Annotated in this window: 54 protein-coding genes and 4 pseudogenes (2 of these 58 running past the window's edge); 21 read left to right on the top strand and 37 right to left on the bottom strand. The window is 58.0% G+C overall.

Annotated elements, in window-relative coordinates; all coding sequences use genetic code 11:
- The 3 genes from AC1RJ3_RS14205 to AC1RJ3_RS14215 form a co-directional block, all read left to right on the top strand.
- Positions 1-687, top strand: partial view of a 5-(carboxyamino)imidazole ribonucleotide synthase gene (locus tag AC1RJ3_RS14205; RefSeq protein WP_054594767.1) — the 3' portion only. The gene continues 396 nt to the left of window position 1, outside the view; the window shows 687 of its 1083 coding nt (coding positions 397-1083); its start codon lies beyond the left edge, outside the window; its stop codon occupies positions 685-687.
- 107 nt (positions 688-794) lie between these two features.
- Positions 795-1043, top strand: coding sequence for a GlsB/YeaQ/YmgE family stress response membrane protein (locus AC1RJ3_RS14210; protein WP_054594766.1), 249 nt, complete (start codon positions 795-797; stop codon positions 1041-1043).
- 88 nt (positions 1044-1131) lie between these two features.
- Positions 1132-1668 (top strand): DUF3299 domain-containing protein, encoded by a 537-nt coding sequence (locus AC1RJ3_RS14215; protein ID WP_216740919.1) that lies wholly within the window; start codon positions 1132-1134, stop codon positions 1666-1668.
- Positions 1669-1841: 173 nt separating this feature from the next.
- On the opposite strand, the gene AC1RJ3_RS14220 is transcribed toward AC1RJ3_RS14215, so the two are convergent.
- Positions 1842-2741, bottom strand: coding sequence for a D-hexose-6-phosphate mutarotase (locus AC1RJ3_RS14220; RefSeq protein ID WP_493079322.1), 900 nt, complete (start codon positions 2739-2741; stop codon positions 1842-1844).
- 73 nt (positions 2742-2814) lie between these two features.
- The gene (locus AC1RJ3_RS14225) at positions 2815-3219 is read right to left on the bottom strand and encodes an acyl-CoA thioesterase (protein WP_019694314.1); all 405 of its coding nucleotides are present in this window, start codon (positions 3217-3219) and stop codon (positions 2815-2817) included.
- 366 nt (positions 3220-3585) lie between these two features.
- On the opposite strand from AC1RJ3_RS14225, the gene AC1RJ3_RS14230 reads away from it, so the two are divergent.
- From AC1RJ3_RS14230 to AC1RJ3_RS14270, 9 genes are all read left to right on the top strand, one after another.
- Entirely contained in the window at positions 3586-4884 is a 1299-nt protein-coding gene (locus AC1RJ3_RS14230) for an MFS transporter (RefSeq protein ID WP_489112038.1), read from the top strand.
- A gap of 179 nt (positions 4885-5063) precedes the next feature.
- Entirely contained in the window at positions 5064-6068 is a 1005-nt protein-coding gene (locus tag AC1RJ3_RS14235) for a phosphate ABC transporter substrate-binding protein PstS (RefSeq protein ID WP_054594764.1), read from the top strand.
- Between the two features lie 280 nt (positions 6069-6348).
- Entirely contained in the window at positions 6349-8631 is a 2283-nt protein-coding gene (locus AC1RJ3_RS14240; protein WP_493079323.1) for an ABC transporter permease subunit, read from the top strand.
- A 15-nt stretch (positions 8632-8646) separates the two neighbouring features.
- Positions 8647-10317: a phosphate ABC transporter permease PstA gene (gene pstA, locus AC1RJ3_RS14245; RefSeq protein WP_054594762.1), complete on the top strand. Its 1671-nt coding sequence runs from the start codon at positions 8647-8649 to the stop codon at positions 10315-10317.
- 171 nt (positions 10318-10488) lie between these two features.
- A complete protein-coding gene (gene pstB, locus AC1RJ3_RS14250) occupies positions 10489-11322 on the top strand; it encodes a phosphate ABC transporter ATP-binding protein PstB (RefSeq protein ID WP_054594761.1) in 834 nt (277 codons plus the stop codon).
- Between the two features lie 74 nt (positions 11323-11396).
- A complete protein-coding gene (phoU, locus tag AC1RJ3_RS14255) occupies positions 11397-12158 on the top strand; it encodes a phosphate signaling complex protein PhoU (RefSeq protein WP_054594760.1) in 762 nt (253 codons plus the stop codon).
- A 180-nt stretch (positions 12159-12338) separates the two neighbouring features.
- Positions 12339-13289, top strand: coding sequence for a response regulator (locus tag AC1RJ3_RS14260; protein WP_054594759.1), 951 nt, complete (start codon positions 12339-12341; stop codon positions 13287-13289).
- A 363-nt stretch (positions 13290-13652) separates the two neighbouring features.
- Entirely contained in the window at positions 13653-14042 is a 390-nt protein-coding gene (locus AC1RJ3_RS14265; RefSeq protein WP_103314791.1) for a DUF6124 family protein, read from the top strand.
- 214 nt (positions 14043-14256) lie between these two features.
- Complete coding sequence (locus AC1RJ3_RS14270) at positions 14257-15153, top strand: M23 family metallopeptidase (RefSeq protein ID WP_054594757.1); 897 nt, start codon at positions 14257-14259, stop codon at positions 15151-15153.
- Between the two features lie 173 nt (positions 15154-15326).
- On the opposite strand, the gene AC1RJ3_RS14275 is transcribed toward AC1RJ3_RS14270, so the two are convergent.
- From AC1RJ3_RS14275 to phoB, 3 genes are all read right to left on the bottom strand, one after another.
- The gene (locus AC1RJ3_RS14275; RefSeq protein WP_054594756.1) at positions 15327-16667 is read right to left on the bottom strand and encodes a hemolysin family protein; all 1341 of its coding nucleotides are present in this window, start codon (positions 16665-16667) and stop codon (positions 15327-15329) included.
- Positions 16668-16791: 124 nt separating this feature from the next.
- A complete protein-coding gene (phoR, locus tag AC1RJ3_RS14280; protein ID WP_219731270.1) occupies positions 16792-18078 on the bottom strand; it encodes a phosphate regulon sensor histidine kinase PhoR in 1287 nt (428 codons plus the stop codon).
- Positions 18079-18159: 81 nt separating this feature from the next.
- Positions 18160-18849: a phosphate regulon transcriptional regulator PhoB gene (gene phoB / locus AC1RJ3_RS14285; protein WP_003177195.1), complete on the bottom strand. Its 690-nt coding sequence runs from the start codon at positions 18847-18849 to the stop codon at positions 18160-18162.
- A 151-nt stretch (positions 18850-19000) separates the two neighbouring features.
- Here phoB and AC1RJ3_RS14290 point away from each other — a divergent pair, with 151 nt between their 5' ends.
- On the top strand, positions 19001-19384 hold the full coding sequence (locus AC1RJ3_RS14290) for a COG4315 family predicted lipoprotein (protein WP_493079324.1): 384 nt from the start codon (positions 19001-19003) through the stop codon (positions 19382-19384).
- A 90-nt stretch (positions 19385-19474) separates the two neighbouring features.
- Here the strand turns inward: AC1RJ3_RS14290 and ubiA are convergent, their stop codons facing one another.
- Together ubiA and AC1RJ3_RS14300 are read right to left on the bottom strand one after the other, a co-directional pair.
- On the bottom strand, positions 19475-20365 hold the full coding sequence (gene ubiA / locus AC1RJ3_RS14295) for a 4-hydroxybenzoate octaprenyltransferase (RefSeq protein WP_054594753.1): 891 nt from the start codon (positions 20363-20365) through the stop codon (positions 19475-19477).
- Positions 20365-20928 (bottom strand): chorismate--pyruvate lyase family protein, encoded by a 564-nt coding sequence (locus tag AC1RJ3_RS14300; RefSeq protein WP_493079325.1) that lies wholly within the window; start codon positions 20926-20928, stop codon positions 20365-20367. The genes ubiA and AC1RJ3_RS14300 overlap by 1 nt, the downstream gene beginning before the upstream one ends.
- 201 nt (positions 20929-21129) lie before the next feature.
- On the opposite strand from AC1RJ3_RS14300, the gene AC1RJ3_RS14305 reads away from it, so the two are divergent.
- From AC1RJ3_RS14305 to AC1RJ3_RS14315, 3 genes are all read left to right on the top strand, one after another.
- Positions 21130-21300, top strand: a complete 171-nt coding sequence (locus AC1RJ3_RS14305; RefSeq protein WP_054594751.1) for a rubredoxin — start codon at positions 21130-21132, stop codon at positions 21298-21300.
- Between the two features lie 34 nt (positions 21301-21334).
- Complete coding sequence (locus AC1RJ3_RS14310; protein ID WP_054594750.1) at positions 21335-22483, top strand: NAD(P)/FAD-dependent oxidoreductase; 1149 nt, start codon at positions 21335-21337, stop codon at positions 22481-22483.
- 188 nt (positions 22484-22671) lie between these two features.
- Positions 22672-22947 (top strand): HU family DNA-binding protein, encoded by a 276-nt coding sequence (locus tag AC1RJ3_RS14315; protein WP_003195589.1) that lies wholly within the window; start codon positions 22672-22674, stop codon positions 22945-22947.
- A 136-nt stretch (positions 22948-23083) separates the two neighbouring features.
- On the opposite strand, the gene AC1RJ3_RS14320 is transcribed toward AC1RJ3_RS14315, so the two are convergent.
- From AC1RJ3_RS14320 to AC1RJ3_RS14415, 20 genes and pseudogenes are all read right to left on the bottom strand, one after another.
- A complete protein-coding gene (locus AC1RJ3_RS14320; RefSeq protein WP_347928403.1) occupies positions 23084-23542 on the bottom strand; it encodes a hypothetical protein in 459 nt (152 codons plus the stop codon).
- Positions 23536-24792, bottom strand: a pseudogene (locus AC1RJ3_RS14325) (RHS repeat-associated core domain-containing protein); the annotation flags it as partial. The pseudogene AC1RJ3_RS14325 and the gene AC1RJ3_RS14320, both read right to left, overlap by 7 nt.
- A 163-nt stretch (positions 24793-24955) precedes the next feature.
- A complete protein-coding gene (locus AC1RJ3_RS14330; RefSeq protein WP_493079326.1) occupies positions 24956-25966 on the bottom strand; it encodes a hypothetical protein in 1011 nt (336 codons plus the stop codon).
- A 32-nt stretch (positions 25967-25998) separates the two neighbouring features.
- Entirely contained in the window at positions 25999-26322 is a 324-nt protein-coding gene (locus tag AC1RJ3_RS14335) for a 3-hydroxydecyl-ACP dehydratase (protein WP_427547425.1), read from the bottom strand.
- A gap of 12 nt (positions 26323-26334) precedes the next feature.
- Positions 26335-27798 (bottom strand): annotated as a pseudogene (locus tag AC1RJ3_RS14340) (RHS repeat domain-containing protein); the annotation flags it as partial.
- A gap of 39 nt (positions 27799-27837) precedes the next feature.
- Positions 27838-28080 carry an SMI1/KNR4 family protein gene (locus tag AC1RJ3_RS14345; protein ID WP_493079327.1) on the bottom strand — a complete coding sequence of 81 codons (243 nt, stop codon included), beginning with the start codon at positions 28078-28080 and terminating at the stop codon, positions 27838-27840.
- The gene (locus tag AC1RJ3_RS14350; RefSeq protein WP_347928396.1) at positions 28077-28565 is read right to left on the bottom strand and encodes a contact-dependent growth inhibition system immunity protein; all 489 of its coding nucleotides are present in this window, start codon (positions 28563-28565) and stop codon (positions 28077-28079) included. The genes AC1RJ3_RS14345 and AC1RJ3_RS14350 overlap by 4 nt, the downstream gene beginning before the upstream one ends.
- 8 nt (positions 28566-28573) lie before the next feature.
- Positions 28574-28801: a hypothetical protein gene (locus AC1RJ3_RS14355; protein WP_347928395.1), complete on the bottom strand. Its 228-nt coding sequence runs from the start codon at positions 28799-28801 to the stop codon at positions 28574-28576.
- A gap of 43 nt (positions 28802-28844) precedes the next feature.
- Positions 28845-29786: pseudogene (locus tag AC1RJ3_RS14360) on the bottom strand (RHS repeat-associated core domain-containing protein); the annotation flags it as partial.
- A gap of 207 nt (positions 29787-29993) precedes the next feature.
- On the bottom strand, positions 29994-30467 hold the full coding sequence (locus AC1RJ3_RS14365) for an SMI1/KNR4 family protein (RefSeq protein WP_347928394.1): 474 nt from the start codon (positions 30465-30467) through the stop codon (positions 29994-29996).
- A 103-nt stretch (positions 30468-30570) separates the two neighbouring features.
- On the bottom strand, positions 30571-31161 hold the full coding sequence (locus tag AC1RJ3_RS14370; RefSeq protein ID WP_493079328.1) for a hypothetical protein: 591 nt from the start codon (positions 31159-31161) through the stop codon (positions 30571-30573).
- Positions 31161-32051 (bottom strand): annotated as a pseudogene (locus tag AC1RJ3_RS14375) (RHS repeat-associated core domain-containing protein); the annotation flags it as partial. The pseudogene AC1RJ3_RS14375 and the gene AC1RJ3_RS14370, both read right to left, overlap by 1 nt.
- Before the next feature lie 44 nt (positions 32052-32095).
- Positions 32096-32965, bottom strand: coding sequence for a tetratricopeptide repeat protein (locus tag AC1RJ3_RS14380; protein WP_493079329.1), 870 nt, complete (start codon positions 32963-32965; stop codon positions 32096-32098).
- A 197-nt stretch (positions 32966-33162) separates the two neighbouring features.
- Positions 33163-33810 (bottom strand): hypothetical protein, encoded by a 648-nt coding sequence (locus AC1RJ3_RS14385; RefSeq protein WP_347928391.1) that lies wholly within the window; start codon positions 33808-33810, stop codon positions 33163-33165.
- 33 nt (positions 33811-33843) lie between these two features.
- Positions 33844-38241, bottom strand: coding sequence for an RHS repeat-associated core domain-containing protein (locus AC1RJ3_RS14390; RefSeq protein WP_493079330.1), 4398 nt, complete (start codon positions 38239-38241; stop codon positions 33844-33846).
- Positions 38242-38337: 96 nt separating this feature from the next.
- The gene (locus AC1RJ3_RS14395) at positions 38338-38619 is read right to left on the bottom strand and encodes a hypothetical protein (RefSeq protein WP_347928389.1); all 282 of its coding nucleotides are present in this window, start codon (positions 38617-38619) and stop codon (positions 38338-38340) included.
- 41 nt (positions 38620-38660) lie between these two features.
- Positions 38661-39260 (bottom strand): hypothetical protein, encoded by a 600-nt coding sequence (locus AC1RJ3_RS14400; protein WP_493079331.1) that lies wholly within the window; start codon positions 39258-39260, stop codon positions 38661-38663.
- Between the two features lie 115 nt (positions 39261-39375).
- Positions 39376-39963, bottom strand: coding sequence for a hypothetical protein (locus tag AC1RJ3_RS14405; RefSeq protein WP_493079332.1), 588 nt, complete (start codon positions 39961-39963; stop codon positions 39376-39378).
- Positions 39964-40199: 236 nt separating this feature from the next.
- Positions 40200-40634, bottom strand: coding sequence for a DcrB-related protein (locus tag AC1RJ3_RS14410; RefSeq protein ID WP_103314782.1), 435 nt, complete (start codon positions 40632-40634; stop codon positions 40200-40202).
- An 18-nt stretch (positions 40635-40652) separates the two neighbouring features.
- Positions 40653-42590 carry a type VI secretion system Vgr family protein gene (locus AC1RJ3_RS14415; RefSeq protein WP_493079333.1) on the bottom strand — a complete coding sequence of 646 codons (1938 nt, stop codon included), beginning with the start codon at positions 42588-42590 and terminating at the stop codon, positions 40653-40655.
- A 250-nt stretch (positions 42591-42840) separates the two neighbouring features.
- Here AC1RJ3_RS14415 and AC1RJ3_RS14420 point away from each other — a divergent pair, with 250 nt between their 5' ends.
- The 5 genes from AC1RJ3_RS14420 (at position 42841) to AC1RJ3_RS14440 (ending at position 46075) form a co-directional block, all read left to right on the top strand.
- Positions 42841-43275: a DcrB-related protein gene (locus tag AC1RJ3_RS14420; protein ID WP_493079334.1), complete on the top strand. Its 435-nt coding sequence runs from the start codon at positions 42841-42843 to the stop codon at positions 43273-43275.
- 54 nt (positions 43276-43329) lie between these two features.
- Positions 43330-44595: a PAAR domain-containing protein gene (locus AC1RJ3_RS14425; protein ID WP_493079335.1), complete on the top strand. Its 1266-nt coding sequence runs from the start codon at positions 43330-43332 to the stop codon at positions 44593-44595.
- A 14-nt stretch (positions 44596-44609) separates the two neighbouring features.
- Positions 44610-44873, top strand: coding sequence for a hypothetical protein (locus tag AC1RJ3_RS14430; protein ID WP_347928383.1), 264 nt, complete (start codon positions 44610-44612; stop codon positions 44871-44873).
- Between the two features lie 139 nt (positions 44874-45012).
- Positions 45013-45546, top strand: coding sequence for a hypothetical protein (locus tag AC1RJ3_RS14435; RefSeq protein WP_493079336.1), 534 nt, complete (start codon positions 45013-45015; stop codon positions 45544-45546).
- A 196-nt stretch (positions 45547-45742) separates the two neighbouring features.
- Positions 45743-46075 (top strand): hypothetical protein, encoded by a 333-nt coding sequence (locus AC1RJ3_RS14440; protein ID WP_493079337.1) that lies wholly within the window; start codon positions 45743-45745, stop codon positions 46073-46075.
- A 26-nt stretch (positions 46076-46101) separates the two neighbouring features.
- On the opposite strand, the gene tssI is transcribed toward AC1RJ3_RS14440, so the two are convergent.
- From tssI to tssC, 10 genes are all read right to left on the bottom strand, one after another.
- Positions 46102-48042 (bottom strand): type VI secretion system tip protein TssI/VgrG, encoded by a 1941-nt coding sequence (gene tssI / locus AC1RJ3_RS14445; protein WP_493079338.1) that lies wholly within the window; start codon positions 48040-48042, stop codon positions 46102-46104.
- A gap of 108 nt (positions 48043-48150) precedes the next feature.
- Complete coding sequence (gene tssH / locus AC1RJ3_RS14450; protein ID WP_054594713.1) at positions 48151-50829, bottom strand: type VI secretion system ATPase TssH; 2679 nt, start codon at positions 50827-50829, stop codon at positions 48151-48153.
- Positions 50822-51874 carry a type VI secretion system baseplate subunit TssG gene (gene tssG, locus AC1RJ3_RS14455; RefSeq protein WP_054594712.1) on the bottom strand — a complete coding sequence of 351 codons (1053 nt, stop codon included), beginning with the start codon at positions 51872-51874 and terminating at the stop codon, positions 50822-50824. The genes tssH and tssG overlap by 8 nt, the downstream gene beginning before the upstream one ends.
- On the bottom strand, positions 51838-53697 hold the full coding sequence (gene tssF, locus AC1RJ3_RS14460; RefSeq protein WP_493079339.1) for a type VI secretion system baseplate subunit TssF: 1860 nt from the start codon (positions 53695-53697) through the stop codon (positions 51838-51840). The genes tssG and tssF overlap by 37 nt, the downstream gene beginning before the upstream one ends.
- Positions 53694-54206, bottom strand: coding sequence for a type VI secretion system baseplate subunit TssE (tssE, locus tag AC1RJ3_RS14465; RefSeq protein WP_054594710.1), 513 nt, complete (start codon positions 54204-54206; stop codon positions 53694-53696). The genes tssF and tssE overlap by 4 nt, the downstream gene beginning before the upstream one ends.
- Positions 54200-54619, bottom strand: a complete 420-nt coding sequence (locus AC1RJ3_RS14470; RefSeq protein ID WP_237142971.1) for a hypothetical protein — start codon at positions 54617-54619, stop codon at positions 54200-54202. The genes tssE and AC1RJ3_RS14470 overlap by 7 nt, the downstream gene beginning before the upstream one ends.
- Before the next feature lie 88 nt (positions 54620-54707).
- The gene (locus AC1RJ3_RS14475) at positions 54708-55106 is read right to left on the bottom strand and encodes a hypothetical protein (protein ID WP_237142970.1); all 399 of its coding nucleotides are present in this window, start codon (positions 55104-55106) and stop codon (positions 54708-54710) included.
- Between the two features lie 38 nt (positions 55107-55144).
- Positions 55145-55603, bottom strand: a complete 459-nt coding sequence (locus AC1RJ3_RS14480; protein ID WP_347928377.1) for a type VI secretion system amidase effector protein Tae4 — start codon at positions 55601-55603, stop codon at positions 55145-55147.
- An 82-nt stretch (positions 55604-55685) separates the two neighbouring features.
- Positions 55686-56174, bottom strand: coding sequence for an Hcp family type VI secretion system effector (locus AC1RJ3_RS14485; protein ID WP_054594707.1), 489 nt, complete (start codon positions 56172-56174; stop codon positions 55686-55688).
- Between the two features lie 141 nt (positions 56175-56315).
- A protein-coding gene (tssC, locus tag AC1RJ3_RS14490) for a type VI secretion system contractile sheath large subunit (protein WP_054598202.1) crosses the window boundary here: on the bottom strand, positions 56316-56563 show its final stretch. It continues 1246 nt past the right edge of the window; 248 of the gene's 1494 nt are visible here — the last part of the coding sequence; its start codon lies beyond the right edge, outside the window — the gene reads right to left on this strand; it ends in the stop codon at positions 56316-56318.

Raw genomic sequence — 56563 nt, forward strand, 5'->3', positions numbered from 1 at the left:
CTGCCCGCCGTACTGAAAACCCGCACCCTGGGTTACGACGGCAAGGGCCAGAAAGTCCTGCGCACGCCGGCCGATGTGCTCGGTACGTTCGCCGAGCTGGGCAGCGTGGCCTGCTTGCTGGAAGGCTTTGTGCCGTTCACCGGTGAAGTGTCGCTGATCGCCGTGCGCGCTCGCGATGGTGAAACGAAGTTCTACCCGCTGGTCCACAACACCCACGACAGCGGCATTCTCAAACTGTCCGTGGCCAGCACCGACCACCCGTTGCAAGCCCTGGCCGAGGATTACTCCAGCCGCGTGCTCAAGCAGCTGGATTACGTCGGCGTGATGGCGTTCGAGTTCTTTGAAGTCGACGGTGGCCTCAAGGCCAACGAAATCGCCCCGCGCGTACACAACTCTGGCCACTGGACTACTGAAGGCGCCGAGTGCAGCCAGTTCGAAAACCACCTGCGGGCCGTTGCCGGCCTGCCGCTGGGTTCGACCGCCAAGGTCGGCGAGAGCGCGATGCTCAATTTCATCGGTGTGGTACCGCCGGTGGAGAAGGTCATCGCCATCGCCGATTGCCATCTGCACCACTACGGCAAGGCGTTCAAGGTCGGCCGCAAGGTCGGTCACGCCAACCTGCGTTGCGCCGACAGGGAGACGCTTGCGCAGCAGATCCTCAAGGTCGAAGCGCTGATTGCCGAATAGTTTCATCTGGCAGTGACGGAACCTTCGGTCGCCGCCGATCTCTGATGGCAGGATGCCAAAGTCTGGCTAGGCTTTGGCATACCCCACATCATTCAGAGGGAAACGCCATGCACATTATTGGAACCATCTTCATCGGATTGATCGTTGGCCTGCTGGCTCGTTTCCTGAAACCGGGTGACGACAACATGGGCTGGATCATGACCATTCTGCTTGGCATCGGCGGTTCGCTGGCGGCGACGTACGGCGGCCAGGCGCTGGGTATCTATCAGGCTGGCCAAGGTGCGGGCTTCATCGGTGCACTGGTGGGCGCGATTGTCTTGCTGGTGATCTACGGTCTGATCAAGAAAAACACCTGATTCAAGCGACAAAGCCCTCTCTGCCGCACGGGCAGAGAGGGCTAGAATGCTCGACGATTTACTGACTCCCCTCTGCCGAGCACATTTCATGCGCCGTCTTCTGCTGACTCTCTTATTGCTGGGCACTGGCCTGGCTCATGCCGGCGAACTGCCGGAAACCGACTGGCTCGAACTGATGCCCAAGTCGGATCAAAAAGCCCTTGAGGCCATGCCTGAAATCGACCACAACTCGCCCGAAGCCAACGGCACCTTTACCGACAAGGGTGGCTTGAAGCAGAGCAAGGGCTTGCCGGCGGTGATGTATTCGACCAAGACCGTGGCGTCGATGAACGACAAGAACATCCGCATCGGCGGGTATCCCGTGCCTTTGGAAACCGATGCCAAGGGGCGCAGCACGCTGTTCTTCCTGGTGCCGTACCCGGGCGCCTGCATCCACGTGCCGCCACCGCCGCCTAACCAGTTGGTGCTGGTGCGCTATCCGAAGGGCTTGAAGCTGGACGATATCTACACACCGCTGTGGGTCACCGGCACGCTGAAGATCGAGAAGGTCAACAACGACCTGGCCGATGCGGCGTATGCACTGGATGCGGCGAAAGTACGGGTGGTCAAAGAGTCGGATTTGTAAGGTCTGGAGTTCTGCACAAGACCTGTGGCGAGGGAGCTTGCTCCCGCTGGACTGCGCAGCAGTCCCAACACCAGCAATCGAGTTCTGACAGGCAGAACCCATTGCCTGGTTTTACGACCGCTTCGCGGCCGAGCGGGAGCAAGCTCCCTCGCCACAGTTGATCGCAGTGTTGCTTAAAGAGTTTTGCTGGCGATGCTCACGCCCAGCGTATGACTCGCCCCCGGCGCCAGGGTCACGATGTCATCCATCACATTCGCCGTTTCGATGCACAGCATGCGCTGCCAGCCGTCGTCGGCCATGTCACTGAACTGCGCCGCCCGTGCGATCCACGGGTTCCAGATCACCGCCGAGCGCGAGCCGCTGCTGGTCAGCTCGATGCGCCGTTCCCAGGCAGGATCGACGATGCTCAATTGCGCCGGTGTATTCAGGTAGATCCGGTCGGTTTCCCCGGCAAAACGCAAATCGCCGGTCTGAGTCACGGTTTTCCAGTTATCCAGGGTTTCGATGTAGCTCAGCCCGTCCAGGCCTTCGACGTGCACATTGCGTACATCGCTGACGGCGTAGTAGCTGTGCAGCGCCTGGCTGATGGTGACGGGGGTACTGCCCTGGTTTTGGCTGGTCAGGTTGATATGCAGTTGCTCATCCAGGCGAATGCTCAGTTTCAGGTCCACCGCATACGGCCAACCCGGCAAGCCGCCTTCGAGGTAGGGCAGGACGAACTCGACCTTCAGGCTTTCGCCTTCGGCTTCAATGGCGCCCAGTTCCCAATCCATCGCCCGCACTAAACCGTGGGCGGTTGGCGGTTCGTTGCTGACGCGCATCGCCTGAACGCTCGGCGGATTGCGGTCCAGATTGCCGAACCACGGCCAACAAACCGGAACACCGGCGCGGATGCTTTTGCCGGTTTTGAACAGCGCCTCATCGTTGAGCCAGATCAGCGGCGGTTGCCCGGCCAGTTGATAACTGAGGATGTGCGCGCCTTGCTGGGCCACCAGCAATTCGGCCTGACCGTGGCGGATGCGCCAGCAGTTCAGTTCATCCAGTTTCACGGCTTCAACGTTGGGAGTCGGCATGTTGCACATCTCGTTCAGGATCAATGACGTCAATGGACCGTAAAACGGTCGCCGGGTTTAACGCTCGCCCGGTTTAACGAGCTCTGGGCGGAACCGAGCGGGTGCGGCCGCTGCCATCGATGGCGACGAACACGAACACCGCCTCAGTGACTTTACGCCATTCGCTTGACAGTGGATCGTCGCTCCAGACCTCGACCATCATCTTGATCGAGCTGCGGCCGATTTCCGTTGCCTGAGTATAGAAGGACAGCTGCGCGCCCACGGCGACCGGCACCAGGAAGGCCATGCGATCGATCGCCACGGTGGCGACGCGTCCGCCCGCGACCTTGCTGGCCATCGCCGTACCGGCCAAATCCATCTGAGACACCAGCCAGCCGCCGAAAATATCGCCGAAGCCGTTGGTTTCGCGGGGAAGCGCGGTGATTTGCAGGGCCAGATCGCCTTGCGGAATAGGATCTTCTTGTTCGAGCTCTATCATGCCGAGGGTGCCTCTGAGCCGTGACTCTTGGAATATGTAGCGGGTGAATAGCCGTCTTGGGAAAAACGATTCAGCCCCGAACATACTACGTTCGTCACGTTTTCCATAAGGCGCGCTAAAGGGAAACTCTGCGAAACCGGCTGACAAAGGCCAACGACGTTTTCGCACAGCAACCCCTTACAAAGTGTTGCACGGTTGCGAGTATATCGGTCGGTAGACTCCGAGACGACCATCGGGTTCTCATTTTGACTGCCAAATACGCGCTTTCCTGTGCTTTTTCGAACAATTTGCTATCGTGCCGAACCTGCCCAAGCCCCTGCCAGCGTTGTTGGGGTTGCGGATCTGACTATAAGAGAAGCCCTTGCCATGACCACAGCGCCATCGAGCATCGCGACACCCGCGCAACCTGCGCGCCCCTTGACCGGTAACGACTACAAGACACTGTCGCTTTCCGCCTTGGGCGGCGCGCTGGAGTTTTACGACTTCATCATCTTCGTGTTCTTCGCCACGGTGGTTGGCAAGTTGTTCTTCCCGGCGGACATGCCCGAGTGGCTGCGGCTGATGCAGACCTTCGGCATCTTTGCCGCCGGTTACCTGGCGCGACCACTGGGCGGCATCGTCATGGCGCACTTCGGCGACCTGCTGGGGCGCAAGAAAATGTTCACCCTGAGCATTTTCATGATGGCCGTACCGACGCTGATCATGGGCTTGCTGCCGACATACGCGCAGATCGGCCTGTGGGCGCCGATCCTGTTGCTGCTGATGCGAGTGATCCAGGGCGCGGCGATTGGCGGTGAAGTGCCGGGGGCCTGGGTATTCGTTTCCGAACACGTGCCCCAGCGACACATCGGCTACGCTTGCGGCACGCTGACGTGCGGCCTGACTGCCGGCATCCTGCTCGGCTCGCTGGTCGCCACCGCAATCAACAGCCTCTATTCCGCTGAACAAGTGGCTGATTACGCCTGGCGGATCCCGTTCCTGCTCGGCGGTGTGTTTGGTCTGTTCTCGGTCTACCTGCGCCGCTGGCTGCACGAAACCCCGGTGTTCGCCGAGCTGCAACTGCGCAAGGCGCTGGCCGAAGAAGTGCCGTTGCGTGCGGTACTGCGTGACCATCGCGGCGCCATCGCCATCTCGATGCTGCTGACCTGGCTGCTGTCGGCCGGGATCATCGTGGTGATTCTGATGACCCCGACCGTGCTGCAAACCATTTATCACTTCTCGGCCACGACTGCGCTGCAAGCCAATAGCGTGGCCATCGTGTGCCTGAGCCTGGGCTGTGTGATCTCCGGCGCGCTGGCGGATCGCTTCGGCGCTGGTCGGGTGTTCGTGTTTGGCAGCGCAGCGCTGCTGGCGACGTCCTGGACCTTCTACCACAGCCTGCTCGATCACCCCGACTGGCTATTCCCGCTGTACGCGCTGACCGGCCTGTTCGTCGGCACCATCGGCGCGGTGCCATTCGTGATGGTCAAGGCGTTCCCGGCCGTGGTGCGCTTCAGCGGCCTGTCGTTCTCCTACAACCTGGCCTACGCGATCTTTGGCGGCCTGACCCCGATGGTCGTCACCCTGCTGCTCAAGGAAAGCCCGATGGGGCCTGCCTACTATGTGGCAATCATCTGCAGCATTGGCATCCTGGTGGGTGGTTACCTCTGGAAGAACAACCGTTGATTCATTGAATCAAAAGATCGCAGCCCCCCTCACACCCCTTTGCGGGTGTACCCCAAAGGCCGGTATTCCCAGGGAATGCTGGCCTTTCATCTAATTGTCATATTCAGGTCATAGAGTGTTCACACGGCCTGCCGATACTTGGCCCCGACTTAACACACCCTATTTGCTAGGAGTAAGGCATGAAACTGAAGCGTTTGATGGCGGCAATGACGTTTGTCGCTGCTGGCGTTGCAACTGCCAACGCGGTAGCCGCTGGTGTAGACCCAGCCATCCCGGCTTATACCAAAGCCACTGGTGTTTCGGGCAACCTGTCCAGCGTCGGTTCCGATACCCTGGCTAACCTCATGACCCTGTGGGCTGAGAACTACAAAAAAGAATACCCGAACGTAAACATCCAGATTCAGGCCGCTGGCTCCGCCACCGCGCCACCTGCGTTGACTGAAGGCACCTCCAACCTGGGCCCGATGAGCCGCAAGATGAAGGACACCGAACTGGCAGCCTTCGAGCAGAAGTACGGCTACAAGCCAACCGCTATCCCGGTTGCCGTGGATGCCTTGGCCGTGTTCGTGCACAAAGACAACCCGATCCAGCACCTGACCATGGAACAAGTCGACGCGATCTTCTCCTCGACTCGTCTGTGCGGCGCTAAAGCAGAAGTCAAAACCTGGGGCGACCTGGGCGTGACCGGCGACCTGGCCAACAAGCCGGTTCAACTGTTCGGTCGTAACTCGGTATCCGGCACGTATGGCTACTTCAAAGAAGAAGCCCTGTGCAAAGGCGACTACAAGCCAAACGTCAACGAACAACCAGGCTCGGCTTCGGTCGTGCAATCGATCAGCTCTTCGCTGAACGGTATCGGTTATTCGGGCATCGGCTACAAAACTGCCAGCGTGAAGACTGTGGCTCTGGCCAAGAAAGGCAGCACTGACTACATCGCAGACAGCGAAGAAAACGCCCTGAACGGCAAATACCCGCTGTCGCGTTTCCTCTACGTTTACGTCAACAAAGCCCCGAACAAGCCTCTGGCCCCGCTGGAAGCCGAGTTCGTGAAACTGGTTCTGTCCAAACAGGGCCAGGAAGTTGTCGTGAAAGACGGCTACATCCCACTGCCAGCCAAAGTTGCCGCCAAGGCACTGGCTGACCTGGGCCTGCAAGAGGGCGGCGCTGAAGTCGCAAAAAAGTAAAACCCTGATTCGGGGCTAGCCCCGGATCTGTAGGAGTGAGGCTGGTGTGGCGAGGGGGCTTGCCCCCGCTCGACTGCGAAGCAGTCGTAAATCGGTCGATGCTTAGAATGCGGTGACTGATTTTAGGGGGAGCTTCGCTCCCCAACGGGGGCGAGCCCCCTCGCCACAGATTGCTCCTACCTCCCAATTTTCCAGTCCGCTGCCAGTTCACACGGGCGGCGGATTTGTTGCGTCACTGCATTGTCATCTTTCTGTCATACAGGATCGCTAGGGTGTGCGCATGAATGATCTGGCCAATTCCCCAATGACTACCAATCCCCCCAAGCGAATTGACTTCAATACGCCTGAGCTCCAACGCAAGCGCCGCATTCGCGCGCTCAAAGATCGCCTGACCCGCTGGTATGTCCTCGTTGGCGGCCTTGCCGTACTCGGCGCGATCACGCTGATCTTCTTCTTCCTTGGCTACGTCGTTGCGCCACTGTTTAAGGGCGCCGACCTGACGGCAAAAGACGCGATCACCCCGGCCTGGATGCAAGACGCCGGCAAACCGCTGATGATCTCCCTCGAAGAACAGAACCAGGTCGCCATGCGGGTTTCCGACAAGGGCCAGGCGCTGTTTTTCGATGTCGACAGTGGCGCCGAGCTAAGCCGCATTGACCTGCCGATCCCGGCCGGCACCAGCGTAACCGCCATTGGTAAAGACCAGCCCGGCCATCCGCTGGTCGTCGTGGGCTTGTCCAACGGTCAGGCGCTGGTGTTCCGCCACACCTATAAAGTCAGTTACCCGGAAGGCAAGAAAACCATCTCGCCGGCCATCGAATTCCCGTACGGCGAAACGCCGATCGCACTGAACGAGCAGGGCGGTGCCCTGGAGCACGTCAGCCTCAATGCGACCGATTCGACCCTGCTGCTCGCCGGCTCTACCGGTTCGCAATTGCATGTACTGTCGCTGAGCAGCGAAGAAAACATGATGACCGGTGAGGTCACCAACGAGCAGAAGCGCATTGAACTGCCGCAAATGACCGAACCGGTGAAGAACATCTTCGTCGACCCGCGTCAGCAGTGGCTGTACGTGGTCAACGGTCGCGCCCAGGCCGATGTCTTCAGCCTGAGCGACAAGAGCCTCAACGGTCGCTACAAACTGCTGGATGACGGCGAAGCGCAAGTGACCGCCAGTACTCAACTGGTGGGCGGCATCTCGCTGATCATCGGCGACTCCAAGGGTGGTCTGGCCCAGTGGTTCATGGCTCGCGATACCGATGGCGAGCAACGGCTGAAACAGATCCGCACCTTCCAGATGGGCACCACGCCGATCGTTGAAATCACCGCCGAAGAGCGTCGCAAAGGCTTCGTCGCCCTCGACACTGCCGGCAAGCTCGGGGTGTTCCACAGCACCGCTCACCGCACCTTGCTGGTGGATCAGGTGGTGGATGGCGCAGGCCTCTTCGGTCTGTCGCCGCGTGCCAACCGGATCATTGTGGAGCAGGGCGGCAAGCTGCAACCGCTGCTGCTCGACAACCCGCACCCGGAAGTTTCGTGGAGCGCGCTGTGGAGCAAGGTCTGGTACGAAAACTACGACGAGCCTAAATACGTCTGGCAATCGACCGCGGCCAACACCGACTTCGAACCCAAGATGAGCCTTTCGCCACTGACCTTCGGTACGCTGAAAGCCGCGTTCTACGCGATGCTGCTGGCTGCACCGCTGGCGGTCGCTGCGGCGATCTACACCGCCTACTTCATGGCGCCGGGCATGCGCCGCAAGGTCAAACCGGTCATCGAATTGATGGAGGCGATGCCGACGGTGATCCTCGGCTTCTTCGCCGGCCTGTTCCTCGCACCGTATGTGGAAGGGCACTTGCCGGGCATCTTCAGCCTGTTGATGCTCTTGCCGATCGGCATTCTGGTAGCCGGCTTCATCTTCAGTCGCCTGCCCGAGTCGATTCGTCTGAAAGTGCCGGACGGCTGGGAAAGCGCGATCCTGATCCCGGTGATTCTGTTTGTGGGCTGGTTGTCGCTGTTCATGAGCCCGTACATGGAAGCGTGGTTCTTCGGCGGCGACATGCGCATGTGGATCTCCCACGACCTGGGCATCACCTACGACCAGCGCAACGCACTGGTCGTCGGCCTGGCCATGGGCTTTGCGGTGATCCCGAACATCTACTCGATCGCCGAAGACGCCGTATTCAGCGTGCCGCGCGGCCTGACGCTGGGCTCCCTGGCCCTCGGCGCCACGCCATGGCAGACCATGACTCGCGTGGTGATCCTGACCGCCAGCCCGGGCATTTTCTCGGCACTGATGATCGGCATGGGCCGTGCGGTCGGGGAAACCATGATCGTGTTGATGGCCACCGGTAACACCCCGGTCATGGAAATGAACCTGTTCGAAGGTCTGCGCACCCTGGCCGCCAACGTCGCGGTAGAGATGCCCGAATCGGAAGTCGGCGGCAGTCACTACCGCGTGTTGTTCCTCTCGGCGCTGGTGCTGCTGTTGTTCACCTTCATCATGAACACCCTCGCGGAGCTGATCCGTCAGCGTCTGCGCAAGAAATACTCGTCGCTTTAAGAAAGGTAGAAGTCTGTGAAACAGAACTCCCTGAAAGGATGGTTCAAGAGCGGCGCCCCCGGCGTCTGGATCAGCGGTGGCGCGGTGTCCATCGCGGTCATCATGACCATTGGTTTGCTGGCGGTGATTGCCGTGCGCGGTCTGGGCCACTTCTGGCCGGCAGACCTGATGCACGCCAGTTACAACGTGCCGGGCCAGGCCAACCATGTCGTCATCGGCGAAGTGGTGCAGAAGGAAGAAGTGCCGCGTGAGCGTCTGAAAACCGCAGGTTTGCCTGTGCCGGACCAAGGTCCGGAATTCATGACCCGCGAGCTGATCAAGGTCGGCAACCGTGACATCAACGGCAATGACTTCACCTGGATCGTCGGCGAGTGGCTGACCGACCAGAGCACGCCGCGCGAGCTGATGACCATCGAGCGCCGTGAGTGGGGCAACTTCTACGGCTACCTGCTCAACGTCAAACAGGACGGCAAGGTCATCGCTGAAGGCGAAGCGGCCTGGCCGGAGCTGCAAGCGCGGGTGGACCGCGTCAACAAGCTCGCGGCACAACTCAAAAGCCTCGAAAAAACCGACATCGGCGCGATCAACGCAGGCCTTGAGCGGATTCGCCTGCACGGCCGCAAGCTGGAGCTTGAAGGCAAGCTCGATCCGACCGCGCAAGCCGACATGGACACTGAGCGCGCTGAGCTGAACGCTCGTTATAAAGACGTCGAGGCACGCCTGAGCGACCTGCACGCGCAGTTCAACCGCGACAGCCTGACCGCTCGCGATGCCAACGGCAAAGAAGTTGAAATCGGCATCGGCAAAGTGGTTCATGCCTACCAGCCGAACGCCATGAGCTACCTGACCAAGCTGGGTTTCTACTTCAACAAGGTCTGGGAATTCCTCAGCGACGACCCGCGTGAAGCCAACACCGAAGGCGGGATCTTCCCGGCGATCTTCGGCACCGTGATGATGACCCTGATCATGGCGATGATCGTTACTCCATTCGGCGTACTGGCAGCGGTCTACCTGCGTGAATATGCACGCCAGGGACCGATGACCCGCTTGATCCGCATCGCGGTGAACAACCTGGCGGGCGTTCCGGCGATCGTTTACGGCGTGTTCGGTCTAGGCTTCTTCGTTTACGTACTCGGCGGCTCGGTTGACCGTTTGTTCTTCCCTGAAGCCTTGCCGGCGCCGACGTTCGGTACGCCGGGCCTGCTCTGGGCCTCGCTGACCCTGGCGCTGCTGGCGGTGCCGGTGGTGATCGTGGCCACCGAAGAAGGCCTGGCGCGGATTCCTCGCACCGTGCGTGAAGGCTCGTTGGCCCTCGGCGCGACCAAGGCTGAAACCTTGTGGAAGATCGTGCTGCCGATGGCCAGCCCGGCGATGATGACCGGGATGATCCTCGCCGTGGCTCGCGCCGCCGGTGAAGTGGCGCCGCTGATGCTCGTGGGTGTGGTGAAACTGGCGCCGTCGCTGCCGGTGGACGGCAACTACCCGTACCTGCACCTCGATCAGAAAATCATGCACCTGGGCTTCCACATTTATGACGTCGGCTTCCAGAGCCCGAACGTCGAAGCCGCACGGCCGCTGGTGTACGCCACGGCGCTGCTGCTGGTGCTGGTGATCGCCACGCTCAACCTGTCGGCAGTGTGGATCCGTAACCACCTGCGCGAGAAATACAAAGCTTTGGATAGCTAATCACCACCGACCCTGTAGGAGCAAAGCTTGCTCGCGATGGCATCACCGCGTTGAACCGGTTAACACTCACCGGCCCCATCGCAGGCAAGCCTTGCTCCTACAAAGAATTGCGTAATCGCAGGCCAGGCCTGCGGTCAACCGAACCGAATTTGTTAGCACAGGGAGTTTCCCATGCAGCACGAAACACACACCCACGGCATCAACATGTCGGCCCTGGGTCGCGACAAACAGAGCCTGAACCTGGCACAGGAAACCGTGGCCATCGAAGTGCCGAGCCTGAGCCTGTTCTACGGCGACAAACAAGCGCTGTTCGACGTCAGCATGAACATTCCCAAGCAGCGCGTGACCGCATTCATCGGCCCGTCCGGTTGCGGCAAGTCAACGCTGTTGCGCACCTTCAACCGGATGAACGATCTGGTCGATGGCTGCCGTGTCGAAGGTGAGATCAACCTCTACGGCAACAACATCTACCGCAAGGGCGAAGACGTGGCCGAACTGCGTCGTCGCGTCGGCATGGTGTTCCAGAAGCCGAACCCGTTCCCGAAAACCATCTATGAAAACGTGGTCTACGGCCTGCGTATTCAGGGCATCAACAAAAAACGCGTGCTCGATGAAGCCGTCGAGTGGGCGTTGAAAGGCGCGGCACTCTGGGATGAAGTGAAAGACCGTCTGCACGAGTCGGCCCTGGGCTTGTCCGGTGGTCAGCAGCAACGTCTGGTGATCGCTCGTACCATCGCGGTCGAGCCGGAAGTGCTGCTGCTCGACGAACCGTGTTCGGCACTCGACCCGATCTCGACGCTGAAAGTCGAAGAGCTGATCTACGAACTGAAATCCAAGTTCACCATTGTCATCGTGACCCACAACATGCAACAGGCCGCGCGGGTTTCCGACTACACGGCGTTCATGTACATGGGCAAACTGGTGGAATTCGGCGACACCGATACCCTGTTCACCAATCCGGCGAAGAAGCAGACCGAAGACTACATCACCGGTCGTTATGGCTAGGATGCCGCTAGCGTTGCTCGCTTAACCATCGCTGCGGTAGACCGCACCTTACCGGACGCTCCAAGGACGCCAACATGATTAGTAAAGAAGGCCTTACCCACCACATCTCCCAGCAGTTCAACGCTGAGCTCGAGGAAGTGCGCAGCCACCTCCTGGCCATGGGCGGGCTGGTCGAAAAGCAGGTCAATGATGCGGTCACTGCACTGATCGAAGCGGACTCGGGCCTGGCCCAGCAAGTGCGCGAGATCGACGACCAGATCAACCAGATGGAACGCAACATCGACGAAGAATGCCTGCGCATTCTGGCCCGTCGTCAGCCGGCTGCGTCCGACTTGCGGTTGATCATCAGCATCTCCAAGTCGGTCATCGACCTGGAACGCATCGGCGATGAAGCGACCAAAATCGCCCGCCGTGCCATCCAGCTGTGCGAAGAAGGCGAGGCCCCGCGCGGTTACGTCGAAGTTCGGCACATCGGCGACCAGGTGCGCAACATGGTTCGCGACGCACTGGATGCCTTCGCCCGCTTCGACGCCGAGCTGGCGCTGTCGGTGGCCCAGTACGACAAGGTCATCGACCGTGAATACAAGACCGCGCTGCGCGAGCTGGCGACCTACATGATGGAAGATCCGCGTTCTATCACGCGGGTCTTGAGCATTATTTGGGTGCTGCGCTCGCTGGAGCGGATTGGCGACCACGCACGCAATATTTCCGAGCTGGTGATTTACCTGGTGCGCGGTACCGATGTCCGTCACCTGGGCCTCAAGCGCATGAAGGAAGAAGTTGAAGGCACAAGTGCCGAAAGCGCTAATGTTCCGGGCAAAGCTGACGATAAGTAAGATTGCCCAAGTAAAGCGCCCGGCCTTGTGGTCGGGCGTTTTTGTTTGTGTGGCTTTCGAATTGAAACGCCGAATGAAAAAGCAGCACCCGCGAACGAAAAGTCCCGGCGTGACTGAAGAGTTTTGGCAAAGTGCCATCAGCCAGCGTTATGCTTGCCGGGATTTTTATAGGGGTGTTGGATGAGCAAGATCAGTGTGTTGGTCGTGGACGATGCGTCGTTTATTCGCGACCTGGTAAAGAAGTGCCTGCGCAACTACTTCCCGGGTATCCGGACCGAAGATGCCGTCAACGGCAAAAAGGCCCAGGCCATGCTGGCCAAGGAAGCATTCGACCTGGTCCTGTGCGACTGGGAAATGCCGGAAATGTCTGGCCTCGAACTCCTCACCTGGTGCCGTGAGCAGGACAATCTCAAGAGCATGCCGTTTGTCATGGTTACCAGCCGTGGCGACAAGGAAAACGTGGTTCAGGCGATTCAGGCCGGCGTTTCCGGCTATGTCAGCAAACCGTTCACCAACGAGCAGCTGTTGACCAAGGTCAAGCAGGCGTTGAACAAGGTCGGCAAACTCGACACCTTGATGAACAGCGCACCCACCAAGATGAATTCGGCGTTCGGCAACGACTCCCTCAGCGCGCTCACGGGCGGCAAGGCTGCGGTCGTCGCCCCTGCAGCGGCTGCGGTCAATCCGTTCGCCAAGCCCGCCGCCGCCACACCGGCTGCCGCTGCCGCGCCTTCTCGCGGTCTGCTCAACAGCCCGCCGGTCAAGGCACCAGCGGCGTCCGCGGCCCCGGCCGGTGGTCGTGGCCAAGGTCAACTGCGCTTGCCCAGTGGTACTCAGCCCTGCGTCATCAAAGCGTTGAGCATCAAGGAAGCCTTGTTGGTGGTTAAGCGCACCGACACCCTGCCGCAAGTGCTCGACAGCGCCGTGCTCGACCTGGAGCAGGGCGACAACGCCGAAGTCGCCCGCCTGAACGGCTACCTGCACGCCATCGTCGCTCACGAGCCGAAACCCGACAGCGACTGGCTGCAACTGACCTTCCGCTTCGTCGACCAGGACGCGCAAAAGCTCGACTACATCTCCCGCCTGATCGCCCGCGGCACGGCGCAGAAGCATTTCGTACCGGGCGCGTAAGTACCTCACCTCTCTGATCGTTCCCATACAGAGCGTGGGAACGATCATCACAGCCCCACTTCCTCGGACATTTCCTTCAAGTTGTAGCGGTGTTCGGTAACTAGTCCGGCCAGTGGTTCGCGGCTAGTCTCACCTTGTCACCAAAAAACGGTGACACGGACGTGCAAGTCCGGCGGGGTACACAATGGGTTATGGCAATTCATCGAGCGTTTTTCTATGCTCGCGAATCGTTATGGCTGCTGTGTATGGGAGACCTTCGGGTCTGCCGGGTAACTCCGCCGGTCTTGCACACCTATGCACAGCTGCCACCTCTTTCGAAGTGCAAGCGAAACAGGGTCAGCTCCATATTGCGGAGTTTCACCTATGTTTAAGCCAACACCAAATCCACCAGAAGACCCAGCAACTTCCCCCTACGAATCCATCGATTCGAAAAAGCTCCACGAAGCCGCCGAACGCGCCCTCGACCACCATCTGGGCACGCCCCCACCCAAGATCCACCTGGCCGACGCTCGCAAAGGCCAACTCTTCATCGTCGCCCCCGACGTCGACACCGACAGCCTCCTGGCCAACGCCTCCGAAGACATCGCCTCCATCAAAGCCATCGCCGGCGACCTCGCCTTCGAAATCGAAGGCTCCCGCCGCAATGTCGCCCTCGCCATCTACCGCATGGCCGAAGGCGCCCAACTGCTGATCGACCGCGCCATGGACAACCTCGACCCACCGAACCCAACGGAGTACCGGGTCAAGATGTAGCTGATCGTTCCCGCGCTCTGCGTGGGAATGCCGCCCCAGACGCTCCGCGTCCGCTTTGGTGCGTGACGCAGAGCGTCACAGGATGCATTCCCACGCGGGAGCGTGGGAACGATCATCAAAGGTTTGGGAGCGATCATTTGAAACATCTGCCGACTACGCAGGTCGATTCTGGCTGCTAGGCTGTTTTCAGGCCTTCCTCGACAGAACCTTGCCTATGTTCGCGCGATTGCTGTTTTTCTGTGGTCTGTTTATGGCCTCCACCTCGGCTGTGGCCATCACTATTTACAAATCCACCAGCGTGACGGGTGTGGTCTCCTACAGTGACCGCCCATCGCATGGCGCGCGGATCTTTGTGTTCCGCGACCGCATGGAGGAGCACCTTGAGCGCCAGGTACTTCTCGATATCAAGAAGCAGAGGGACACGCACAGTGTGTTTGTGCGCAACGATTTGTATGCGCCGGTAGAGGTCGAGCTGAGCTTCACCGGGCTGAAGAATGTCAACGGTGCGCCGGCACAGCCGATCCGCCGGGTGTTGCCGGCGCGCAGCACCGTGCGTCTGGCGTTGCTCACGGCGATTACGCCGGGCAAGCCGCTGGCCTATACCCCGACGTTCAACTATTCGCTGGGCAACCCCACAGATACCACGCTGGCCTATCGGTATCCGCTGCCGTGGCGTGGCGGCCCGTTCCACCTGACTCAGGGTCCTAATGGCCGATACAGCCATTTTGGGGTCAAGAACCGTTACGCCATGGACATCGCGATGCCTGAAGGCACGCCGATCATCGCGGCGCGTGGCGGGGTGGTGGTGAAGACCGAAAACCACCAGAGCGGACGCGGCACCGACCCATCGGGCAATTTCGTGCGAGTGCTGCACGATGACGGGACCATGGGCGTGTACCTGCACCTTCAGCGCGGCTCGGTGTGTGTGCGCGAAGGTCAGCGGGTGGCAGTCGGCAGTGCGCTGGGGTTGTCGGGCAATACCGGTAACAGCAGCGGGCCGCACCTGCACTTCGTGGTGCAGCGCAATAGCGGGTTGGGGCTGGTGTCGATTCCGTACCAGTTCAATCAACCGGTGGGCAGCTTGCCGAACTTTGCGCTCGGCAAGCAATAATCCAGGTCACTGCGATCAATTGTGGCGAGGGAGCTTGCTCCCGCTGGACGGCGAAGCCGTCCCCAAACAGATCAGCTCGGTGTGTCAGGACGAGCGCGATTGCAGGGTTTGGGGCCGCTACGCGACCCAGCGGGAGCAAGCTCCCTCGCCACAACAGCGGGCTCGCGCAGGGTTCAATCGAGCATCAGCACCTTGGCCAAAATGATCTTCGGGCCTTTCATCTTTTTGATGATGATCCGCAAACCTTCGACTTCCAGTACTTCTTCCTCTTCCGGCACCCGTTTCAGGGTTTCGTAGACCAGCCCGGCGAGAGTTTCCGCTTCGACGTGGTCCAGATCGATGCCCAGCAGGCGTTCGACCTTGAACAGCGGTGTGTCACCGCGCACCAGCAATTTGCCTGGCTGGTAGGCGAGGATCCCGCGTTCGGCCTTGCGGTGTTCGTCCTGGATGTCGCCGACCAGCACTTCCAGCACGTCTTCCATGGTCAGGTAGCCGATGACGTTGCCGTCGGCTTCTTCAACCAGGGCAAAGTGCGAACCGCCCTTGCGGAACTGCTCCAGCAACTGCGACAACGGCATGTGCCGCGATACGCGTTCCAGCGGGCGGGTCAGCTCGGCCAGGTTGAACGACTCGGGAATGTGGTCCAGCGCCGCCAGTTCCAGCAGCAGGTCCTTGATGTGCAGCAGGCCGACGAACTCCTGGCGTTCGCTGTCGTACACCGGGTAGCGGCTGAATTTGTGACGACGGAACAGCGCAAGGATTTCCTTGAGCGGCGCGTTGAACTCCAGCGTCACCAGGTCTTCCCGGGAGTTGGCCCAGTCGACCACTTCCAGCTCGCCCATTTCCACGGCCGAGGCAAGTACGCGCATGCCTTGGTCGCTCGGGTCCTGGCCGCGGCTGGAGTGCAGGATCAGTTTCAGTTCTTCGCGGCTGTAATGGTGCTCGTGATGAGGGCCGGGTTCACCTTGGCCAGCAATCCGCAGGATCGTGTTGGCGCTGGCATTAAGCAGGTAAATGGCCGGGTACATCGCCCAGTAGAACAGGTACAGCGGCACCGCCGTCCACAGCGACAGCAGCTCGGGTTTGCGGATGGCCCAGGATTTTGGGGCCAGTTCGCCGACCACGATGTGCAGGTACGAAATGATAAAGAAGGCGGTGAAGAACGACACGCCCTTGACCACTTCCGGCGAGTTGACGCCGACTGCGCTCAGCAACGGTTCGAGAATGTGCGCGAACGCCGGTTCACCGACCCAGCCAAGGCCCAGGGAGGCGAGGGTGATACCCAGTTGACACGCCGACAGGTAAGCGTCGAGCTGACTGTGTACGGTGCGCAGGATCTGCCCGCGCCAGCCGTTTTTATGGGCAATGGCCTCGACCTTGGTCGAGCGAAGTTTGACCATGGCAAATTCCGCCGCAACGAAGAAGCCGTTGAGCAAAACCAGGATCAGTGCAAAAAGAATCATGCCGAAATCGGCGAAGAGTGAAGCGAGGGTCACGCCAGGGGAAGGGTCCATGATGGAGTTTTGCGGGTTCCGTATATTCGAAAAGAAAGGGGATTGCCGAGCCTGAAAGGCAGGCCCAAGTCAGCCAATGTAGCGGCTGACAGGTCGATTGCCTAGTGTTCAGTCAACCTTCGCGCTAGTCGGTCAGCGAGTTGACCCGCGATTTTGTCACCTGTGCCGGCGCGAAATGGCAGGTGAACGTGCTGCCATGGCCGAGCACGCTGCTGATCTCCATTCGCGCACGATGACGTAACAAAACGTGTTTGACGATGGCCAGGCCCAGCCCGGTGCCGCCGGTATTGGAGTTGCGGCTGGAGTCTACGCGGTAGAAGCGCTCGGTCAGGCGCGGCAGGTGTTTGTTGTCGATGCCGATTCCCGAGTCCTGCACGCTGAGGTGCGCACCTTGTTCGTCACCCCACCAGCGGATGCGGATGTTGCCGCCGTCCGGAGTGTATTTGACGGCGTTGAACACCAGGTTCGAGAACGCACTGCGCAACTCGGCTTCACTTCCCTTGAGCATAATCGACGGATCGGCTTCCAGGGTGATGTGCTGGTTGCGCTGCCCGGACAGCGCCTGGGCATCACTCTTGATCGATTGCAGCAGGTTGTCGATCGGCACCGGCTGGTTGTCCGACGGGTAATCGGTGGCTTCGAGCTTGGCCAAGAGCAGCAAGTCATTGAGCAGCGTCTGCATGCGTCCGCCCTGTTGCTGCATTTGCTGCAACGCACGGCTCCAGCGCGGATTCACCTCTTCGACGTTATCGAGCAGGGTTTCCAGGTAGCCGCAGATCACCGTCAACGGCGTGCGCAGTTCGTGGGAGACATTGGCGATGAAGTCTTTGCGCATTTGCTCAAGCTGATGAATGCGGGTGACGTCGCGCACCAGCATCAAGTGTTCGTTGTTGCCGTAACGGGTGATGTACAGCTGAATCCGCATCCGGTCGTTGGTCGGCGAAGGGATTTCCAGCGGCTCGGCATAGTTGTCCTGCTCGAAATATTCCTTGAAGCGCGGATGACGCACCAGATTGGTCACCGGCTGACCGCTGTCTTGCGGGGTCTTGAGGCCCAGCAGGGTTTCGGCGGCGCGGTTCCACCATTCCAGGTTGCCGTCGCTGTCGAGCATGACCACCGCGTCTTTCAACGCTGCGGTGGACTCCTGAACCCGGTCGATCACCGCTTGCAGGCGTCCGCGCACGCGCTGATCGCGCCGTTGCAGGTGGTAGATGCTGTCGAACACTTCGCCCCACAGGCCATAGCCATCGGGTGGTGGTTCGTCGGGCTTTTGCAGGCGCAGCCACTCGTGCAGGCGCAGCAATTGCTTGAGGGTCCAGGCCAGGTAAATGCCCAGGCCTGCGGCCAGGCTCCAGCCGTAATAGCCAGTAATCAGGCCGATCACCAGGCAGCCGGTGACCAGTAACAGCATGTGGCGGATCAGAGTGCCATGCCAGTTTTGGTTCACTTAAACTTGCGTCCTTGTCAGCGTGTCGAGCAGGTAAGGGCCGGCTCAGGCCTTGGTAGAAAACCGGTAGCCGGTGCCACGCACGGTTTGTACCAGATTCTCGTAGGCATCGCCGAGAGCTTTGCGCAAACGACGAATGTGCACGTCGACGGTGCGCTCTTCGACATACACATTGCCGCCCCAGACCTGATCGAGCAATTGCCCGCGGGTGTAGGCGCGTTCCTGATGGGTCATGAAAAACTGCAGCAAGCGGTATTCGGTCGGCCCCATCTCGGCGGGTTTGCCGTCGATGGTCACGCGGTGGCTGATCGGGTCCAGCAGCAGGCCGCCGACTTCGATCGGTGCTTCGCCATCGGTAGGGCCGGCACGACGCAGCACGGCTTTCAGGCGTGCAACCAGCTCGCGCGGTGAAAACGGCTTGGTGATGTAGTCATCAGCGCCGACTTCCAGGCCCTGGATCTTGTTGTCCTCTTCGCCCTTGGCGGTCAGCATGATGATCGGGATGTCCCCGGTCAGCTCATCACGCTTGAGACGGCGGGCCAACTCGATGCCTGACGTGCCGGGAAGCATCCAGTCGAGCAGGATCAGGTCCGGTTTACGGTCGACAATGATGGCGTGGGCCTGCTGGGAGTTTTCGGCCTCCATGCAGTCATAGCCGGCCATTTCCAACGCAACGGCGATCATTTCGCGAATGGGCGCTTCGTCGTCGACGATCAGAATGCTCCTGCCAACCATGCCTTAATCCTCTTGTCATTTAACTGTCTTGCGCCGCATTAGATAACGGAATTATTGCAGTCGTGTGACAGTATTTTAGCCGTGCGGCGATCAGCGCAATCCTGAACTACGCTCTAAGTTCGAATCCTGACAACCACAAAGGAAGGTTTCCATGACTCACTACGCTCAATCGTTCAAAGCCCTGGTGTTGGCCGCTGCCCTGGCATTACCGACAATGGCCTTTGCCGCTGATCCAGCGATGGAGAAGGGTGGCATGCTGGTCGATAGCAAGGGCATGACCTTGTATACCTTTGACAAGGATGCGGCGGGCAAGTCCATGTGCAATGACCAGTGCGCTGCCAACTGGCCACCGCTGGCGGCTGCCGCCACCGATAAGTCCAAGGGTGACTGGACGGTGATCAAGCGCGACGACGGCAAGATGCAATGGGCTTACTACGGCAAGCCGCTGTACACCTTTGTGAAGGACAAGAAGGCCGGTGACAAGACCGGTGAAGGGATGATGAGTGGCGCGTGGCACGTCGCCAAGCCTATGTAACCTGGCGGTTAGGGCTAAAAGATCGCAGCCATCGGCAGCTCCTACGGTATTAGTGTAGGAGCTGCTGGAGGCTGCGATCTTTACGAGTCCTCAGCGAGTTGCGTAATCCAGCACGATCCCGACGAAAATCGCCAACCCGGCCCAATGGTTATGCAGGAAGGCCCGGAAGCACTTCAGTCGGTCCCTGTCGCGGGTGTACCAGAACTCCCAGGCAAAGCACGCGGCCGCAGCCAGCAGCCCGAGATGGAACCAGCCGCCCAGCTCGAATTTCGATCCGGCCAGCAGCAGGCACCCCAAGGCCAGGCCTTGCAGGGTGAGAATGATCACCCGATCGGCATCGCCAAACAGAATCGCCGTGGATTTCACACCAATCCTCAAATCGTCGTCGCGATCGGTCATGGCGTAATAGGTGTCGTAGCCTACGGTCCACAGCAGGTTGGCAATCCACAGCAACCAGGCGATGGCCGGCAGTTCACCGGTTTCGGCGGTGAACGCCATCGGCATGCCCCAGGAGAATGCCGCGCCCAGTACCACTTGCGGGTAATAGGTGTAGCGCTTCATGAACGGGTAAGTGGCGGCCAGCGCCAGACCGCCAAACGACAGCCAGACCGTGGCTGCGTTGGTACAGAGCACCAGCAGGAAGCTCACGCCCATCAGCAATGCGAAGAACACCAGTGCTTCTTTGGAGCTGATCTTGCCGCTGACCAAGGGTCGCTGTTCGGTACGTTTCACGTGACCGTCGACTTTCCGGTCGGCCCAGTCATTGATCACGCAGCCACCTGCGCGGGTCAGCACCACGCCAAGGACGAAAATCACGATATTGGCCAATGATGGCGAGCCTTTGCCGGCAATCCACAGCGCCCACAACGTTGGCCACAACAGCAGGTAAATGCCGATGGGCTTGTCCATGCGGGTTAACTGAATGAAGTCCCAGGCGCGCGGATTCACGCGATTCAATGACTTGAGCAGGCTTTGGTACATCAGCAGTTCTCCGTATTCGCGCCGGCAGCGCGCCACAGGGCTGGCAGGAATATTTCCGCAACCAGCACGCTCAGGTCCCCCCGGTCGAAACGCGAGCGCCGACCCCACAGTTGCGGCGCTTGAGATTCGCTGGGCAACCACTCGACAGGATAGTGACAAACCTCGATGGCGCGGCGCTGGAACGCCTGATCGCAAAACAACAGCTCGCCCAGGGAGCGACTGCCCAACTCATCCATATTCAACCCGCCGTCCTGCAACGAACTGCGTGCCGCGACACTGCGGGCAAACACCCAGGCTTCGCCATGACCGCGCAAATACACCTCACGAACCCAGCCTTCACTGCCTTCGGGCAATTCCAGTGCGGCGCATTCGTCTGCGCGCAAAGGCTGCCAGCCTTCGAGCAGCGGCGTCACGCTGAAGCCGTCATCCGACAAACGGGTCAGGCGACGGGTGAGCGAGCCCTCATCGAATAGCCAGTCGAGGGTTTGCGCGTCAGGTAGCGGGGTCAGCTGGCGTTGTGGCAGCCAGAGCAGAGCAGGGGCGAGGGGTTTTGAGTGCGGCACAGTGAGTCAGTATTGGCAGCAAATGAGGCGGCGAGCTTACCATGTCGGTCGGTGATATTGACTGATCAGACCGGGTAGTGGCGGCGAACAGGCTTGCATCTGCTGCGCCCGATCAGTACAAAACGCCTTGAGCCGGACGGCAAACCCTTATCGGGTGATCGTTCGCGCCGGTAAAAGCCTGAGAACCTGAGGAAACAAGTAATGAAAAAGTGGCAATGCGTGGTCTGTGGGCTGATCTACAACGAAGCCGACGGCTGGCCGGATGACGGCATCGCGGCCGGAACCCCGTGGCAGGACGTACCGGAAGACTGGCTGTGTCCAGACTGTGGCGTCGGCAAAATGGATTTCGAAATGATCGAAATCGCTGCCTGATCACAGATTTTGATGAATTGAAGAGGAGTAAGGAATGAACGCACCTGTCGTGATCGTCGGCACTGGGCTGGCTGGCTACAACCTGGCCCGGGAGTTTCGCAAACTCGATGGCGAAACACCGCTGCTGCTGATTACCGCAGATGACGGACGCTCTTACTCCAAACCGATGCTCTCCACCGGTTTCGGCAAGAACAAGGACGCCGATGGCCTGAGCATGGCCGAGCCTGGCGCCATGGCCGAACAGCTGAAGGCTGAAGTGCGGACCCATACGCGCATCAGCGGCATCGACCCGGGCCACAAACGCCTGTGGATCGGCGAAGAAGCCGTGGCCTATCGCGATCTGATCCTCGCCTGGGGCGCGGAAACCGTGCGCGTGCCGGTGCAGGGCGATGCGCCCGAGGCGATCTTCCCGATCAACGACCTCGAAGACTACGCGCGCTTTCGGGCAGCGGCTGCCGGCAAGCGTCGGGTGTTGTTGCTCGGCGCTGGCCTGATCGGCTGTGAGTTCGCCAACGACCTGATCCTCGGTGGTTATGAGGTGCAACTGGTCGCGCCGTGCGAACAAGTCATGCCGACGCTGCTTCACCCGGCGGCAGCCGCAGCCGTGCAGGCCGGGCTGGAAAGCCTGGGCGCGCAGTTCCACCTCGGCCCGGTACTCAATAGCTTGCAACGCACCGATGACGGGCTCGAAGGGCATTTGTCCGATGGCCAGGTGATCCCCTGCGACGTCGTGGTTTCCGCCATTGGCCTGCGCCCGCGCATCGATCTGGCGGCCGCTGCCGGCTTGCAGATCAACCGCGGTGTGGTCGTTGACCGTCATCTGAAGACCTCACACGCCAATATTTATGCCTTGGGCGACTGCGCCGAGGTCGATGGGCTGAATTTGCTGTACGTGATGCCCCTGATGAGTTGTGCGCGTGCGCTGGCGCAAACCCTGGCCGGCAACCCGACAGCGGTCAGCTACGGTGCGATGCCGATTACCGTGAAAACACCGGTCTGCCCATTGGTGGTTTCCCCGCCACCACGGGGTTTTGAAGGTGCCTGGACCGTCGAAGGGCAGGGCGCCGACATCAAGGCGCTGTGCCGTGACGCCAGCGGAAAATTGTTGGGTTACGCGCTCACCGGGGCGGCAGTGATGGAGAAACTGGCTCTAAACAAGGAGCTTCCGGCGCTTTTGGCGTAAATACCGGTCGTTCTGTCGGAATCACCCCGCTTTTGCCTCTACAAAGGTCGCCCCGAGACTGGCGCCGCTCGTAACCGCATGCCATCCTCACTCCGTCTGCCGCAGAGTAGAGCCTGCGGCGCCTTGGGCGCTGTTCCGGAAGAACAGCACGGACATAACAACAAAAAACCGTCAAAGAGGCTTCACTCATGCGTAAACCAGATCTCGCCGCAGCAATCGCTGAAAAGGCTGACCTCACCAAAGAACAGGCTAACCGCGTACTCAACGCCGTCCTCGAAGAAATCACCGGCGCTCTGCACCGTAAAGACAGCGTCACCCTGGTGGGCTTCGGTACTTTCCTGCAACGCCACCGTGGCGCGCGCACCGGCAAAAACCCGCAAACCGGTGAGCCGGTGAAAATCAAGGCGAGCAACACCGTTGCGTTCAAGCCGGGCAAGTCGCTCAAAGACAGCGTCAACCCGTAAGAGCGGTACCGTCTCGAAGGGAGGCGGGGCGGTAAAAAAAATGGGCACGCCGACTGGGTCGGGTGCCCATTTTTGTTAGCCTTGGCGTCGGGCATGACTCACGAGGCACTGAACAACATTATTTAATCGGCTTGTTTTAATTATCCAAAGCAGTGTAGATCGCAATAAGCTGATCTTTATATTTTTTACTGTTAGGAATGCGTATGCCTTTCAAGTAAACATCCAGGCCGCTCGGATTATATTCTAGGAAGTACAATTCAAGTAAATAGATAATCAGGAAATTTTTATAGAAGGGCAGGACCTTGATTATCTTGTCCTCACCCTGATTTCCTTCCTGCTCGTGCGCGGTTTGTTTGAGCTTCGATAGTTTTGCCTCCATAAAGGCTGCAAGGCTTACTTTTCCTTGGTCAATAACGCGCTCTAGCGCTTCAATTTCTACATTGGCAACATTAATTTTATTGGCGTCGTATTGGAAAAGATTGTCCGAAGGTTGACCTTCGTTAATGTCGAGATTCAAGTGTTCTTTAATATCAAGCAGTGTTGTTTGATAGCGGTTGCTCTCTACGAATGACTTAACGTCTTCAAGGTTTACCATTTGTCGATTCCCGTGATTATTTTGGATAGATCATATCCGGTATGCCTGAAGGGATCTGCTGCTTCATGTTCCCACGGTGTTAGCGCATCAAGATTTTTCGAATCATGGACGCCGGTACCGCCTGTACGTTGCGGTATGTCACGATGGTGTAGCTCCATTGAAACAACTCGCTCCTCAACCGCGCCTGTTTTGCGGTTAATAAATTCCACTTTCATCTGAGGAGCCGAACCGCCCTTCATACGTGCCAGGTTATTTTTTGAGTAGCGCGACGGATTGGTTGTTGCTTCTTCCTTCCAGAATTTTTTCCGTGCTGTACTCCAGCACGACCAGCCCCATGGATCTATCCAGCCAAAGGGGTTCGGAGAATATGTATACAGATTCAAGCCGCCGGTCAGCCCAATGGGGTCAGGCGTGGTGAAACGTCCAATATCAGGGTCGTAAAAACGAAAGGTGCTGTAATGCAGCCCCGTCTCCCGGTCCAGGTACTGCCCCTGAAACCGCAGGTTTTGCTCTTCAATGTAGTACGGCTCGCGCACCTCCTCCAGCGTGTTGCCCCACACCCGATAAGTCGCCTGCCAGACGTTGTGGCCGTCTGCTTCGGTGAGCTGTTCCGGCAGGCCGTTGAGGTCGTTGTGGTAGTAGCGGATTTTTTGCAGCGGGCCGGTGCCGTCGACGCGGGCCAAGGGTTCGTAGCCTTCGTCTTCGTAGAGGTAGAGGCTGGTCTGCTGATGGCGATGTTCCTGCAACAGGCGCAGGCCGTCCCAGGTGAAGCGGGTTTCTCCGAGTGGGTAGCCGTGGGTGTCGTGCTCGGTTTTTTCAATGCGTCGGCCCAGCGGGTCGTAGGTCATCCTGACCACGCTGCCGTTTTCGTTGCGCACTTCAATCAACCGGCTTTCGGCGTCGTAGGCGAAGCGTTGCAGGCCCCGTTTAGCGCTGCGTTTTTCGATCATCCGGCCAAAGGCGTCATAGCGATAACGCTTGTTCTGATAGGTCAGCAGTTTGTTGTGCACCACCAGCCCGGCACCGGGTTGCGGGGCGTCCAGCAGGTTGGCGGCGGCGTCGTAGGCGAAGGTTTCGCGCTGGCCGTGCGGGCTGTCCTGGCTGGCGATGATGCGGCCGGTGGCGTCGTAGTGCAGCACTTCGCGGTGCAGGCGGTCGCGTTCGAAGTCGCTGATGACCTGGCCGTCGAGGTTGATCTGGTGCAGGTGGCCGCTGCCGTAGTACAGGCGATTGAGCCAGCGCCCAGCCGGGCGGCCCAAAGCGCGTCAGACATGCGGGTTATTTATCCGACGCAAGCGTCTGGCCGCCGCGCAATCGTTGCGCTTGTTGCGCAATTGTATGCCTTCCATTGCACCTTGCTCTTTGTCGGTTACGGCATGCGCATCAGCGCGGTTCTCTCGTTTGTGAGAGCATCTATAGGCTGTACAAAATATTGTAGAACGAGGTCGAATTGTCTTTTATCAAGGAAAGGTCCTGGTCTATGGATGTTTTTTCGAATGACGATTTATTGATTGCCATTCGACGAGTAATTATTGCTTCCAGAAGTTTTCTGAACAGTACCTCATTGTTGACGTATTTTTTCAACTTTAGAATTTCACGAGGCTTGTTTTTCAGAATGTAAAAGGAATAGTTCATTAAAATGATATTGGAGACAAACAGATTTTCCGTTGATTGAAGGGGGTTGATCGTGTCGATCAAAATATGAAATATCTGTCTCTTGTTTTTAGCGTATGCCTGCAAAAATACATCGGGATACATGTATTCGCTATGGCGATCATTTAGTCTGAAACGGTAGTTTGTGTCGTCGGGCTCGGTCAATAATGTGACGAGGCTTGTTTGGTAGTTTTTTAACGTGCTTAGCAATATATGTTCTTTTCTGCTATCGAACTTGATCGCTTTGTAGATTAAGTCGATAACCTCCAAAAAAGCTATAGCCCCCCGGGTGTCGGTAGCCATTACCAGATGATTATCCTTGATGCTGAACCGACGATACGCTTCGTCGTCAATACTCAATTCGAAAAGCAGGAACCTGAGCATATAGTTCCTGAGTTGGGCATCCGCGTCGAGAGAACTGTTCTTCAAACTGATTAACTGAGTCAGAAAAAAGAAAATAAAATAGTCTTTATTGGTTCGTTGACGGTTGTCGATTTCAAGCAGATAGCCAAAGCGGGACAGGACCAAGAGCAGGGCATAGCAGTCCGGCTCCGTGAAACCGTTTTTTGACATGGATTTTTCGAAGACGCTTAAGGAAAACAAATCGTGCCAGCGGCTGATGTAGAAGGTCGAGCCGTTGTGTTTTCTAGCGGCGACAGACAGCAGTGAAGGCTCGTCTTCTTGGTAAAAAACAGCGCCCAGCGCTTTCGGATTTGGACGGATGTTCAGGAAACTATCAAGCTTGTATGAAAGGAGTTCGAATATATTCATGTTGGTTTTTGCCTGTTATTCCTCCAGATCTACTACCAGTTTGAGGGCGCTCCATCCTCATCATCAATTGCAATTTCGGTATGAGACCTGATCCAATCGAAAAAAGCAGACAGGTCATTTTCGATGCTGGAAGGGTGAGCGCTAATCTCCAAAAAAATACGTTCTTTTTCTAGGAAGAGACGGACGTCGTAGTTCCAATCTCCCGGACTTCTGGGCTCGGTGCCCATCAATCGGAATTCTTTTTCCTGCAAGCTCTTGGAAAAAGTTCTAAGGCCGGTGATTTTTCGCACTATCTCTTTGAGATTGGTCGTGTACCAGATTGTATTCTTAAAAGACAATATAAACTCTGCCGACATTATGGTTACCTTCTAACTTTCGTGAGGTCTGCCCGAAACCGTTGGGTAATCTGGCGGGTTTTTCATTCCGATGTGCGCTTCCGAGGAATGAGTGCTGACGGCTGTTTTTCCGTCATTAGCTAATTCAGTGGTGCCTGGGTTTCCATGTCTACCTAATGATTTGTGACTGTGAGCATTGTTCGATCCTTTGAACGGTGTGGGGTTCGTATTCCCATAAGCATGAATCTGGACTTCTGAACCATCAGAGTGTACCCAACGCTGGTTCCTGGTATTTGCTGGATTCGTTCTGGTATAGCCGTTTTGCCGGAGGATTTTCTCCACCTGTTGCACGGATTTCCCTTTCAGCGACGGAAGTTTGGAGACATTAGGTTTATTCGCAAATTTGCCCTTGGCATCGATCCATCTCCCTTTTGAGTTCTGCCTGGTGGCTGGACCACAGGCTAGCCCCAACGGGTCTATCCAAGTAAAGGGGTTAGGTGCGTAAACATAGAGATTAAATCCCCCCGCCAACCCAATCGGATCCGGCGTCGTAAACCGCCCCACATCCGGATCATAAAACCTGAACGTATTGAAATGCAGCCCCGTCTCCCGGTCCAGGTACTGCCCCTGAAACCTCAGGTTCTGCTCTTCGATGTAGTACGGCTCGCGCACCTCCTCTAACGTGTTGCCCCATACCCGATAAGTCGCCTGCCAGACGTTGTGGCCGTCCGCTTCGGTGAGCTGTTCCGGTAGACCGTTGAGGTCGTTGTGGTAGTAGCGGACTTTTTGCAGCGGGCCGGTGCCGTCGACCCGGGCCAGGGGTTCGTAACCTTCGTCTTCGTAGAGGTAGAGGCTGGTCTGCTGATGGCGATGTTCCTGCAACAGGCGCAGCCCGTCCCAGGTGAAGCGGGTTTCGCCGAGTGGGTAGCCGTGGGGGGCGTGCTCGGTTTTTTCAATGCGTCGGCCCAGCGGGTCGTAGGTCATCCTGACCACGCTGCCGTTTTCGTTGCGCACTTCAATCAACCGGCTCTCAGCGTCGTAACCGAAGCGTTGCAGGCCCCGTTTAGCGCTGCGTTTTTCGATCAGCCGACCAAAGGCGTCATAGCGATAACGCTTGTCCTGATAGGTCAGCAGTTTGTTGTGCACCACCAGCCCGGCACCGGGTTGCGGGGCGTCCAGCAGATTGGCGGCGGCGTCGTACTCGAAGTGCTTTTGCACCGCTGCCGGCAGCAGCGAGGGCTGGCTGCTGTGTCGGCGTTGGCGTGAGCGCAGGCGACCGCTGCGGTCATATTCGCTGCGAGTGCTGATCTGGCCCTGGGTGCGCAGCACTTCGCGGTGCAGGCGGTCGCGTTCGAAGTCGCTGATGACCTGGCCGTCGAGGTTGATCTGGTGCAGGTGGCCGCTGCCGTAGTACAGGCGATTGAGCCAGCGGCCGTCGGGTAGTTGGGTCTGGATCAGGTTGCCGAGTTCGTCGTAGTGGTGTTGCAGACTACCGGCCGTGCATATTACCCCAGACCCGGTAGCTGGCCCCAAAGGTCAATCCCAAGGGCTTGAAGGCGGCAACCCCAGAGGCTCGTCAAAAGCTCCACCAAGCCAATAGGTTCGCCCTGGAATTCCACCGTTGTACTTGAGGTAGTGATCTCGAAAGGAGGGAGATAGCTTCTTTCCAAACGTCGACTCAAGATTGTCGATATCTACTGGGCTAATCGCGGCTTCGTCTTTTCGAGAATACGTGTTCAATCGTTGTTGGTTTTTATTTATCAGGGCGGAAATTATCAATTATTTTTTTGAGGGTGATAGGTCGCTATTTCAAAAGCCTTCCTGACAGCTTCTCCGACCTCAGTATTTGTAGGAGTCATGGGCAGTGTTATAGCTTTGGCCTCCAGCAGCGTTTCCCATGCATTAATATTGAAGTTGTCGAAGGGGATAACAGAAACTGATTCGTGCTGGAAGTCCTTTTCAACGGAAATCAGGCGGCTGTTTCTCATCAGGGAAGGGTAAGTTTTGGATTCTGTCCATTTACATAGCTGGGCACGTAGCTCCTTGAGCTGCCAAGGCGAGAACTCTGGTGCGATTTTCCCATAGTTATTGATAGCTTCAATAACAGCTGAACCGATCTCTTCATCCGTAGTCGCCCTATTCAGTTTTTTTGTCAGTGCGACGTTTTCGCTAGCGCTAATAGCTGCATCGGGGGCTTGCTTTGATCGTTGGATAATATAGTAGTTATCGTTGCATTCGAAAATTATCGCGTCGTGTTTCTGCATGCTGGGGCTCACAAGTTGGAAATTGTTTGTGGGTCGTTACGTTCGACGGTAGAAGCCTTGATGGCGGTGCCTTTGAACGAACCACTTTCTATCGTCCCACCGTGTTTGAGTATCAGCGGGTAGCCCTTTTTCTGGTTCTTAGTATAACCAGCCGTTGTGGAGGCTTTGGCATCAATTAACCTCGGTGGTGAGTTTGTCTGCTTAACCATATTATCGACTCTTACACGATAGTTCACAGGCTTACCACTTGCATCAAAAGGCCTTATCAACACCTGCTCTGTAGCGGATTTTTTGCAGCGGGCCGGTGCCGTCGACGCGGGCCAGGGGTTCGTAACCTTCGTCTTCGTAGAGGTAGAGGCTGGTCTGCTGATGGCGATGTTCCTGCAACAAGCGCAAGCCGTCCCAGGTGAAACGGGTTTCTCCGAGTGGGTAGCCGTGGGTGTCGTGCTCGGTTTTTTCAATGCGTCGGCCCAGCGGGTCGTAGGTCATCCTGACCACGCTGCCGTTTTCGTTGCGCACTTCAATCAACCGGCTTTCGGCGTCGTAGGCGAAGCGTTGCAGGCCCCGTTTAGCGCTGCGCTTTTCGATCAGCCGGCCAAAGGCGTCGTAGCGGTAACGCTTGTCCTGAAAGGTCAGCAGTTTGTTGTGCACCACCAGCCCGGCACCGGGTTGCGGGCCGTCCAGCAGGTTGGCGGCGGCGTCGTAGGCGAAGGTTTCGCGCTGGCCGTGCAGGCTGTCCTGGCTGGCGATGATGCGGCCGGTGGCGTCGTAGTGCAGCAATTGCCGATGCTGGCCGGTGGGTTGTTGATCCAGGCGACCGATCAGGTTGTTATTGGGGTCGTACTCGAAATGTTTTTGTACGGGGGCCGGCATCAGTGATGGCTGGCTGCCGTGGCGACGTTGGCGTGAGCGCAAGCGGCCGCTACGGTCGTATTCGCTGCGGGTGCTGATCTGGCCTTGGGTACGCAGCACTTCGCGGTGCAAGCGGTCGCGTTCGAAGTCGCTGATGACCTGGCCGTCGAGGTTGATCTGGTGCAGGTGGTCGCTGCCGTAGTACAGGCGATTGAGCCAGCGGCCGTCGGGCAGTTGGGTCTGGATCAGGTTGCCGAGTTCGTCGTAGTGGTGGTGCAGGCTGCCGGCGGCGCTGTTTTCGGCGAGCAACTGGCCGGTGGCATCGTAGGCGAAGCTCAGGGGCTGGGCGTTGCCTTGCAGGTCGGTGAAGGCGGGTTACATGCCTGCTTTTGAGGTGTAGGCGATCCGTGGGAGGGAGCTTGCTCCCGCTCGGGGGCGCAGCCGTCGTAAGCCGGCTGATGCGGTTTATCTGGAGAATGCGTCAGCCTGTTTTGGGGCGGCTTCGCCGCCCAGCGGGAGCAAGCTCCCTCGCCACAGGATTTGCGTTTCGAAGCAAGCCCTGTGGCGTTCGCTCATTTATTCCTCGTCCACATCATCCTCATCGATCAGTCCTTGAACGAAACGGAGGAAGTTCGAGCAAATAGGCTTCTCGGATTCAGCCTGGTTCTCTTCCGGGCTAAGGTCACTATCAAACGTGTCAGTCGTGAAATAACTGATGGCTCCCGAATCAAGGTTCAAGCAAAAGAAATTGCCGCCCAGGTCGTCTGCGAAAGGAAGGAGATGTGCAGGAAGAACTTGTTTCTTCAGCATCAACTGATAGGTGGACAGCAGCGTGGGTTCACCATAGGTAATCGGCCTGAAAGAGGCGACTTCGATGGGGTCGAAAAAGTCTTCGCTGACCCAATAAGCTCGTTCCGGCATGCCGCCGTTGTACTTGAGGTAATGGTTTCGAAAGTGGGGCGGTAGTTTCTTTCCGATAGTGGATTCCAGATGATCCAGATCCGCTGAGATAATAGCAGTTTCGTCATCTGAGAATTTGTTTTCGATCATCACTCATCCCAATGGAACTATTTAATTTGAAATCACGCTGTTGGCCGCCGCCAGCACGGCGCCGAGGATGGTCTAATTCTACATTTTTCAATGTCAATACTGTTCAGCAAGATTGTGTGATCGTATGGAACGTTCTTTTGATTTCATCAAAGAATAAATACGCCTGAGAGTTGTCATGGCTTAAATCACTAATATCGAGTTGCCCCAAAAAAATCATTGGTTTTCCATCCTGTATAGGCCATTCGGGGTTTTGGAGCCATTTAGGTGGTGTCTTCAGAGAGCGAAAATCACTTTTTATCTGTTCCTTTAACCATAGTTGCAACTCTTTGGTGCTAAGTGATTTCTTGTCTTTAATGAGGCTGGATAGATAGTCTGATGGTAGGGACAACCATTTTGGCTGAACTTTTAGCGTTAGGTTAAATAGCTCTTCATATTTTTTTTCGATCTTGTGGGGTATATTTTTCTTGTTTAAAAAGTCAGCTAGAAGAATTTGGGTGTTATATATGGATTCAAGGTTTTCATAATTTTGACTAATGGCGTATGTGTATAGGTCCGGTTCTGCCACATAAGCTGGTAAATTTTTCTCGCTTTTTAGTAGCTCTTCAATTGATGAGTTTGAATGAATTTTCTCTTCGAATTCTTTTGGCGAAATGGATGCTTCGACAAATTGCTTCACGATTTCTATTGCAGTCATTACTTGGTTCCTAGATGTCTGAACTCATCAAGTTCGGCATGTTGTTCCCGTGTGACTTCACGTAAATTTCGCGGGTTATTCACGCCGACTTCGCCATTGCGTTGAGGGTTGTGATGGTGCAACTCCATCGAATTTCCGTTTGCGTCCAAGGGGGCCGAGCCACGCTTCATTCGGCTCATATTGGCTGGGCTGAATTCACCTGAAGTTTTCGAGGCTTCGTGTCGATTCTTCCAATACCTTGATCTCACTACGTCCCATGCAGCAGCTTTGCCGTTAGGCAGAGGTTTATCAATAGCGTCGCCTCTTTTCCAGCGTTTGAACTGGACACAACTCCAACCCCATGGGTCCACCCATCCTACGGGGTTATATCCATATTGATAAAGATTGATTCCCCCCGCCAACCCAATCGGATCCGGCGTCGTAAACCTCCCCACATCCGGATCATAGAACCTGAACGTATTGAAGTGCAGTCCCGTCTCCCGATCCAGGTACTGCCCCTGAAATTGCAGGTTCTGCTCTTCAATGTAGTACGGCTCGCGTATCTCTTCTAACGTGTTGCCCCACACCCGATAAGTTGCCTGCCAGATGTTGTGGCCGTCTGCCTCGGTGAGCTGTTCCGGCAGACCGTTGAGGTCGTTGTGGTAGTAACGGATTTTTTGCAGCGGGCCGGTGCCGTCGACGCGGGCCAGGGGTTCGTAACCTTCGTCTTCGTAGAGGTATAGGCTGGTCTGCTGATGGCGATGTTCCTGCAACAGGCGCAGGCAGTCCCAGGTGAAGCGGGTTTCGCCGAGTGGGTAGCCGTGGGTGTCGTGCTCGGTTTTTTCAATGCGTCGGCCCAGCGGGTCGTAGGTCATCCTGACCACGCTGCCGTTTTTGTTGCGCACTTCAATCCGACCAGGAGCAGCAGAGGGCGCTTGAAGTATCGCCCGCTGGTTTATTTCTTGCTGTTCATCACCGGATCGGCAAGGTTTTCATCGCCATCATTCATTCGCTGCAAAAGCTTTACTGCGCGGGAAAAAACTTGAGCGGCTGAGCGTTCCAGCCACTGTCTGGCTCGTTCAAAGTCCTGCTCGACTATCCATCCATCAAGGTACATTTTCGCCAAGTCATATTGACCGTGGGCATCACCGGATTCGGCTCGGGGAAAGTGAAACTCCACCGTTTGGGATGTGGTATCAATCTCCCAATAATCGCGTTTGTTTACCTGGAATAGCCGAACAGTTTGATCGTTCACCCATTCAGCAGGCCCTAGCAACGACTCAAAAAGACCCAGCGCGACGCTGATTCGCGTGGCTGTGAAAAATGCTTCAGGCGTGTTTTTTGAACCCTGCACCAGGACGCCGATGTTGATGTATTGATCCGCGCGCCAAGCAGCCGTTGCAGTGAGCGTTTTGGACGGGTTTTTTAGTGAGCGTCCCGAGGTACCTGAGAACCGATAGTCACGTTTGATGATTTCAGCTTGGAGCTTATGTATCGGGTCGGTATCCCACCCTTTGAGCGCCGCCAGTGACAAAAGCGCTTCGTTAATGTCCTCGATTAACGACTGGCGAATGGCGCTGTCCGTAGCGTCCGCAGGTAGCTTATCGAGGTGTTTGAATGGATGAGAGTAGGTGCAAACATCCAGAAGCGTTTTCTCCGCTTCGACTGGAGCTTGCTGAAGAATTATTTTGGAAATGCCGCCAGCAGGTAGCTTGCACTTAGTAGCAAGGAGATAAACGTAGAGTACGGCTGCCTCTCGAATGCTGTGAGTCTGGAGGCGCTCCGTAGGGGAGTCGATTTCAAGTGTCGATAAATATTTGCTCATCAGAATATCTGCCTAGGTCGATATGACGTTGCGAACCCTCCAGTCGGAGATCGAGTCTCAAACTTTAATAACGACGTTCGCGCTGCGCACTCCGCGTGCGCATTATTCACGGAATACGCAGCTTTCGTGCGCGAATTGACCCTGCCTGAATGGTTTTGTCCGTATTTTCAGAAGAATTCACTCTTCTGTCCATTAGGTCACGACAACGGCATTTCGAAAACAATCTTGCCTAAACGGTTTTTAACAATATAAATATCGTCTTTTATTTCTGCGCTTTTAAAATAATCACTCCTGTCAATAAAGCTTGGGATGTCATTCATCCAGGTTTTCTCTTCCGTCGAATGTTGTGAGTTGGTTATTTCGCAATACCAACTCTCGCCAACTTCAGGGCTTAAAAGTCTAAAAACATCGATTTTTTGTTTTTTGTCTTTGCTGCTTTTTGAGAGTTTTTTAATTTGAGTTGTCAGTTGGAATTGAGTCTCTTTCACCGCGTTGCGAGTGGCATTTATTACACTGACGACTTCTTTGTTTTCGACTTTTTTTGTGGCGATGGTAATGAGCGCGTTACTTAACTCTTCTAACAGCTTGGTATTCTGGGTGAAGCGGTCTAGTGACAAAAAAGCTTTGAAATCGAAATCTTCAATAAAGATATTAGTCACGCCTAGCACATTATCAAATAAATCCTCCTCGCCCCTCGGACCCAATTCCACGACTATTTTACTGCTTCCGTTGATTTCTATCTTTGGCAGCAACGCCATAAATATCTGCGTAATGGGGTGGCTTAACCAACGAATACGGACATTCTCTGGCAGAATGGCCGAGTCGCTTTCTTGCAGGATGAGCATATTCAGATTCATTGCTGTGTTCGCTTTCAAAAATTAGCGGTTATCAGGCGTGCCGTATAATTTAATGTAGCCATCTCTTGTGTCAACCTGTGGTAATGGATTTTTGTGTATAGGCGAAGGCATGTCACCCCCATTTCTGGCCGCATGTTTGTCGGTGATTTTTTGTTCGGTAGCCTTGGCTTGTAATCGGGTCTTGTTCTTCTCCACTACAACCGCCTTGTAGCGGCCAGGTTGGTTTATATTCAGCGCGTTTACTTGTTTGTTGGCGCGGGGGGACGTACCGTTTTTATTCATGGGTCGTCCGCTTATCCCCGGCTTCATCATCTTTCCGGTTTTTGTATCAACGATGACATAGACGTGATTAGGGTTCTTACTTGAGTGACTATTTCCGTGGACTTTTTGACCGCCGCCACATGTGGCCAGCCCTAATGGGTCCACCCAGCCAAACGGGTTGTCGGCATAGGTATATGTGTTAATGCCCCCCGCCAACCCAATCGGATCCGGCGTCGTAAACCGCCCCACATCTGGATCATAGAACCTGAACGTATTGAAATGCAGCCCCGTCTCCCGGTCCAGGTACTGCCCCTGGAATCGCAGGTTCTGCTCTTCGATGTAGTACGGCTCGCGCACCTCTTCTAACGTGTTGCCCCACACCCGATAAGTCGCCTGCCAGACGTTGTGGCCGTCCGCTTCGGTGAGCTGTTCCGGCAGGCCGTTGAGGTCGTTGTGGTAGTAACGGATTTTTTGCAGCGGGCCGGTGCCGTCGACGCGGGCAAGGGGTTCGTAACCTTCGTCTTCGTAGAGGTAGAGGCTGGTCTGCTGATGGCGATGTTCCTGCAACAGGCGCAGGCAGTCCCAGGTGAAGCGGGTTTCGCCGAGTGGGTAGCCGTGGGTGTCGTGCTCGGTTTTTTCAATGCGTCGGCCCAGCGGGTCGTAGGTCATCCTGACCACGCTGCCGTTTTCGTTGCGCACTTCAATCAACCGGCTTTCGGCATCGTAGGCGAAGCGTTGCAGGCCCCGTTTAGCGCTGCGTTTTTCGATCAGCCGGCCAAACGCGTCATAGCGATAACGCTTGTCCTGATAGGTCAGCAGTTTGTTGTGCACCACCAGCCCGGCACCGGGTTGCGGGCCGTCCAGCAGGTTGGCGGCGGCGTCGTAGGCGAAGGTTTCGCGCTGGCCGTGCGGGCTGTCCTGGCTGGCGATGATGCGGCCGGTGGCGTCGTAGTGCAGCAGTTGGCGGTGTTGCGCGGCGGGTTGCTGGTCGAGTTTACCGATCAGGTTGTCGGCGGGGTCGTACTCGAAGTGCTTTTGCACCGCTGCCGGCAGCAGCGAAGGCTGGCTGCTGTGGCGGCGTTGGCGTGAGCGCAAGCGGCCGCTGCGGTCGTATTCGCTGCGGGTGCTGATCTGGCCCTGGGTGCGTAGCACTTCGCGGTGCAAGCGGTCGCGTTCGAAGTCGCTGATGACCTGGCCGTCGAGGTTGATCTGGTGCAGGTGGCCGCTGCCGTAGTACAGGCGATTGAGCCAGCGGCCGTCGGGCAGTTGGGTCTGGATCAGGTTGCCGAGTTCGTCGTAGTGGTGGTGCAGGCTGCCGGCCGTGCTTTGTTCTGCGAGCAACTGGCCGAGGGCGTCGTAGGCGAAGCTCAGGGTTTGTGCGTTGCCGTGGTTGTCGGTGAAGGTGACGGCGGTGAGCTGGTCCAGTGGGTCGTAGCTGTAGTCGGTGCGGCCATCGTCGGTGACTTTGGCGATCAGCCGGCCAACGGCGTCGCGTTCCAGACGATGAACGATGGGGGCCGGCGGTGCTTCGGGGACGACGGCCAGACCGTTGCCGTAAGGCGCCGGAATCGCCGTGACCGCCGCGACGTTATCCAGCAGATCGTAGGTGTAGCGCTTGGCGCTGCCGTCGAGGTCTTGTTGTTCGGTCAGCCGGTCTCCAGCATCCCAGGCGAACCGATAACTTTCACCGTTCTCATTGGTCAGCGCTTGCAGTCGCCCATAGCTGTCGTACCCGAACTGCACCTGCCGGCCATGGGCGTCGGTGCGCTGGCGTACCTGGCCGCGCCGGTTATGTTGATAGAGCGTGGTGTGCCCGGCCGGGTCGGTATAACCGGTCAGCTGGCCGCTGACGTCGCGCTGATATTGCTCGGTGCGGCCGTCCGGCAACTGGCTGCTGAGCAACCGTCCCTGGGCGTCGTAGCTGAACTGAGTGCGTTCGCCGAGGGCATCGGTGATGGTTTGCAGATAGCCCCGGTTGTCGTAGCTGAATCGCGTCGGATAACTCGAGCAATCGATGTGTTCGATCAGTTGGCCGAACGGGTTCCAGCGCAGTTTTTTGCTTTTGCCGGTGGCGTCGATGATCTCGACGACCTGGCCGTGGGTGTCGTAGCGGTAGCGGGTGACATGGCCCTGCGGATCAGTCTCGGCGATGCAGTTGCCGCGCTGATCGTAGCGATATTGCCAGCTGTTGCCGGCGGCATCGGTTTCCACCAGCGGCAAGGCCCAGTGTTCCAGCCATAGGGTCGAGTCACTGCGGCCCAGCGGGTCGGTTTCACCGATCAGGTTGCCGGCGTCGTCGTAGCTGTATTCGTAGCGCCCGCCCAGCGGGTCGGTGGCGCTGAGCAGTTGGCGTTCGTCGTTCCACTCGAACTGCCAGGTCTGGCCGAGGTTGTCGGTGTACTCGGTGATCTGGTGCTGGGTGTTCCAGCGCCGTGTACTGATGCGCTGCGAGCCATCGGTGATGCGCGTGACACCGGCGACTAGGTCATAGTCGAACCGGTAAGTATCGCCCTCGTCGGTCCAGTGGCGGACCACGCACCATTCAAGGTCTTCAACTAACGCCCATTCATAGAAGCATCGCAGCCCCGTGGGCAATTGATGCTCGACCATTCTCCGCCCGGCGTCGTAGCTGAAGCGCCGTTGCACCTGGCCGGTGGCGTCGCGCACCTCGGCCAGATTGCCCATTGCATCGTAGCCATAGCTGACGAGCACTTCGCGACGTTGGTCGGGGTACAGGCGTTCCACCCGAGCCACGCGACCGCCTTCATGAATCAGCTCGACCTGCACCAGATCGAAAGTATCCCGCAGGCGCGACAATCGTCCGGTTTCGTCATAGTCGAGGTAGATGCGGTTGTCGTTGCGGTCGCCCAATTGATCAAGGCGCAGCAGCGCTGTATTGCCCGGCGTTGGATTGAACAAACGGTATACGCCGTCATCGCTTTCAATCAACAACTGCCCATTAACGTGCCGTCGAACGCTCAGCCCTTCACCGGCACTGAACACCGCGCCGCCCAGAGGAATCGAGCCCATGTCGATGCGCCGGGCTTGTTCATCGGTGTAGACCAGCGTTTCCCCGCCCTCCGGGTGAGGCAGAATTTCCACGCACACTTCGTAGGACACACTCCAGCCCGCGCCGAACACCCCGTCGCGGCGCTCGTCGCGGCTGTTGTAGAAGCGCTGCCAATCCATCGGCAAGACACCGGGCAGCACGAAGTCCAGCTCATCGTCGCCCCCCAGCACCTTGGCCCCGGTCGCGGCGTGCACCGGGTTCGACGAACCCATGGCTGCGTTGGCCATCGCGCTCATGGCGCTGCTGACGGCCATCGACGTCGCGCCGCCGATCAGCATGCATGGCAGTTTGCTGAAGAACTTGCCTTTGCCGCCCTTGAGCATCAGCAACGCGGTGACCGCCAGTCCTACGCCCGGGGTCTTGCCGCTGCGGATCTCGCGCACTACCACCGAGCCGCCACCAATGGTGACGTTGGGTGAGATCAGCCCGGAACCCACCACCTTGGCGTCGCAGGTGGTGCGGTCGCCACTGCGCACGGCCGGTTGGCCGTTGATGGTGACTTTGTCCGAGCCCTCGGCCAGAAACTGCGGCGGCATCGGCGGATGCTTCATGCAGGTGACCAGGTCCAGCGGCTTGGGCACCGCGCCGGGCGCCGGGGTGGCGACGGTGGGGCGCCACATCTGGGAGAAGAAGCTCTCGGCCATGTCCAGATAGCTGGGCTCGGCTTCGGGCTCGGGTGTCTCCAGCTCGGTACCGGCCGGCGCGACATGGGACGCAATCGCCCCGGCGGCGCGGGCGGCGGGAATGTTGTTGGTGAGGGTGTTGGTGGAACCGGTGAGAATCGTCGCCTGCACCGTGGGCGGAAACAGCGAATTGCTGAAACTCTCGCACAGGTTGCTTAAACCCTTGTCGGCCCCGGTCTTGCTCATGGCGAGACCGACGATGGTGCCCACCACCGCGCCGAGCAGGAAGCACCCGAGCCCGCCGGTGACGACGGTGATGCCGGTGGCCGCGACCACGGCAGCGGTGGCCAGCGCGGTAATCGCAATGTTCGCCGCCACCTCCAGCACACCGCCAAGAATGTCGGCCATCATCGAGGTGTGGTCGAGTGCATCGCCCAGCCGGGCGGCCCAGAGTGCGTCAGACATACGGGATGTTCATCCGACGCAAGCGTCTGGCCGCCGCACAATCGCTGTGCTTGTTGCGCAATTGTATGCCTTCCATTGCACCGTTCTCCTTGTTGGTTACGGCATGCGCATCAGCGCGGCTCTAAGGCGTTTGATCAGCTTCGGATCTTTGAGGCAATCGGATGGCCGTATGTTATCCAGGGCGGGCACTTGCTGTTCGATCCACCACAATCCTTCCTTGAGCCCTCTTTTACCGTAGAGAATGACCGCCATATCGAGGTTGCCATCCAGTCGTTTCGCCAGGGTGCGGGCGTCGTCGTCGAGATAGTCTTCTTCATATAACTGCACAAGCACTTGCCATTCGGCATCGCCAGGGTAATCGTCTTCCAGTTGTTCCATCTTCTGCGCTCATTGGCCGGGTCAGATTCATGACCTGAAGATTAACCATAAAAATAATCAAAAAACAGTTCGAAATTTTCTTTCCCAAGCAGGGGACTGACTTCCCTTGTGACTAATTTCACGAACTTGCTGGAAAGCTCGTCATCATCGTTATAGATCTCAAAGATTTCGAATTTTCCGTGGACAACCTCAATCAACTTGGCAAAAGCGAAAAAGAAATCAGCCAATGAATCGGCAATTTTGAAAGGCAAAGTCACGTCACCGCTGGCAAATACAGGTGTGCCCTCAATGTTGGTAACAGCGATGACAGGTTTACCGCCTCCGATATCATCCATAAATACTACAAAACTGGCTGGCCAGTGTGGGTTGAGCTGCGACTTGTTTGAATTGCCATCCCACTTGTAGCCCACTTGGTCCTCTTCAAGGATGTTCAGATCAAAAAAACGTATCGGAGTCAAACCTGTCTCTATCTCTACACCCACAGGCTCGTAGTTGTCATAGAAAAAATCAGTTTCGACAGAGCGTTCAAGCATTTGCGGCCATGTGGCGTTGACTTGGCCATTCTTTTCGAAGCTGCCCTCTAACTGGAACTTCTTGTGGATACGGCGCAGCTCTATTAGTGCCTTTTCTAACGCGCTCATGTTCGTTATTCCGAATAAAAACTCAAGTGACGCATTTAGGCTTGCCAGGCGTTTAAGGCAGTTGATCAAGCGCCTTCATAGCTGTTACCACCAGCTGTGAATTAAACGCTGCTCTTTATCTTAGTGGTACAGGTAAGCGTCGGGTTAAAGGTCGCAGATTCTCACGATCCGTCCACAGCCCCGGAAATACTTCAAATTTCAAATCGTCACGGTTAAGTCCAGTATCGAAATAGCGGCACAATCTGTCGCTCAAGTCTTCGTCCCCCCACATGTTGGTAAGCTCATACTGTTCAATAGCGTCGCGATTTTTTGAAAGTTTCAGCTCTTTTTGACGCACGGGTGCCAAGCTGTAATCGATAGCGCAGTCTTTGCCGGTATCGATCAGGTCGGCACCGCGAAAGGGGAAACCGCCCTCAAAGTTAACGTGCGGTCGTAACCAGTAACGTTCGTGGTCTGACAGGACCAGTGGAGTCGTAGGTTGTAGTTTTTCGACGGCAAGTCGTTGGGTAACGACCTTCCCTACAAAACCGCTGAACAGAATTTTACTGTCGTCCAGCACGAGATCGCTCCAGATTCCATTCACGCTTCTCACGTCGTAAAAGCGCATGACGGAATTTTTGATCATCTGGCCTACGGTATATAAATCGTCTCGCAGTTTGAGGCTGACTAAATCGCCTTCCTTCCAGGTTATGCGCTTGGCCATGGGGCTCACTCCACTTTAGTAATCATTAACGAATCACTCATGAGCAACGGCCTCCTCTGCCTTTACTGACCCCTTTGGCGGCGGCTTTGACTCTGGCTTTGTTGGCGGCTTTTATAGGTTTATCCAAGGCTTTACCTGCTGGTGTTTTGGTCAGATGTTTATCAGCCGCAGCAAGGTGCGGTCACCGCTGCGCACGGCCGGTTGACCCAGAGTGCGTCAGACATGCAGGGTGCTCATCAGGCCGGAACGTCGAACAACAGCGAATTCTTGATGGTCGCCCAATGCGCGGCTTCGGCATCGCCGAGTTTTTCGGCCTTCACGTAGCTCAGGGCGAGCATTTTGCGGGTGCCGGGCAACACCAGCGCCAATTGGTACTGGAAGACTTTGTCGTTGCCCTTGTTGAACTGGCTGCGCAACTCGATGCCTTCGACGTCCTGGTTGGCACCCAGGCGCACGGCGACGCCCGGTTGAAAACGCAAGTCTTGCACTTGTTTTTCCAGGCGTTTGAGCTGGTCGTCGAAGTTGCTTTGCAGGGTTTCGCCGTCGGCCAGCAAGCTGCGGCTGACGATCAGCGAAGTGCCCAGTTCGGCGAACTTGAGGATGTTGATCGACGCGTCCAGTAACTCGCTTTCCGGCAGCTGGAACTGGAATTCATTGATTCGGTAGGTCATGGAACACAGCTCTCGTGATTAGCCCTTGGACTTGGGAAACGCGGCATTGATGTTGGCGTCGATGCTCGCCTTGACGCCCTGGCCATCAGGCGTGGCGCCAGCGCCGCCGCCATTGTTCAGGTGCAGCACGCCGCCGGTGTTGAACTCGGCATCACCGCTGGCATAGAAGCTGATTTGCACGCCGGTCAGGTTGATCTGGCCGCTGGCATTGAGCTCCAGGATGCTTTCACCACAGACCAGCCGCAGGTTCTCGCCCACTTCAATGACGTAGCTCTGGCTGATGCTGTCGGTCTTGCGCTGGCCCACCGACAGAATGTCTTCCTGCTTGACGATGCGCAGACGGTTGTTGCCGATGGTCACCGTCTCGTTATGCCCGATGCTCTTGTTGCGGTCGTGGCCCACCGAGTGGCTTTCATCGACCTCGACCACGATGTCCTGATTGCGCTCGGCATGGATGTACAACTGCTCGGCGCCTTTTTTGTCTTCCATGCGGATTTCGTTGAAATTGGCCGGTGTGCCGCCCTTGCTCGAACGGCTTTTCATGCCGCTCTGGGTGGCGTTTTCCGGCAGGTCGTAGGGCACGGTCTGTTCGGCGTTGTAGACGCGACCGGTGATGATCGGCCGGTCCGGGTCGCCTTCGAGGAAGCTGACGATGACTTCCTGGCCGATCCGCGGGATCTGCATCGAGCCCCAGTTTTTACCGGCCCAGGACTGTGACACGCGAATCCAGCACGAGCTGTTTTCGTTGGACTGATCATGCCGGTCCCAATAGAAATGCACCTTCACCCGGCCAAACTGATCGGTCCAGATTTCCTCGCCTTTGGGGCCCACCACCAACGCGGTCTGCGGGCCTTTGACGATCGGGCGGTGGGTGTTGGGCAGCGGGCGGTAGCTTTGTTGGGCGTCGATGCAGGTCAGGCTGCTTTCGAACTGTGCCGAAGGCGCACCGCCACCGGTTTCCCCGCTTTCCTGGGAAATGTAATAGCGGGTGCCGACGATCAGGTATTCACGGTTCTGGTCCTGGCGGCTGAAGCCGGTGAGGCTGAACAAATGACCCGAGCCCAGGCCTCGGGCGTTGCCGGCCAGCTCGACCTGTTCGTGCAGGGTCTGCAAGGCTTCGATGCGGGTGCGGGCGTAATGTTCGCCGTCTTCGCTTTGCACATAAGTGCCGGGGTAGTCGTACAGCGGATAATCGCCGGCGGTGTGCGGACGGGGCATGGCCGAGCGCACGTCGATACGCGCGCTGGGGCGCTGGAAATCATAGTCGTTGAGTTCCAGCGAACCCGGCTGGACTTCCTGGGCCAGGTGCCAATCGTGGATGTGATCGCGTTCGCGCTGCTGCTCATTCCTGGGGTAGTAGGGCACCGAAGCGTAGCCGGGCGCACTGGTGTGAGCGCCGTAGGCATCGGCCAACACCAACACATGACGACCCTGTTCATGGCGGAAGAAGTAGTAGATCCCTTCCTGCTCCATCAGGCGGCTGACGAAATCGAAACTGGTTTCGCGATACTGCACGCAGTATTCCCACTCGCGATAGGGCCGGCTCAGGGCGTCTTCGAAATCGGAAAAGCCGAGGTCGCGAAACACCTGCTTGATGATCTGCGGGATGGTCAGGTTCTGGAAAATCCGGCAATCGGAGGTGCGGGTCAGCAGCCAAAGCCAAGGCCGCAGCGTGACCTGGTAGCTGGCGAACTGGCCCTGGTCGACATTCTGGCTGCAGCGGGCAACGATGCCATGGAAATGACGTTCACCACCGCCGTCCAGTTGCAGGCTCAGGGACATGGGTTTGCCGAGCAACTGGTTGAGGTCGATGGCATTGTCCAGCGAGTGCAGTTGCAACTCATAGTTGAACAGCCGCCCCAGCTCTTCGCCGCCGCCCATGTCTTTGAGCAACAGCACCTCTGGCCCCAGGGGGCTGGTGACTTTTGCCAGGCGTGAGGCTTGGTTGAATAACATGGGCTGTCCTTATTCGCTGTCGCAATCCTTTTGACGCTGCCGAAGATTGCAGCCTTTTGACTTTAAAGATCAAGAGATTGCGACCTTCGGTAGTTCGTACAGAGACGCGCGACCGCCAAGGGCGGTGGCGCTGAAGTCATAATGTAGTTCGTTACTTGGGGGAGAGGAACCAGGCTCTTGATTGTTGCCAGGCATTACCTGAATATCTGCTCCCCTGCGCGTCACCTCACGTCTATGGAAAGCGATTACTGTGACCTCTTACCGCATGCAAGAAGCCGATCTCGAAATCCCCGATACCTGGCAGGACCAGAGCATCAATATTTTTAAGCTGCCAGCAGTCGGCCCTGCTAAAGAAGCCAGTTTCGTCATCAGTCGCGATGCTACCCAGGGCGGCGCGCCATTTGCAGAATACGTGGACCGCCAACTCAAAAGTGCGGAACAGCAACTGCCGGGTTTCAAGCTGGTTCAGCGCTGGGACACGGTGCTGCAAGGGCATACCGCCACATTGCTGGATTACACCTGGCAACGCGAAGGGCGCGAGCTGATGCTGCGCCAGGTGTTCATCGAGCGTAAGCCGTCCGTGCTGATCACCACCTTGACCACGACACCGAATGACTTCGCCTATCACGAGCAGGCCTGGAAGCTGGCGATGCATTCGTTCAAGCCACAGCCTCCAATCATCTGAGCATCCATACGTCCCACTGAGCAGTCATACACATCAGTAAGGTAGATGCGCGCAATGGATGCACAGGCTGCAGCACGTCTGGGTGACGAAATAGCCCATGGATTCGGGGTCGCAGCGATGATCGCCGGTGCCGTGGCCGGCGCCTTGATCGGTGCCGCGGTCATCGCTGCGACCGTCGCCACCGGCGGTGTGGCGGTGGCCATTTTTGCCGGCTCGATTGCGGCCGGCGGCTTGTCGATGTTCCAGATCGTCAAGGGGCTTTCCACCATCTTCAATTTGCCCGAGCCCACAACGGGCAAGTTGCAGATGGGCAGTTTCAATGTCTATATCAACAGCTTCAATGCCATGAGAGCGGGAGAGGACGTCGCTTCCAGCTGCTCCGGGCTGCCGATGAATCATCCGATGTGGCCCTTTCCGGTATTGATCGCTGAAGGCAGTGCCACGGTGTTCATCAACGGCAAACCGGCAGCACGCTTGCACAGCAAAATGGTTTGCGGTGCTCATATCAAGAGCGGCAGCCCCAATACGTTTATCGGCGGGCCGACGGTTTCGGTGGCGTTTGTCCTGGATATTGAGGGATGGATGCATACCGGGTTGGAAGCACTGGGATTGTTGGCGGCGGGTGCGGCGTTGGTAATGGCCGCCATGGCGGGTATCGCCGTTCTCGTCGAGTTCGTGGTGGTGGGCGGGTTGGTTTTGGGGGGCATGGAGCTTCTGGGCGATTTGGGCGATCGTCTGGGGCCGGGTTATCGGGACCTGCTGCAAGGTGTGGCCGGCATGGCACTGCTTGGGCTGAGCCCGAAAATGGCGAAGTCGGCCAAGCCTGCCGAGATTGCGCCACCCAAGTACAAGCCTGGTGTGACCGAGGCCGATATCCTTGCCACACCGAAGGGGTCTCGACCCGATGCCGACACGTACCTCTCACCCGAGTATGTGACCGAGCACCTGGCCCAGTTCGACAAAGGCGCCTCACGCTTCACGACAAAGAACAACCTGGATAAGTACGGACTCGCTCAGCGCGACGGCACGACGTTCCTCATGCCCAAGCATGAAGCTGATCAATTGCTTGCCAATGCCAAGGGCGACAAGAGGGCATTGGAGAAGGCGCTTGGGCTTCCCGAAAATACGCTGGAAAGTAGTACCCTTGTTCGGGTCGATATACCCGCGCCTAGAGACTTGAACCTGCGTATTCCTTCAGGTAACGAGGCCGGCGCTAACGAGTTTTGGATCCCTGGCGGTAAGCTGCCTACCGGTAGCAGCGAGGCGGTAATCGACGCCGGAGGCATTTCACCCAACGACTTCAGTTGGACGGCACTATGACTGTAGAGGTAGTCATGAAATTTCACGATGTTTTGGTAAGTCGCGAGGACATGTTCTCCGTGGGCATTGAACAAGACTCGGGTCGATTCTACGTTTCTATACCGGTCAGCAATGGCATGGCCGACTACGAGGAATACTATGAAATCGATCGTGCGACCTTTGAGCTGTTCAGGCGTGACCCGGGTGCCGCACTGCCGTTTGTCATGCGTTGCAGAAAGCGCGAGCTGGACGAACTGTTGATGATCCAGCCGGGAACAAACCGCGGCACGGCCATCTGAGCGTCGAAAGGCAAGGGCGCTGAGGCCGGCGTTATTCCTTGCGTGAAACCTGCACGGAGGCGGTATTGGATAAGGTGGGCATTCCACATCAGAACGACATCAACTTTCTGCTCGCGAACCCTGATGTAGTGAGTATTCAATGAGTACCCATCCAGACAATGTATTGCTGCTTGCCCTGGCCAATGACGAATTGGATAAATTCCTTGTAGGCGAGCCGTTCTACTTTCAAGAAGCCAAAAACGACTACGATGAACCGCAGAATATCGTCGTGGCCTTCGATTTGCTGGTGTTGCGTTACTGGCAGCAGACCCGCGACGCCAACTTCCCCGCACGTTTCGTGGCGGCTTTGCTCAAGATTCTCGCGACCTACCCCGATCGTAATCGGGCGATCTATGCCGCAGCGGGCTGGGTTTGGTATTACCGATATTGCCTGAACCAAAAGCGCGAAAAGCCCGAGGGGCTCTATGCCGAGCTGTTCGAAATCGACATGGGGGCCGTGGCCTTGGCCCTTCAGAGGCAGCTTGAGATCAATAAGGCAGCGCTTATCCTGGATACACGTTGGGCGGGTGGCACTTGGAACAGCGAGAACGGTTTATGGGAACCGTTGATGCGTATCGCCCTGGACGTCAGGGACAAGCTTGGAGGACCGGACTTCGTGCCTGCCAATCTCTGAGGAGCGCTTAAAGATGGATTCAAGATCAGGCAGGTCGATGATGTCGTAGGGCGCATGCCAAGAAGTCCGATGGAGGGGAACCAATATTTCCTGGGGCCAGGCAAACACTTGCCGGGTGGAGCTCCAGAAATGGTTGTCGAGTCGATTCCTACCAAGGATGCGGACGGTATTACCACGTCAACCGAGGTAATTGTCAGTGATTAATGATCTGCTGAAGGCATTCGTGGAAAAAGCGGACGGTGACTTGATCCGTGTTCAAATCATTGATAACGCGCTGGACTTGCCCCTGCGCGCTATCGGGTTTTTGCATGCGACAGAGAAAGACATCTATGTTTTGAACGTCGCGGACGACAAACAGAAGGCTAAGGTATTCGATGAACTACGTTCATTAGGGGTGGCCTTTTCGGCGGGTAAGGAATGGTGTCCCTCCGAAGTTTTCGAATATCTTCGTGACGAGCAACTGCTGAGCGGTCAATTTTTGCGAGTCTCGTGGAAGCAACCGGGTCAATACCTGCTTACGAACGCGTGAAATTTCAAGATATTCCTTGCGTGAACTCAGTGTTTGGCTTTTGCCGGGAATAATGCTTTTACCGCCGCATCAATCACACCCTTGATGCCTTTACCTTTGGGGTCCACTTCGCTTGCGCCTCCGGAGTTGAGGTCCAAACGTCCGCCGGTGTCGATATTGCCATTGCCACTGGCGTAGATATTGAACGCCGTGCCCGAGATGTTGATCTCGCCACTGGCATTGAATTCCAACACGCTTTTGCCACAAACCAGTCGAATTTGCGATCCCGCCTCCATGAGGTACTGGGTGCTGACGCTGTCGCTCTTGGTTCCTCCGACATGCAAGGCATCGTTGCGCTGTACCGCACGGAGGCGGTCTTCACCGATGCGCACCGTCTCGTTATGCCCGATGCTCTTGTTGCGGTCGTGGCCCACCAAATGGCTTTCATCGACCTCGACCACGATGTCCTGATTGCGCTCGGCATGGATGTACAACTGCTCGGCGCCTTTTTTGTCTTCCATGCGGATTTCGTTGAAATTCGCCGGTGTGCCACCCTTGCTCGAACGGCTTTTCATGCCGCTCTGGGTGGCGTTTTCCGGCAGGTCGTAGGGCACGGTCTGTTCGGCGTTGTAGACGCGACCGGTGATGATCGGCCGGTCCGGGTCGCCTTCGAGGAAGCTGACGATGACTTCCTGGCCGATCCGCGGGATCTGCATCGAGCCCCAGTTTTTACCGGCCCAGGACTGTGACACGCGAATCCAGCACGAGCTGTTTTCGTTGGACTGATCATGCCGGTCCCAATAGAAATGCACCTTCACCCGGCCAAACTGATCGGTCCAGATTTCCTCGCCTTTGGGGCCCACCACCAACGCGGTCTGCGGGCCCTTGACGATGGGGCGGTGGGTGTTGGGCAGCGGGCGGTAGCTTTGTTGGGCGTCGATGCAGGTCAGGCTGCTTTCGAACTGTGCCGAAGGCGCGCCACCACCGGTTTCCCCGCTTTCCTGGGAAATGTAATAGCGGGTGCCGACGATCAGGTATTCACGGTTCTGGTCCTGGCGGCTGAAGCCGGTGAGGCTGAACAAATGACCCGAGCCCAGGCCTCGGGCGTTGCCGGCCAGCTCGACCTGTTCGTGCAGGGTCTGCAAGGCTTCGATGCGGGTGCGGGCGTAATGTTCGCCGTCTTCGCTTTGCACATAAGTGCCGGGGTAGTCGTACAGCGGATAATCGCCGGCGGTGTGCGGACGGGGCATGGCCGAGCGCACGTCGATACGCGCGCTGGGGCGCTGGAAATCATAGTCGTTGAGTTCCAGCGAACCCGGCTGGACTTCCTGGGCCAGGTGCCAATCGTGGATGTGATCGCGTTCGCGCTGCTGCTCATTCCTGGGGTAGTAGGGCACCGAGGCGTAGCCGGGCGCACTGGTGTGAGCGCCGTAGGCATCGGCCAACACCAACACATGACGACCCTGTTCATGGCGGAAGAAGTAGTAGATCCCTTCCTGCTCCATCAGGCGGCTGACGAAATCGAAACTGGTTTCGCGATACTGCACGCAGTATTCCCACTCGCGATAGGGCCGGCTCAGGGCGTCTTCGAAATCGGAAAAGCCGAGGTCGCGAAACACCTGCTTGATGATCTGCGGGATGGTCAGGTTCTGGAAAATCCGGCAATCGGAGGTGCGGGTCAGCAGCCAAAGCCAAGGCCGTAGCGTGACCTGGTAGCTGGCGAACTGGCCCTGGTCGACGTTCTGGCTGCAGCGGGCAACGATGCCATGGAAATGACGCTCGCCACCGCCGTCCAGTTGCAGGCTCAGGGACATGGGTTTGCCGAGCAACTGGTTGAGGTCGATGGCATTGTCCAGCGAGTGCAGCTGCAACTCATAGTTGAACAGCCGCCCCAGCTCTTCGCCGCCGCCCATGTCTTTGAGCAACAGCACCTCCGGCCCCAGGGGGCTGGTGATTTTTGCCAGGCGTGAGAGTTGCTTGAATAGCATCAGTAATCCCGTAAACGTTGTAATCGCCGCAGCGCTTTTCTCAGCAGAAACCGGATCAAATGTGGGAGCTGGCTTGCCAGCTCCCAGACTGAGCGCATTCCTCCAGGGCTATGCGGCGTCGCTGAAGTCGTAGTGCAATTCGTTGTCCCGGGCGCTGATTCGCACCCCTGCCAGCGCCTTGCCTTCGAGCATGCGGGTGAGGAACTCGCGGCTCATGTCCGGTAGCAGGCTGTTGGTCAGGATGGTGTCGATCATCCGCCCACCACTTTCGGTTTCGGTGCAACGGGAGACGATCAGGTTGATCACCTCATCGTCGTAATCGAACGCCACTTTGTGGGTGTTCTCCACGCGCTTCTTGATGCGGTTGAGTTGCAGGCGGGTAATGGCCTTGAGCATCTCGTCGCTGAGCGGGTAGTACGGAATGGTCACCAGGCGGCCCAGCAAGGCCGGCGGGAAAATCTCCAGCAGCGGCTGGCGCAGGGCCTTGGCGATTTCTTCGGGCTCGGGCACGTTTTGCGGGTCTTTGCAGACTCGGGCAATCAGCTCGGTGCCAGCGTTGGTGGTCAGCAGAATCAAGGTGTTCTTGAAGTCGATCACCCGACCTTCGCCGTCCTCCATCACGCCTTTGTCGAAGACCTGGAAGAAAATCTCATGCACGTCCGGGTGGGCTTTTTCCACCTCGTCCAGCAGCACCACGCTGTAGGGTTTGCGCCGCACGGCTTCGGTCAGTACGCCGCCTTCGCCATAGCCGATGTAGCCCGGTGGCGCGCCCTTGAGCGTGGACACCGTGTGGGCTTCCTGGAATTCGCTCATGTTGATGGTGATGACGTTCTGCTCGCCGCCGTACATGGCTTCCGCCAGGGCCAGGGCGGTTTCGGTCTTGCCCACGCCGGAGGTGCCGGCGAGCATGAACACGCCAATCGGTTTGCTCGGGTTGTCGAGGCCGGCGCGGGAGGTCTGGATGCGCTTGGCGATCATCTGCAAGGCGTGGTCCTGGCCGATGATGCGTTTCTTCAAGTGCTGGTCGAGGTTGAGCACGGTTTCCAGTTCGTTACGGGCCATGCGGCCCACCGGAATGCCGGTCCAGTCGGCGACCACCGAGGCTACGGCCTGGTAATCCACAGTCGGCAGGATCAACGGGGTTTCGCCTTGCAGGGCGCTGAGACGCTGTTGCAGGTCCACCAGTTTTTCGCGCAAGGCGTGGCTGGTCTCGCTGCCATCCTCGCTGTCCACCACACCGACGCGCTCGCGCAGGGTGGCGCGGGTGGCGAGCAATTCGTCTACCAGGGTTTTCTCTTCGGCCCAGCGACTTTCCAGTTCGGCGAGGCGTTCGCGCTCGGCGGCCAGCAGGTTTTCGCTGTTGCTCTGGCGGGCGCCGATGACGATGCCGATGGCGTGCTCGCGGGCGATGATCTGCAGCTCGGTTTCCAGCGCCTCGATGCGGCGACGGCTGTCGTCCACTTCGGCCGGCACGGCATGCAGGCTGATGGCGACCCGGGCGCAGGCGGTGTCCAGCAGGCTCACGGATTTGTCCGGCAACTGACGCGCCGGGATGTAGCGGTGAGACAGCTTGACCGACGCTTCCAGGGCTTCGTCGAGGATCTGCACCTGATGGTGTTTTTCCATCGTCGAGGCCACGCCGCGCATCATCAGCAATGCCTTGTCTTCCGACGGCTCGGCCACTTGCACCACCTGGAAACGACGGGTCAGGGCCGGGTCTTTTTCAATGTGCTTCTTGTACTCGGCCCACGTCGTGGCGGCCACGGTGCGCAACGTGCCCCGGGCCAGAGCCGGTTTCAGCAGGTTGGCCGCATCCCCGGTACCGGCGGCGCCACCGGCACCTACCAGCGTGTGGGCTTCGTCGATAAACAGGATGATCGGTTTCGGCGACGCCTGGACGTCTTCGATGACCTGGCGCAGGCGCTGTTCGAATTCACCTTTCATGCTCGCGCCGGCCTGCAACAGGCCGACATCGAGGCTGCGCAGTTCCACGTCTTTGAGCGCCGGCGGCACGTCACCGGCGACGATGCGCAGGGCAAAGCCTTCGACCACCGCGGTTTTACCGACACCGGCTTCACCGGTCAGAATCGGGTTGTTCTGCCGACGACGCATGAGGATGTCCACCAGCTGGCGGATCTCTTCGTCACGGCCGACAATCGGGTCAAGCTTGCCGCTGCGGGCCTGCTCGGTGAGGTCGACGGTAAAACGCTTGAGTGCTTCCTGCTTGCCCATGGCGCTGGGGGCCATGGCGCCGCTGGCTTCACCGGGCACGCTGCCGGCGTTGAAACCATCGCTGGCGCTGAGCGCATTTTCCGGTGAGTCGCCGACGTATTCGTCGAACCGCTCGCTCAGGGCCTCGACCTTGATCTTGTCAAACTCTGCCGACAGCCCGAGCAGCCCGTGGCGCAGGCTCGGGGTCTTGAGGATGCCCAGCACCAGGTAACCGGTACGCACCTGGCTTTCGCCGAACATCAGGCTGCCGTAGACCCAGCCACGTTCCACGGCTTCTTCCACATGGGAGGACAAGTCAGTGATTGATGTCGAGCCCCGTGGCAAACGATCCAGGGCTTCGGTCAGATCTCGGGCCAGGCGTGCCGGTTCGATATTGAACTGGCGGATAATGCGGTGCAGGTCCGAGTCCTGCAATTGCAGCAACTGATGAAACCAGTGGGCCAGTTCCACATAAGGGTTGCCACGCAACTTGCAAAACACGGTGGCGGCTTCGATGGCTTTGTAGGCCACGCTGTTTAACTTGCCGAACAACGCGGCGCGACTGATTTCACCCATGCTCATGGCTCCTTGAGGTCTGTGAGGTGTTGGCTTGCTCGGCGTAATGCCGGGCCAGTATTAAATCCTTGGCATCTGTTTCGGGCCGGCCCAGCCAGGTATTGAACCCCAGACGGAAGCGGCCATTGAGTTGCAGCGCCGGTACTTCGGGCTGTTCCAGGATCAGGTTCAAGTCCCAGTCCAGTTCATGGCCCAGGTATTCGGCCACCCAGGCCACCAGCTCATTGAAAGGTTGGCTGCCGGGCAGCATGCCCATGTAGTCATCGAGCTTGAGCGGCCCCAGGCGAATGCGGAATTTGTGCTGGCGATCCCAGACGTAACGACCCAGGCAAAAATCCATGCCCAATTGATGGGCGCTGACGCCCACGCGGCTGCGTTCCGGCAGCTCCAGCCATTGGCCGACGTACTCCTCGATCTCTACCGGCAGGCCGAAGTATTCGCTGATAATGGCCTTCAGGCCGTCCGGGTAGCGGGTTTGTGCCGACAGATGACCGCTGTAATGCAGCTTCGCGGTGTCGGGGATCAGCCCTTGTTTGAGCAGGCTCGGCATACCCCGGCCGCTCAGTGCCGCCAGGCGTGCCGACCAATAGTCATCGTCCGGGCGATCATGGCTGACCGTCGGCCGCGCTTCGGCCCAGGCCCGATAAAACAGGCTCAGCAGGCGATGGTGGAACACATCCAGGAAGCGTTTGCTGGTGCTGTCGGCGTTGTTGCGCTGGCGTTCGCGCACATACTCAGTGATGTGCAGCGGCAACGGGCCGTTGGGGCCGCCGAGGCCGAAAAAGAACTGCTCCAGCCGCGCCGGCGCGCCGTCGATACCCGGCTGTACCGAGGCCAGGGTCGCCGGGGCGAAGGTGCAATCGGCTTGTTGCCCAAGGCGCAGCGGATCATCGGCCAGGCGCAACGAATGGCCCAGGCGCGGCAGCTCAGGCGATTCGCACTCGATGCGCCGCAACGCCTGGAAGAAGTCATATTCCCAGGGCTCCTGGTGCATCGCCTCCAGGGTACTCACAGGGTCGGACGGCGTCCGGGCTTGGCTTTCCATCGCATGATCTCGCCGCGTTCGGTGGTACGGATCACCGTCTCGGTAAAACTGTTGATCGACACGTAGCGTGCCAGGAAGCGCTCGAACACTGCGCCGAGCAAGAAAACCCCGGTGCCGCGAAACGCGTTTTCATCGAATTCCAGAGTGATCTCCAGGCCACGGCCAAACACGATCGGGCCCGGCATTGGCAAGCGTCGGGTGCAGGCCTTGCTGCTGACTTCGCGCAGGCCTTCGATCTGCAATTGCAGCGCCGTATCGTTGCTGTCGCCGTACAGGCGCAGCAGTTCGCGCAGGGCGGCGGCGCCCTGGCCTTGCTCGCTGAGGGACAGGTAGTTCAGCGAAAGCTGGCTGATCAACCGCCAGGCCTTGGCGTCATGGGCATGGCTGGCGCGTGGGCGGCTCGGGCCTGCCACGCAACGCACCGCCGCTACAGGTGCGCTGTCTGCCAGGGTGAAGTCGGTCTTGCCATTGCCCACGCTCATGAACAGCGGCAGGTCGCGGTTGGTGCATAACGCCGTTACGCCCAGTTGGCGCAGGTCGTGGCGATAGGGTGCCTGCTGGCTGTCCACCAGGCTGACGAAGGTTTCGCTGCCGATGTAGGTCGAGCGCGGGCCGTTGCGCCGCTGGCCGCTGGACAGCACACGTGGTTCGCGCCGCACCGTGTACCAGGCCTGATCGCGGCCGTAACGAGACGGATCACGTACCGTATAGAACGGCAAAAAAGGCTGTTCTGACCCGGTCCCATGGCCGGTGAGGGTGGTCAGGGAATGAATCTCGAAATCCATCGGCCGGGTGCGGTCGGCGATCACATGGTGTTCATGGACCCGCTCCGACAAATGGATGCGATCCAGGCGCTTGGGAAACAAGTTGATTGCCGGGGTGCAGAACGGCAGGAACTGCGCGGCACCGACACTGCCTTCCAGGCTCGGATCGTGACGGTCGAACAGCACGATCAACTCCAGTTCCTGGCCGTCGCAGCGTTTGACCGCACGGTTCAACTGGGTGAAGTCGACAAACAGAAAGCGGTGGGGCAGGGCGAAGTATTCCTGCAACAGGCGATAGCCCTGGAAGGCTCGCGAGACCACTGGCAGCGCGGCGTCGGTATCGTCGAATCCCACGGAACGCAGTGCATCCTGCGGCAGGCGTTCTACCCAATCGCCGCCGGGCTGACGTGCGAAGACGGCGCAGGCGTTGCCCAGCAGCTGTTCATAGAGGCGAAAGGGCTGCTCGTCGGCGCCGCTGAGGTACAGCGGCAGGTTGTCCAGGGTCAGGCTGTTGAATGGCAGTTCGGCCCCGGTACGCAGGGTCAGGCGCAGGCCGGCCTTGGCCTTGGGTTCACTGGCGGCCAGGCGCCCGAGCACGGCGGACGGGTTGCCGAAGTACTCGGCCCGGCTGACCTGCAGCGGCCACAACGTCACCGCGTGGGCGGTGCGGTACTCGCAGCAGGTTTGGGTTTCGCGACCCAGGGCGGCACGCAGGACCGTGTCGCGGGGCAGCGGGAAGCCGCTGCTCAGCGAGCCTTCATCGGGGTCGGCCTGCAGTTGCACCACGGTCATCGACGGTGTCGGTGCCAGGTAATGGGGGTAAGCGATTTCCAGCAAGTTGTGGGTGAAGGTCGGGTATTCGGCATCGAGCTTGAGCTGTACTCGCGCCGTCAGGTAGGCGAACCCTTCCAGCAAGCGCTCAACATACGGGTCGGCGCAGTCCATACCGGACAACGTCAGCCGACTGGCGATTTTCGGGTATTCCTGGGCGAACTCCGCCGCACTTTCGCGCACGTGGAGCAACTCCTGGTTGTACAGTTCCAACAGGCGCGGGTTCATGAGCGTCTCCGCTGGTCGGCGTTGACCACCCGCACATGGCCGGATTCCAGGTCCAGGTCGGTTTGCAGCATCAGGCGCAGCGGCACCGGCTGCGCCCAGAGATCGCCTTCAATCTCGAAGCTCAGGGCGTTGTGGTTCATTTCGGCGGACGCCCGGGCCCGCACGCGCAGGGTATGGCGCAGAATCCGCGGCTCGAACGTGGCGATGGCCTGGTGGATCAGCGCTTCAAGCGCCGCGATATCGACGTTCGACGCACTGTTGCCGGCCAGGGCTGGCAACCCGAAATTGATCACCGAAGTACCGGCCGGGGTGTGCAACGTCGCATCGGCGCCGAGCAATGAAGTGGTGTTGAGCAGCCACGCCAGATCACGCAGCACCGAAGCTTTCAGTTGGCTCAGGGACAGCACGCGCTTGTCGGCGCTTTCCTTGAGATTGCTCGGGTCGTCGTCGGTCAACCGATCCAGCAGGGACGGTTGCAGGCGATCGCGGGTGGCGATTTCGGTTACCACGAGAAATGCGCCACGAAATTTTTCTGGTCCATGCCGCCGGTCATGCAGCCAGCACTACGAGCGACTTTCGACACTTCCATGGGCTGGCCTTTGATTTGGCGGATGGCCTGATACCGAGCGTCACAATCACGGCTCGGAGGGGGCTCGGGCGTGGAGTGCTCCACGATGATGATTTGGGCATTGTTGAAGATTTCGACCCGTGGCTGGCCCTTGCGGTCGACACTCAGAAAACAAGGCCATGGCATGTCTAGTTTCAAGAAGCTTTGGTCCTGTTTGCGTAACGCACATTGCTGATCGTGGTTTTCCAAAGTCAATGTTTGTCCGGCGACAATGACTTGATTGCTGGGTGCAGCAATTGATTGCTGTCCGGCCCAGGCATTGAGGCTCAACGGCAGGCAGCCGGACAGCAGCATCAACAGGGTTCGTTTGATCATTTCAACCCCAAAGCCCAACCTGTTTTGCGCGATGCGCAGAGTCGTGAGTGATTGCATGTGAAGTCGCTTACCAAGTGAAAAGCGCTGTGTAGTCTTTCTGGTCCCCTGCGCCACGCAGGCAACTGGCACTGCGAGAAACCGCCGAAGGTTCGAGCTGACCTTTGATCTGGCGTACGGCGCGGTACTCGGACCGACAGTCGCGGCTGTTCGCAGGGTCAACGCTTATGTGCAGCACGATGGCAATCGGCACATTGTTGAAGGACTCGACGTGCGGCTTGCCTTGGCGGTCGACCGCAAATTGGCAAGGCCATGGCATTTCGAGCGGCAGCACGCTCTGATCCGGTTTACGCAACACGCAGCGCTGCTGCTCGTTCTCCAGTGTCAGCTGTTGTGCGCCCAGGGTGACTACCTGATCCGCGGCAGCAGATGGCGCTTGCTGGTCGGCGCACGCGGATACACTCGACATTACGCAACACAGGGCTACTGCGTTTCGGCTAGACCTGATCATGTCAGCTCCCAGAACCAGATGGCTCGGGATCGGTAGGAAGGGTCGCTATACCGGCCGATGGTCAGGCCGCGATTCCACAGGTCGATATGGTCGCCGGTGCGATTGTCCGATGACTCTCCTGTCTGCTGAAAACAATCCTTAAAGAAGATGAGCCCGGTCTTGTCTTGCAACTTCCGACGTTCTTCGGCACTTCCATCGAGAATCAGTGGCCGCCCCAGATGATGCTTCCACAACCAGTTCGCCAGCGACTCGGCACCCCTGGCATGTTCATGCGCACATTTGGGTTCGGTATAGGTAGATTTGTTGACCTTGATGGTCAGCTCCGCATTGAGCGTCATGCTCATACGGATAGCGCACTGGTTGGCCCACGGACCATCGCAAGGCTTTGCGTCGGGATGCGTAACCAGAAGGTCGGAATACGCTTTCCACAAATTAATAAACGAAGGCTTGGCCATGACTCAAACACCGGATGGGGAAGGATTGGATTCGAGCAAGCACCAAACTGCCCCCGACGCATAGCGACGGGGGCATCTTCGATTACGCCTTGACGTTCTGACGGATGTTCCAGCCAAACTTGATCGGGCCGCCGTCTTTGGTGCCGTCGGCTTTCTGCGGTTGGTAGTCCACCAGCACTTTGGCGAAGTTCAGGGTGACGTTTTCGGTCAGGCGATCATCGCTACCCGAGCCGCCGGTGCTCAGGGAAGTGATCAGCACTTCTTCCAGGTTGATGATCATGTACTCGACCTGGCTTTCGCCGCCGGCCTTGCGCACGGTCAGTTTGACCTTGTCGATGTGCTTGCCGGCGGCGCAGTGCATCATCAGGTTCGGCGAGGCCTTGTCGACATACTTGGTCAGCGACAGGTCCTGGACATTCACCTTGCCCGCACCGCCGCCACCACCCGTGTGCATATTGCCGGACTGGGACATGCCCCAGCTCCAGTTCAAGACGTCGATTTCGTCCTTGTGGGCCTTGTCCATGGACTCGCCCTTGATGTCGCCGATCTTGATGAAAATATCAACAGCCATGTTTTCTCCCTGTGTGGTCTCTACCACATTGTGTTTTTGCTGATCGTTCCCACGCTCTGCGTGGTAACGCATCGGGTGAAGCTCTGCGTCCTGGGCGGCATTCCCACGCAGAGCGTGGGAACGATCACATCAAGGGCGGTGTTACGCACCTTTGGCCGAAGGCAGTTTGGATACCAGGCGCAGCGACACGGTCAGACCTTCGAGCTGATAGTGCGGACGCAGGAAGAACTTGGAGGTGTAGTACCCCGGGTTGCCTTCCACGTCCTCGACGATCACTTCGGCCGCAGCCAATGGGTGCTGGGCCTTGGTGGTTTCGGTGGAGTGCGCTGGGTCACCGTCGACGTAGTTGAGGATCCAGTCCTGCAACCAACGCTGCATTTCGTCCTTCT

This window comes from Pseudomonas sp. GW822-FHT04C11, assembly GCF_058800905.1.

What these genes read in the sequence shown, in the direction of transcription:
- AC1RJ3_RS14210 (WP_054594766.1), top strand. Translation starts at nt 795, where the DNA reads ATGCACATTATTGGAACCATCTTCATCGGATTGATCGTTGGCCTGCTG.
- AC1RJ3_RS14215 (WP_216740919.1), top strand. Translation starts at nt 1,132, where the DNA reads ATGCGCCGTCTTCTGCTGACTCTCTTATTGCTGGGCACTGGCCTGGCT.
- AC1RJ3_RS14220 (WP_493079322.1), bottom strand. Translation starts at nt 2,741, where the DNA reads ATGCCGACTCCCAACGTTGAAGCCGTGAAACTGGATGAACTGAACTGC.
- AC1RJ3_RS14225 (WP_019694314.1), bottom strand. Translation starts at nt 3,219, where the DNA reads ATGATAGAGCTCGAACAAGAAGATCCTATTCCGCAAGGCGATCTGGCC.
- AC1RJ3_RS14230 (WP_489112038.1), top strand. Translation starts at nt 3,586, where the DNA reads ATGACCACAGCGCCATCGAGCATCGCGACACCCGCGCAACCTGCGCGC.
- AC1RJ3_RS14235 (WP_054594764.1), top strand. Translation starts at nt 5,064, where the DNA reads ATGAAACTGAAGCGTTTGATGGCGGCAATGACGTTTGTCGCTGCTGGC.
- AC1RJ3_RS14240 (WP_493079323.1), top strand. Translation starts at nt 6,349, where the DNA reads ATGAATGATCTGGCCAATTCCCCAATGACTACCAATCCCCCCAAGCGA.
- pstB (WP_054594761.1), top strand. Translation starts at nt 10,489, where the DNA reads ATGCAGCACGAAACACACACCCACGGCATCAACATGTCGGCCCTGGGT.
- phoU (WP_054594760.1), top strand. Translation starts at nt 11,397, where the DNA reads ATGATTAGTAAAGAAGGCCTTACCCACCACATCTCCCAGCAGTTCAAC.
- AC1RJ3_RS14260 (WP_054594759.1), top strand. Translation starts at nt 12,339, where the DNA reads ATGAGCAAGATCAGTGTGTTGGTCGTGGACGATGCGTCGTTTATTCGC.
- AC1RJ3_RS14265 (WP_103314791.1), top strand. Translation starts at nt 13,653, where the DNA reads ATGTTTAAGCCAACACCAAATCCACCAGAAGACCCAGCAACTTCCCCC.
- AC1RJ3_RS14270 (WP_054594757.1), top strand. Translation starts at nt 14,257, where the DNA reads ATGTTCGCGCGATTGCTGTTTTTCTGTGGTCTGTTTATGGCCTCCACC.
- AC1RJ3_RS14275 (WP_054594756.1), bottom strand. Translation starts at nt 16,667, where the DNA reads ATGGACCCTTCCCCTGGCGTGACCCTCGCTTCACTCTTCGCCGATTTC.
- phoR (WP_219731270.1), bottom strand. Translation starts at nt 18,078, where the DNA reads ATGCTGTTACTGGTCACCGGCTGCCTGGTGATCGGCCTGATTACTGGC.
- phoB (WP_003177195.1), bottom strand. Translation starts at nt 18,849, where the DNA reads ATGGTTGGCAGGAGCATTCTGATCGTCGACGACGAAGCGCCCATTCGC.
- AC1RJ3_RS14290 (WP_493079324.1), top strand. Translation starts at nt 19,001, where the DNA reads ATGACTCACTACGCTCAATCGTTCAAAGCCCTGGTGTTGGCCGCTGCC.
- ubiA (WP_054594753.1), bottom strand. Translation starts at nt 20,365, where the DNA reads ATGTACCAAAGCCTGCTCAAGTCATTGAATCGCGTGAATCCGCGCGCC.
- AC1RJ3_RS14305 (WP_054594751.1), top strand. Translation starts at nt 21,130, where the DNA reads ATGAAAAAGTGGCAATGCGTGGTCTGTGGGCTGATCTACAACGAAGCC.
- AC1RJ3_RS14310 (WP_054594750.1), top strand. Translation starts at nt 21,335, where the DNA reads ATGAACGCACCTGTCGTGATCGTCGGCACTGGGCTGGCTGGCTACAAC.
- AC1RJ3_RS14315 (WP_003195589.1), top strand. Translation starts at nt 22,672, where the DNA reads ATGCGTAAACCAGATCTCGCCGCAGCAATCGCTGAAAAGGCTGACCTC.
- AC1RJ3_RS14320 (WP_347928403.1), bottom strand. Translation starts at nt 23,542, where the DNA reads ATGGTAAACCTTGAAGACGTTAAGTCATTCGTAGAGAGCAACCGCTAT.
- AC1RJ3_RS14330 (WP_493079326.1), bottom strand. Translation starts at nt 25,966, where the DNA reads ATGAATATATTCGAACTCCTTTCATACAAGCTTGATAGTTTCCTGAAC.
- AC1RJ3_RS14335 (WP_427547425.1), bottom strand. Translation starts at nt 26,322, where the DNA reads ATGTCGGCAGAGTTTATATTGTCTTTTAAGAATACAATCTGGTACACG.
- AC1RJ3_RS14350 (WP_347928396.1), bottom strand. Translation starts at nt 28,565, where the DNA reads ATGCAGAAACACGACGCGATAATTTTCGAATGCAACGATAACTACTAT.
- AC1RJ3_RS14365 (WP_347928394.1), bottom strand. Translation starts at nt 30,467, where the DNA reads ATGATCGAAAACAAATTCTCAGATGACGAAACTGCTATTATCTCAGCG.
- AC1RJ3_RS14370 (WP_493079328.1), bottom strand. Translation starts at nt 31,161, where the DNA reads ATGACTGCAATAGAAATCGTGAAGCAATTTGTCGAAGCATCCATTTCG.
- AC1RJ3_RS14380 (WP_493079329.1), bottom strand. Translation starts at nt 32,965, where the DNA reads ATGAGCAAATATTTATCGACACTTGAAATCGACTCCCCTACGGAGCGC.
- AC1RJ3_RS14385 (WP_347928391.1), bottom strand. Translation starts at nt 33,810, where the DNA reads ATGCTCATCCTGCAAGAAAGCGACTCGGCCATTCTGCCAGAGAATGTC.
- AC1RJ3_RS14390 (WP_493079330.1), bottom strand. Translation starts at nt 38,241, where the DNA reads ATGTCTGACGCACTCTGGGCCGCCCGGCTGGGCGATGCACTCGACCAC.
- AC1RJ3_RS14395 (WP_347928389.1), bottom strand. Translation starts at nt 38,619, where the DNA reads ATGGAACAACTGGAAGACGATTACCCTGGCGATGCCGAATGGCAAGTG.
- AC1RJ3_RS14400 (WP_493079331.1), bottom strand. Translation starts at nt 39,260, where the DNA reads ATGAGCGCGTTAGAAAAGGCACTAATAGAGCTGCGCCGTATCCACAAG.
- AC1RJ3_RS14405 (WP_493079332.1), bottom strand. Translation starts at nt 39,963, where the DNA reads ATGGCCAAGCGCATAACCTGGAAGGAAGGCGATTTAGTCAGCCTCAAA.
- AC1RJ3_RS14410 (WP_103314782.1), bottom strand. Translation starts at nt 40,634, where the DNA reads ATGACCTACCGAATCAATGAATTCCAGTTCCAGCTGCCGGAAAGCGAG.
- AC1RJ3_RS14415 (WP_493079333.1), bottom strand. Translation starts at nt 42,590, where the DNA reads ATGTTATTCAACCAAGCCTCACGCCTGGCAAAAGTCACCAGCCCCCTG.
- AC1RJ3_RS14425 (WP_493079335.1), top strand. Translation starts at nt 43,330, where the DNA reads ATGGATGCACAGGCTGCAGCACGTCTGGGTGACGAAATAGCCCATGGA.
- AC1RJ3_RS14430 (WP_347928383.1), top strand. Translation starts at nt 44,610, where the DNA reads ATGAAATTTCACGATGTTTTGGTAAGTCGCGAGGACATGTTCTCCGTG.
- AC1RJ3_RS14435 (WP_493079336.1), top strand. Translation starts at nt 45,013, where the DNA reads ATGAGTACCCATCCAGACAATGTATTGCTGCTTGCCCTGGCCAATGAC.
- tssI (WP_493079338.1), bottom strand. Translation starts at nt 48,042, where the DNA reads ATGCTATTCAAGCAACTCTCACGCCTGGCAAAAATCACCAGCCCCCTG.
- tssH (WP_054594713.1), bottom strand. Translation starts at nt 50,829, where the DNA reads ATGGGTGAAATCAGTCGCGCCGCGTTGTTCGGCAAGTTAAACAGCGTG.
- tssG (WP_054594712.1), bottom strand. Translation starts at nt 51,874, where the DNA reads ATGGAAAGCCAAGCCCGGACGCCGTCCGACCCTGTGAGTACCCTGGAG.
- tssF (WP_493079339.1), bottom strand. Translation starts at nt 53,697, where the DNA reads ATGAACCCGCGCCTGTTGGAACTGTACAACCAGGAGTTGCTCCACGTG.
- AC1RJ3_RS14470 (WP_237142971.1), bottom strand. Translation starts at nt 54,619, where the DNA reads ATGCTGCTGTCCGGCTGCCTGCCGTTGAGCCTCAATGCCTGGGCCGGA.
- AC1RJ3_RS14475 (WP_237142970.1), bottom strand. Translation starts at nt 55,106, where the DNA reads ATGTCGAGTGTATCCGCGTGCGCCGACCAGCAAGCGCCATCTGCTGCC.
- AC1RJ3_RS14480 (WP_347928377.1), bottom strand. Translation starts at nt 55,603, where the DNA reads ATGGCCAAGCCTTCGTTTATTAATTTGTGGAAAGCGTATTCCGACCTT.
- AC1RJ3_RS14485 (WP_054594707.1), bottom strand. Translation starts at nt 56,174, where the DNA reads ATGGCTGTTGATATTTTCATCAAGATCGGCGACATCAAGGGCGAGTCC.